55 protein-coding genes (1 of these 55 only partly in view) are annotated in these 54,625 nt (G+C 74.5%); 30 read left to right on the forward strand and 25 right to left on the reverse strand.

Translation table 11 applies throughout. The annotated features are described in order from the left end of the window. The first annotated feature begins 43 nt into the window (after nt 1–43). On the forward strand, nt 44–1,057 hold the full coding sequence (locus ACIRPP_RS09190; RefSeq protein ID WP_403639350.1) for a Ppx/GppA family phosphatase: 1,014 nt from the start codon (nt 44–46) through the stop codon (nt 1,055–1,057). A 286-nt stretch (nt 1,058–1,343) separates the two neighbouring features. Here the strand turns inward: ACIRPP_RS09190 and ACIRPP_RS09195 are convergent, their stop codons facing one another. Then, entirely contained in the window at nt 1,344–1,952 is a 609-nt protein-coding gene (locus ACIRPP_RS09195) for a flavodoxin family protein (protein WP_403639352.1), read from the reverse strand. 75 nt (nt 1,953–2,027) lie between these two features. On the opposite strand from ACIRPP_RS09195, the gene ACIRPP_RS09200 reads away from it, so the two are divergent. From ACIRPP_RS09200 to ACIRPP_RS09210, 3 genes are read left to right on the forward strand one after another with little or no spacing between them, the layout of a single operon-like run. Then, nucleotides 2,028–3,059, forward strand: a complete 1,032-nt coding sequence (locus ACIRPP_RS09200) for an iron-containing redox enzyme family protein (RefSeq protein ID WP_403639354.1) — start codon at nt 2,028–2,030, stop codon at nt 3,057–3,059. Nucleotides 3,060–3,064: 5 nt separating this feature from the next. Further along, nucleotides 3,065–3,751 (forward strand): HemK2/MTQ2 family protein methyltransferase, encoded by a 687-nt coding sequence (locus ACIRPP_RS09205; protein WP_403639356.1) that lies wholly within the window; start codon nt 3,065–3,067, stop codon nt 3,749–3,751. After that, nucleotides 3,732–3,929 (forward strand): CDGSH iron-sulfur domain-containing protein, encoded by a 198-nt coding sequence (locus ACIRPP_RS09210; protein ID WP_164337711.1) that lies wholly within the window; start codon nt 3,732–3,734, stop codon nt 3,927–3,929. The genes ACIRPP_RS09205 and ACIRPP_RS09210 overlap by 20 nt, the downstream gene beginning before the upstream one ends. A gap of 198 nt (nt 3,930–4,127) precedes the next feature. Here the strand turns inward: ACIRPP_RS09210 and ACIRPP_RS09215 are convergent, their stop codons facing one another. After that, nucleotides 4,128–4,562, reverse strand: coding sequence for a subtilase-type protease inhibitor (locus ACIRPP_RS09215; protein WP_164337710.1), 435 nt, complete (start codon nt 4,560–4,562; stop codon nt 4,128–4,130). Between the two features lie 385 nt (nt 4,563–4,947). On the opposite strand from ACIRPP_RS09215, the gene ACIRPP_RS09220 reads away from it, so the two are divergent. After that, on the forward strand, nt 4,948–5,643 hold the full coding sequence (locus ACIRPP_RS09220; protein ID WP_403639358.1) for an alpha/beta fold hydrolase: 696 nt from the start codon (nt 4,948–4,950) through the stop codon (nt 5,641–5,643). Nucleotides 5,644–5,711: 68 nt separating this feature from the next. Next, nucleotides 5,712–6,881, forward strand: a complete 1,170-nt coding sequence (locus ACIRPP_RS09225; RefSeq protein ID WP_403639360.1) for a lactate 2-monooxygenase — start codon at nt 5,712–5,714, stop codon at nt 6,879–6,881. A gap of 115 nt (nt 6,882–6,996) precedes the next feature. Here ACIRPP_RS09225 and ACIRPP_RS09230 read toward each other — a convergent pair whose 3' ends face one another. From ACIRPP_RS09230 to ACIRPP_RS09240, 3 genes are all read right to left on the reverse strand, one after another. Further along, entirely contained in the window at nt 6,997–8,640 is a 1,644-nt protein-coding gene (locus ACIRPP_RS09230) for an RICIN domain-containing protein (protein ID WP_403639362.1), read from the reverse strand. A 581-nt stretch (nt 8,641–9,221) separates the two neighbouring features. Beyond that, a complete protein-coding gene (locus tag ACIRPP_RS09235; RefSeq protein WP_403639364.1) occupies nt 9,222–9,599 on the reverse strand; it encodes a toxin Doc in 378 nt (125 codons plus the stop codon). A 3-nt stretch (nt 9,600–9,602) separates the two neighbouring features. Continuing rightward, nucleotides 9,603–9,848: a hypothetical protein gene (locus ACIRPP_RS09240; RefSeq protein ID WP_403639366.1), complete on the reverse strand. Its 246-nt coding sequence runs from the start codon at nt 9,846–9,848 to the stop codon at nt 9,603–9,605. 295 nt (nt 9,849–10,143) lie between these two features. On the opposite strand from ACIRPP_RS09240, the gene ACIRPP_RS09245 reads away from it, so the two are divergent. After that, the gene (locus ACIRPP_RS09245; protein ID WP_403639368.1) at nt 10,144–12,534 is read left to right on the forward strand and encodes a SpoIIE family protein phosphatase; all 2,391 of its coding nucleotides are present in this window, start codon (nt 10,144–10,146) and stop codon (nt 12,532–12,534) included. 29 nt (nt 12,535–12,563) lie between these two features. Here ACIRPP_RS09245 and ACIRPP_RS09250 read toward each other — a convergent pair whose 3' ends face one another. Then, complete coding sequence (locus tag ACIRPP_RS09250) at nt 12,564–14,531, reverse strand: ricin-type beta-trefoil lectin domain protein (RefSeq protein WP_403639370.1); 1,968 nt, start codon at nt 14,529–14,531, stop codon at nt 12,564–12,566. A 316-nt stretch (nt 14,532–14,847) separates the two neighbouring features. Further along, complete coding sequence (locus ACIRPP_RS09255; protein WP_403639372.1) at nt 14,848–15,408, reverse strand: flavoprotein; 561 nt, start codon at nt 15,406–15,408, stop codon at nt 14,848–14,850. A gap of 271 nt (nt 15,409–15,679) precedes the next feature. On the opposite strand from ACIRPP_RS09255, the gene ACIRPP_RS09260 reads away from it, so the two are divergent. Continuing rightward, entirely contained in the window at nt 15,680–16,318 is a 639-nt protein-coding gene (locus tag ACIRPP_RS09260) for a LysE family transporter (RefSeq protein WP_403639374.1), read from the forward strand. A gap of 165 nt (nt 16,319–16,483) precedes the next feature. Beyond that, nucleotides 16,484–16,933 carry a nitroreductase family deazaflavin-dependent oxidoreductase gene (locus ACIRPP_RS09265; RefSeq protein WP_403639376.1) on the forward strand — a complete coding sequence of 150 codons (450 nt, stop codon included), beginning with the start codon at nt 16,484–16,486 and terminating at the stop codon, nt 16,931–16,933. 190 nt (nt 16,934–17,123) lie between these two features. Here the strand turns inward: ACIRPP_RS09265 and ACIRPP_RS09270 are convergent, their stop codons facing one another. Next, a complete protein-coding gene (locus tag ACIRPP_RS09270; protein ID WP_403639377.1) occupies nt 17,124–18,089 on the reverse strand; it encodes a cation diffusion facilitator family transporter in 966 nt (321 codons plus the stop codon). A gap of 137 nt (nt 18,090–18,226) precedes the next feature. Here ACIRPP_RS09270 and ACIRPP_RS09275 point away from each other — a divergent pair, with 137 nt between their 5' ends. Continuing rightward, the gene (locus ACIRPP_RS09275) at nt 18,227–19,252 is read left to right on the forward strand and encodes a glutathione S-transferase family protein (protein WP_403639379.1); all 1,026 of its coding nucleotides are present in this window, start codon (nt 18,227–18,229) and stop codon (nt 19,250–19,252) included. Between the two features lie 117 nt (nt 19,253–19,369). Next, entirely contained in the window at nt 19,370–19,642 is a 273-nt protein-coding gene (locus ACIRPP_RS09280) for a DUF4235 domain-containing protein (protein WP_403640077.1), read from the forward strand. Between the two features lie 115 nt (nt 19,643–19,757). Here ACIRPP_RS09280 and ACIRPP_RS09285 read toward each other — a convergent pair whose 3' ends face one another. After that, nucleotides 19,758–20,150, reverse strand: a complete 393-nt coding sequence (locus tag ACIRPP_RS09285; protein WP_403639381.1) for a VOC family protein — start codon at nt 20,148–20,150, stop codon at nt 19,758–19,760. 234 nt (nt 20,151–20,384) lie between these two features. On the opposite strand from ACIRPP_RS09285, the gene ACIRPP_RS09290 reads away from it, so the two are divergent. The 3 genes from ACIRPP_RS09290 (at nt 20,385) to ACIRPP_RS09300 (ending at nt 22,267) form a co-directional block, all read left to right on the forward strand. Next, nucleotides 20,385–20,765, forward strand: a complete 381-nt coding sequence (locus ACIRPP_RS09290) for an anti-sigma factor antagonist (RefSeq protein ID WP_403639383.1) — start codon at nt 20,385–20,387, stop codon at nt 20,763–20,765. Between the two features lie 168 nt (nt 20,766–20,933). Continuing rightward, a complete protein-coding gene (locus ACIRPP_RS09295) occupies nt 20,934–21,596 on the forward strand; it encodes a DUF4230 domain-containing protein (RefSeq protein ID WP_192232164.1) in 663 nt (220 codons plus the stop codon). 113 nt (nt 21,597–21,709) lie between these two features. Next, entirely contained in the window at nt 21,710–22,267 is a 558-nt protein-coding gene (locus tag ACIRPP_RS09300) for a VanZ family protein (protein ID WP_403639385.1), read from the forward strand. Nucleotides 22,268–22,295: 28 nt separating this feature from the next. Here the strand turns inward: ACIRPP_RS09300 and ACIRPP_RS09305 are convergent, their stop codons facing one another. Both ACIRPP_RS09305 and ACIRPP_RS09310 read right to left on the reverse strand, forming a co-directional pair. After that, the gene (locus ACIRPP_RS09305) at nt 22,296–22,538 is read right to left on the reverse strand and encodes a hypothetical protein (RefSeq protein WP_164347362.1); all 243 of its coding nucleotides are present in this window, start codon (nt 22,536–22,538) and stop codon (nt 22,296–22,298) included. 122 nt (nt 22,539–22,660) lie between these two features. Further along, the gene (locus tag ACIRPP_RS09310) at nt 22,661–23,470 is read right to left on the reverse strand and encodes an SDR family oxidoreductase (protein ID WP_403639387.1); all 810 of its coding nucleotides are present in this window, start codon (nt 23,468–23,470) and stop codon (nt 22,661–22,663) included. A 123-nt stretch (nt 23,471–23,593) separates the two neighbouring features. Between ACIRPP_RS09310 and ACIRPP_RS09315 the strand changes: the two genes are divergently transcribed. The 4 genes from ACIRPP_RS09315 (at nt 23,594) to ACIRPP_RS09330 (ending at nt 27,922) form a co-directional block, all read left to right on the forward strand. Then, nucleotides 23,594–24,637, forward strand: a complete 1,044-nt coding sequence (locus ACIRPP_RS09315) for a PHP domain-containing protein (protein ID WP_403639389.1) — start codon at nt 23,594–23,596, stop codon at nt 24,635–24,637. Between the two features lie 40 nt (nt 24,638–24,677). Continuing rightward, nucleotides 24,678–25,334 carry an HAD family hydrolase gene (locus tag ACIRPP_RS09320; protein WP_403639391.1) on the forward strand — a complete coding sequence of 219 codons (657 nt, stop codon included), beginning with the start codon at nt 24,678–24,680 and terminating at the stop codon, nt 25,332–25,334. 30 nt (nt 25,335–25,364) lie between these two features. After that, nucleotides 25,365–26,597 (forward strand): aromatic acid exporter family protein, encoded by a 1,233-nt coding sequence (locus tag ACIRPP_RS09325; RefSeq protein ID WP_403639393.1) that lies wholly within the window; start codon nt 25,365–25,367, stop codon nt 26,595–26,597. Nucleotides 26,598–26,890: 293 nt separating this feature from the next. After that, nucleotides 26,891–27,922: an SDR family oxidoreductase gene (locus ACIRPP_RS09330; protein ID WP_403639395.1), complete on the forward strand. Its 1,032-nt coding sequence runs from the start codon at nt 26,891–26,893 to the stop codon at nt 27,920–27,922. Between the two features lie 101 nt (nt 27,923–28,023). On the opposite strand, the gene ACIRPP_RS09335 is transcribed toward ACIRPP_RS09330, so the two are convergent. Further along, nucleotides 28,024–28,398, reverse strand: coding sequence for a hypothetical protein (locus tag ACIRPP_RS09335; protein WP_403639397.1), 375 nt, complete (start codon nt 28,396–28,398; stop codon nt 28,024–28,026). A 93-nt stretch (nt 28,399–28,491) separates the two neighbouring features. After that, nucleotides 28,492–29,781, reverse strand: a complete 1,290-nt coding sequence (locus tag ACIRPP_RS09340; protein ID WP_403639399.1) for an ROK family protein — start codon at nt 29,779–29,781, stop codon at nt 28,492–28,494. 253 nt (nt 29,782–30,034) lie between these two features. Between ACIRPP_RS09340 and ACIRPP_RS09345 the strand changes: the two genes are divergently transcribed. From ACIRPP_RS09345 to ACIRPP_RS09355, 3 genes are all read left to right on the forward strand, one after another. Beyond that, nucleotides 30,035–30,529, forward strand: a complete 495-nt coding sequence (locus ACIRPP_RS09345) for an FBP domain-containing protein (protein ID WP_403639401.1) — start codon at nt 30,035–30,037, stop codon at nt 30,527–30,529. Nucleotides 30,530–30,615: 86 nt separating this feature from the next. After that, a complete protein-coding gene (locus ACIRPP_RS09350; protein ID WP_403639403.1) occupies nt 30,616–31,851 on the forward strand; it encodes an aromatic acid exporter family protein in 1,236 nt (411 codons plus the stop codon). Nucleotides 31,852–31,905: 54 nt separating this feature from the next. After that, nucleotides 31,906–32,967: a hypothetical protein gene (locus ACIRPP_RS09355; protein ID WP_403639405.1), complete on the forward strand. Its 1,062-nt coding sequence runs from the start codon at nt 31,906–31,908 to the stop codon at nt 32,965–32,967. Between the two features lie 250 nt (nt 32,968–33,217). Here the strand turns inward: ACIRPP_RS09355 and ACIRPP_RS09360 are convergent, their stop codons facing one another. Together ACIRPP_RS09360 and ACIRPP_RS09365 are read right to left on the reverse strand one after the other, a co-directional pair. Further along, nucleotides 33,218–33,946, reverse strand: coding sequence for a DUF2470 domain-containing protein (locus ACIRPP_RS09360; RefSeq protein ID WP_403639406.1), 729 nt, complete (start codon nt 33,944–33,946; stop codon nt 33,218–33,220). A 114-nt stretch (nt 33,947–34,060) separates the two neighbouring features. Beyond that, nucleotides 34,061–34,669 carry a TetR/AcrR family transcriptional regulator gene (locus ACIRPP_RS09365; protein WP_403639408.1) on the reverse strand — a complete coding sequence of 203 codons (609 nt, stop codon included), beginning with the start codon at nt 34,667–34,669 and terminating at the stop codon, nt 34,061–34,063. Between the two features lie 126 nt (nt 34,670–34,795). Between ACIRPP_RS09365 and ACIRPP_RS09370 the strand changes: the two genes are divergently transcribed. Beyond that, entirely contained in the window at nt 34,796–36,319 is a 1,524-nt protein-coding gene (locus ACIRPP_RS09370; RefSeq protein ID WP_403639410.1) for a cytochrome P450, read from the forward strand. On the opposite strand, the gene ACIRPP_RS09375 is transcribed toward ACIRPP_RS09370, so the two are convergent. The 4 genes from ACIRPP_RS09375 to ACIRPP_RS09390 are packed head-to-tail and all read right to left on the reverse strand — an operon-like array spanning nt 36,281 to nt 40,214. Beyond that, complete coding sequence (locus ACIRPP_RS09375) at nt 36,281–37,108, reverse strand: pentapeptide repeat-containing protein (protein WP_403639412.1); 828 nt, start codon at nt 37,106–37,108, stop codon at nt 36,281–36,283. The two genes, ACIRPP_RS09370 and ACIRPP_RS09375, sit on opposite strands and share 39 nt — an antisense overlap. Before the next feature lie 50 nt (nt 37,109–37,158). Further along, nucleotides 37,159–38,100 (reverse strand): RNA polymerase sigma factor SigJ, encoded by a 942-nt coding sequence (sigJ, locus tag ACIRPP_RS09380; RefSeq protein WP_403640080.1) that lies wholly within the window; start codon nt 38,098–38,100, stop codon nt 37,159–37,161. A 5-nt stretch (nt 38,101–38,105) separates the two neighbouring features. Then, a complete protein-coding gene (locus ACIRPP_RS09385) occupies nt 38,106–38,855 on the reverse strand; it encodes a PIG-L deacetylase family protein (protein ID WP_403639414.1) in 750 nt (249 codons plus the stop codon). Nucleotides 38,856–38,912: 57 nt separating this feature from the next. Continuing rightward, the gene (locus ACIRPP_RS09390; RefSeq protein ID WP_403639416.1) at nt 38,913–40,214 is read right to left on the reverse strand and encodes an alpha/beta fold hydrolase; all 1,302 of its coding nucleotides are present in this window, start codon (nt 40,212–40,214) and stop codon (nt 38,913–38,915) included. Nucleotides 40,215–40,476: 262 nt separating this feature from the next. Here ACIRPP_RS09390 and ACIRPP_RS09395 point away from each other — a divergent pair, with 262 nt between their 5' ends. The 5 genes from ACIRPP_RS09395 (at nt 40,477) to ACIRPP_RS09415 (ending at nt 45,756) form a co-directional block, all read left to right on the forward strand. Further along, a complete protein-coding gene (locus tag ACIRPP_RS09395; protein ID WP_403639417.1) occupies nt 40,477–41,232 on the forward strand; it encodes a (Fe-S)-binding protein in 756 nt (251 codons plus the stop codon). Beyond that, nucleotides 41,229–42,731: a LutB/LldF family L-lactate oxidation iron-sulfur protein gene (locus tag ACIRPP_RS09400; RefSeq protein WP_403639419.1), complete on the forward strand. Its 1,503-nt coding sequence runs from the start codon at nt 41,229–41,231 to the stop codon at nt 42,729–42,731. The genes ACIRPP_RS09395 and ACIRPP_RS09400 overlap by 4 nt, the downstream gene beginning before the upstream one ends. Continuing rightward, the gene (locus ACIRPP_RS09405; RefSeq protein ID WP_403639421.1) at nt 42,728–43,390 is read left to right on the forward strand and encodes a lactate utilization protein C; all 663 of its coding nucleotides are present in this window, start codon (nt 42,728–42,730) and stop codon (nt 43,388–43,390) included. Before ACIRPP_RS09400 ends, ACIRPP_RS09405 begins: the two co-directional genes overlap by 4 nt. Nucleotides 43,391–43,537: 147 nt before the next feature. Beyond that, on the forward strand, nt 43,538–44,395 hold the full coding sequence (locus ACIRPP_RS09410) for a MoxR family ATPase (RefSeq protein ID WP_164338460.1): 858 nt from the start codon (nt 43,538–43,540) through the stop codon (nt 44,393–44,395). Then, nucleotides 44,392–45,756 carry a VWA domain-containing protein gene (locus ACIRPP_RS09415; RefSeq protein ID WP_403639423.1) on the forward strand — a complete coding sequence of 455 codons (1,365 nt, stop codon included), beginning with the start codon at nt 44,392–44,394 and terminating at the stop codon, nt 45,754–45,756. Before ACIRPP_RS09410 ends, ACIRPP_RS09415 begins: the two co-directional genes overlap by 4 nt. A gap of 236 nt (nt 45,757–45,992) precedes the next feature. Here ACIRPP_RS09415 and ACIRPP_RS09420 read toward each other — a convergent pair whose 3' ends face one another. The 4 genes from ACIRPP_RS09420 to ACIRPP_RS09435 form a co-directional block, all read right to left on the reverse strand. Next, nucleotides 45,993–46,838 carry a class I SAM-dependent methyltransferase gene (locus tag ACIRPP_RS09420; protein WP_403639425.1) on the reverse strand — a complete coding sequence of 282 codons (846 nt, stop codon included), beginning with the start codon at nt 46,836–46,838 and terminating at the stop codon, nt 45,993–45,995. 207 nt (nt 46,839–47,045) lie between these two features. Continuing rightward, nucleotides 47,046–47,405: a cupin domain-containing protein gene (locus ACIRPP_RS09425; protein WP_164332477.1), complete on the reverse strand. Its 360-nt coding sequence runs from the start codon at nt 47,403–47,405 to the stop codon at nt 47,046–47,048. Between the two features lie 183 nt (nt 47,406–47,588). Next, complete coding sequence (locus ACIRPP_RS09430) at nt 47,589–48,566, reverse strand: pyridoxal-phosphate dependent enzyme (protein WP_403639427.1); 978 nt, start codon at nt 48,564–48,566, stop codon at nt 47,589–47,591. Further along, on the reverse strand, nt 48,563–49,264 hold the full coding sequence (locus ACIRPP_RS09435) for a transcriptional regulator (RefSeq protein WP_403639429.1): 702 nt from the start codon (nt 49,262–49,264) through the stop codon (nt 48,563–48,565). The genes ACIRPP_RS09430 and ACIRPP_RS09435 overlap by 4 nt, the downstream gene beginning before the upstream one ends. A gap of 245 nt (nt 49,265–49,509) precedes the next feature. Between ACIRPP_RS09435 and ACIRPP_RS09440 the strand changes: the two genes are divergently transcribed. Together ACIRPP_RS09440 and ACIRPP_RS09445 are read left to right on the forward strand one after the other, a co-directional pair. Continuing rightward, on the forward strand, nt 49,510–49,770 hold the full coding sequence (locus ACIRPP_RS09440; RefSeq protein ID WP_164334660.1) for a GlsB/YeaQ/YmgE family stress response membrane protein: 261 nt from the start codon (nt 49,510–49,512) through the stop codon (nt 49,768–49,770). Nucleotides 49,771–49,926: 156 nt separating this feature from the next. After that, complete coding sequence (locus ACIRPP_RS09445) at nt 49,927–50,694, forward strand: sulfite exporter TauE/SafE family protein (RefSeq protein ID WP_403639431.1); 768 nt, start codon at nt 49,927–49,929, stop codon at nt 50,692–50,694. A 106-nt stretch (nt 50,695–50,800) separates the two neighbouring features. Here ACIRPP_RS09445 and ACIRPP_RS09450 read toward each other — a convergent pair whose 3' ends face one another. Further along, entirely contained in the window at nt 50,801–52,189 is a 1,389-nt protein-coding gene (locus tag ACIRPP_RS09450; protein ID WP_403639433.1) for an MFS transporter, read from the reverse strand. A 98-nt stretch (nt 52,190–52,287) separates the two neighbouring features. Next, nucleotides 52,288–53,085, reverse strand: coding sequence for a 3-hydroxybutyrate dehydrogenase (locus ACIRPP_RS09455; protein ID WP_403639435.1), 798 nt, complete (start codon nt 53,083–53,085; stop codon nt 52,288–52,290). 442 nt (nt 53,086–53,527) lie between these two features. On the opposite strand from ACIRPP_RS09455, the gene ACIRPP_RS09460 reads away from it, so the two are divergent. Next, nucleotides 53,528–54,625, forward strand: partial view of an amidohydrolase gene (locus ACIRPP_RS09460; RefSeq protein ID WP_403639437.1) — the 5' portion only. Its footprint extends 177 nt past the window's final position; only the first 1,098 of its 1,275 coding nucleotides appear in the window; its start codon is at nt 53,528–53,530; its stop codon lies off the right edge, out of view.

Consider the following 54,625-nt stretch of genomic DNA (forward strand, 5'->3'; position numbering starts at 1 on the left):
GCGCCGCGCGGTAGGACATACGCCCAGTGGGTACCCACGCGCCATGCGAACCAGCGTCATGGATGTGGGATCGAAGACCGTCAGACTCGTCGTGGCGGACACGGCCGACGGGGTGCCGCTGCCGGTGCACACGGCCAAGTGGCGCCTGAGGCTGTCCGAGCAGATCACCCCGGGCGGGCCGGTGCCCGAGCAGGCCGTGGACCGGCTGGTCGAGGCCGTCGCCGCGGCGGACCGCACCGCCGCGCGGTGGGGCGCCGCCGGTCCGCTCGCCTTCGCCACGGCGGTGGTGCGGGGCGCGCCGAACCGGCAGGAGGTGCTGCACGAGGTCCGTTCCCGTACGGACGTCGCGCTGTGCACCCTGCCGGGCGAGCTGGAGGCCGAGCTGACCTTCCTCGGGGCGCGCCGCTGGATGGGCTGGCGGTCCGGTCCGCTGGCCCTGCTGGACATCGGCGGGGGCTCGCTGGAGGTGGCGTTCGGCCGCGGCCGGCTGCCCGACTTCGTGGCCTCGCTGCCGCTGGGCGCGGGCCGGCTGACGCACGAGTTCTTCGGGGAGGAGGATCCCCCGCCGCCGGCCCGGGTGCGTGCGCTGCGCCGGCGCGTGCGTCACCAGCTGCGGGACGTGGCGGCACGGATCCGATGGGAGGGCCCGCGCACCGCGGTCGCCACGTCGCGCACGTTCCAGCAGCTGGGGCGGCTCTGCGGGGCCGCGCCGGGGCGGCACGGGCCGTTCGTGGAGCGGGAGCTGTCCTGCGGGGACCTGCGGGTGGCGATCGACCGGCTGGCCGCGCTGCCGGCCGCCGACCGCGCCCATCTGCCCGGCATCTCCGCGCCGCGCGCGGCGCAGAGCCTGGCGGGCGCGGTCGTGGCGCACACGGCGATGAAGCTGACGGGGCTCGCGTCGGTCACGATCTGCCCGTGGGCCCTGCGGGAGGGGGTGCTGCTGCGGCACATCGAGGACGGGCCCGCCTGGTGGGCGGAGATCACCCGCCGCAACGAGAAGGAGGAGGCCCCGGCCGAGCCGGTGCCCCTGCGGGTCGCCCGCGCGGGCATGCCGTAGCCGCTGCTTCGCCGCGCCGCGCGGAAGGGCACGTACGGGGTCGCGGACCGGAACGAGCACGGAAGACACCGGTGGCCGCCGGCGAGAAGGAGCCGCGGACGGCGGTATGCGCCACGGACGGCGGTCGAGGAGGTGCGGCGCAGGCGGAGGGCGCCGAGCGCCGCAGCCGGGACGGGGCCGCACAGCGGCCGCGCCGGGGCGGGCCGACGACGTCGGCCCGCCCGGCACCGAGCCGCGGGAGGAGTCGCGGGGCGACTGACCGACGGCGGCGGGGAGCGCCCGCGCGCTACTGCGGTGGCGGGCCCAGCGGACGCGCCTGGAGGGCCCGGGCCACGCCGAGGAGGTTGGCGGCCATGGCCCGCCCGGTGCTGCGGGACCAGTCGTGGCCCCGGCCGCCCTCCAGGAAGCTGGGCCCGGGGCCGGGACCCTGGTTCCAGTACGTCCACGCCTGGCCGGGGATGGTGTAGCCGATGTCCTGGAGCCCGCCGGTGATCTCGCTGATCACATGGTGGGCGCCGTCCTCGTTGCCGGTGACGACCACGCCGGCGACCCGGTTGTAGGCGACCGGCCGGCCGTCGTCGTCCGTCTCGGACAGCATCGCGTCCATCCGCTCCAGGACCCTCTTGGCGACCGACGACGGCTGGCCGAGCCACGTCGGCGAGGCGATGATCAGGATCTGCGCGCCGAGGACCTTGGCGTGCACGTCGGGCCAGTCGTCTCCGTCGTGCACCGCCTCGCTGACGACACCCGGACCGATGTCCAGGTCCACGGCGCGCACGACGTCGACGTCCACGCCCTCCTTCTCCAGCTGCTCGGTGACGGAGCGCAGCAGCGCCTCGGTGTTGGAGGTGTCCGGCGACTTCTTCAGGGTGCAGTTGATCGCGAGTGCCTTCATGCCGAGCGGAGTACCCCTGCGCGGGGGCGGCACGCGTGGGCGGGTGGCCGGGCACGCCGCGGGTACCCGGGCCCCATGGAACACCCACGTACGGAACCGACGCTGCCCGCACCGCGCGGCCCCCTCAGCGCCGCCGTCATCGCCCACCTCAGGGGTGACGGCCCCCTCCCGCTGCCGCACGACGTGGCGCGGGCGCCCGTGTACGGCGACGACCTCCAGCTCGCGCTGTACCTCTGTTACGAACTGCACTACCGCGGCTTCGACGGCGTCCCGCCGGAGCGTGAGTGGGACCCCGACCTGCTGCGGACGCGGGGTGCCCTGGAGAAGCGCTTCGGGTCGGCGCTGCGCGCGGACGCCACCGTGCACGACGACGTGGACGAGGCGCTCGCGACGCTCCTGGTGGAGCCCGTCGACGGGACCGGCGTCAGTCACTTCCTGCGCGACAAGGGCGAGCTGTGGCACGTGCGCGAGTACGCCGCGCAGCGGTCCCTCTACCACCTGAAGGAGGCCGACCCGCACGCGTGGGTGCTGCCGCGCCTGTGGGGCCGGGCGAAGGCCGCCATGGCGGCGGTGGAGTTCGACGAGTTCGGCGGCGGCCGCGCCGACCGGGTGCACGCCGGGCTGTACGCGGACCTGATGCGGGACCTGGGCCTGGACACCACGTACGGCCGCTACCTGGACGCCGCCTGCGCCGAGCTGCTCGTCACCGTGAACCTCATGTCGCTGTTCGGGCTGCACCGCTCGCTCCGGGGCGCCCTGGTGGGTCATTTCGCCACGGTCGAGATCACCTCGTCGCCCGGCTCCCGGCGGCTCGCGGAGGCGATGCGCCGCACGGGCGCGGGGCCGGCCGCCGAGCACTTCTACGACGAGCACGTCGAAGCGGACGCGGTCCACGAGCAGGTGGTCCGGCACGACGTGATCGGCGGGCTGATGGAGTCCGAGCCGCACCTCGCCCAGGACATCGCCTTCGGGATCGACGCGACCGTGTTCGTGGAGGACCGGCTCGGGGACCGGCTGCTCGCCGACTGGGGCGCCGGCCGTTCCTCGCTGCGCACGCCTCTCGACGTCCCTGACGTCGACGTCCCTGACGTCACTCCCGTCTCATGAGGCACATGTCCGACAGCAACCTGGGTACTCGGCGGCGCGTGAATCCACTGGCACCCCCGGGCGTGTACGCCCCCCAGGAAGACACCGAACTGCTCGCCGGCGCCCTGTCCGACGAGCCGGTCCGTCCGGGTTCGGACGTTCTCGACGTGGGCACCGGTTCCGGTGCGCTGGCGCTCGCCGCCGCCCGGCGCGGCACCCGTGTGACGGCGGTCGACGTCTCGTGGCGCGCGGTGTGCGCGACCCGTCTCAACGCGCTGATGGCGGGCGTTCCGGTCCAGGTGCGGCACGGGAACCTGTTCGCCCCGGTGCGGGGCCGGTCGTTCGACCTGATCCTCGCCAACCCGCCGTACGTACCGGCGCCCCACGGCGGGGTCGCGCCGCGCGGGGCGGCCCGGGCATGGGACGCGGGCCACGACGGCAGGCTGGTCCTGGACCGGATCTGCGGGGAGGCGCACGAGCTGCTGCGGCCCGGCGGTGTGCTGCTGCTGGTGCAGTCGGCGCTCAGCGGGACGGAGCTCACCCTGGGGCATCTGCGGGCCGCGGGGATGAAGGCGGCGGTCACCCGGCGCCGGCACATCACGTTCGGGCCCGTCCTGCGGACCAGGGAACGGTGGCTGCGCGAGCGGGCCCTGCTGGGCCCCGACGAGAACAGGGAAGAGCTGGTGGTCGTCCGTGCCGAACTCCCCGTCTGACGCGCCCCGGCGGGTCACCGTCCAGCGCAAGGGCCCGCTGCTGGTGGAGGGGCCGGTGGAGGTGGAGCTGGAGGACGGCACGGTCGTCTCCTCGGACCGCTTCCGGGTGGCGCTGTGCACCTGCCGCCGCAGCCGCCGCTACCCCTGGTGCGACACCAGCCACCGGGACCGGGCCTGACGTCAGGGCCCGCCGTGGACGGTCCTCCGCCGCGCCGGGCGCCGTTCCGGGAGGCCGCCGGCCCCTGAATGCCGGAGGCCGGCGGGCGGCCCCACTCCGCCCGCCGGCTTCCTTGCGCGAGATCGCACGTCTCCGCGGGGTGCTCGCACTCCCCAATCTGCGGCCACCGCGCGGTCACGGGAACCGTGCGATCCCGGTCTAGAACGCGAAGACGCTCGAACCGTGAGCGTTCATCACGCACTCGTTGCCGAAGGTCCGCTCGTAGGAGACCCGCCGGCCCTGCCACACGCCCTCGACGGTGACGACCACGGGGTCGTACTGCTTGGTGCAGAAGACGCCCGGCCGCATGCTCAGGGCGTCGAGGTTGCCGCTGACTCCGTCGAGGTCGGCGCAGGCCGACGCGGCGGCGGGGTGGCTGCCCGAGGAGCCGGGGCCACAGGTCAGGGTGACCGCGCGTTCCGGTGTCACGCTCTGCGCGCTCTCGCCGTGACCCATGGTCAGTACCAGGGCCGAGGGGGCGTAGAGCGCGGACGGGCCGGTTCCCGGTGCGGCCTGCGCGGCCCCGGTGAGGGGTGCGAGGACGGCTGCGGCCGTGAGGCCGAGGGTGGTGGCCCAGCGCGCGGTGTTCCGCATTGTGTGCATCCTTCCGCTCGTTTCGTTCGATCGCCGGTCCGTGCTCGGTCGGTGCCGGACCGGCGAGCGGGAGTCTGCCGAGTCCGGGGCGGAAAGACACGTCGACCCTGTGTGTTTCAGTAACATTGCGTATTGAATCAGTGGCGTGAAGTCACCAAGCGGAAGGGCTTCAACGCGGTAATCAAGCGGTTACCGTGTGCGCGAAGTGGCCAGTTGGCCGAAATCCCGCCGCTCGTTAATCGGCCTGAAACATTCCGATTCTGCCGTCGGAGGTCCATACCACGACGCCTTGTGTTCATGCGGAGATCACCCTCGACCGGGCAGGCGTCCACCCGCCGGCCGCCGGACGGGCCGCATGTCAGTGCCCGGCACTAGCGTGCGGCGCATGACGCGATACGTGATGGTGGCGGGTGCCTGGCTGGGCGGCTGGGCGTGGGACGAGGTGGCCGCGGAACTGCGGGCGCGGGGACACGAGGTCAGGGCGCCGACGCTGTCCGGGCTCGCCGGGCGCGGCGACGTCCCGGCGGATCAGGAGACGCATGTGCGGGACGTGGTCGCCGAGGTGGACCGGCTCGGACCGGGCGAGGTCGTGCTCGTCGGGCACAGCTACGCCGGCGTCCCGGTCGGCCAGGCCGCCGAGCGGATCGGCGCCCGCCTGTCCCGGGTGGTGTACGTCGACGCGAACGTGCCGGTCCACGGGGAGTCGTTCCTGTCCGGCTGGCCCAGCGAGGAGGTCCGCCGGTCGATCGCCGAGCACGGGGGCGTCTGGCCGCCGCCGCCCGCGGGCGAGTTCGCGGGGCAGGGCCTGACGGACGAACAGATCGCCCGGATCCTCGCCCGGGCGACCCCGCACCCCGGCGCCACGCTCACCGGACCGGCCGTCCTCGACGGCTCGCCCGGCGACCTCCCGGCCACCTACGTCAAATGCCTGCTGGACGGGGAGGACCCGCCGCCCGCCGCGGCCGCGCACCTGGCCGGCGGGCGCTGGGAGCTGGTCCGCACGGACACCGGGCACTGGCCGATGTTCTCCCGCCCCCGCGAACTGGCCCGGATCCTGCACGAGTCCGCCGCCCGCGCCTGACGGCCGGTTACGGTCGGGCACGAGCATCCGACGCTCGGCCGACGGACGAGGAGAGGCGGGACGGACGCATGGCCGGACACTGGGCCGACTTCCAGTACGAGATCTACCTGAACGGGATGACGGGTGCCGTCCCCCGGCTGCCGACGGACCTGACCCGGCTGGAGCAGCTGACCGAGCAGCGGCTCGGCCCCGGCCCGGTCGGCTACGTGGCGGGCAGCGCGGGCGACGGCAGCACGGCCCGCGCCAACCGGGCGGCGCTGGACCGCCACCGGATCGTCCCGCGCATGCTGCGGGACGTGCACGAACGCGACCTGTCCGTGCGGGTGCTGGGCCGGGAGCTGCCGGCGCCGCTGGCGCTGGCCCCCGTCGGGGTGCTGTCGATCATGCACCCCGGGGCCGAACCGGCGGCGGCCCGGGCCGCGGCCGCACGCGGCGTGCCGTTCGTGCTCTCGTCCGCGTCCAGCACCCCGATGGAGGAGGTCGCCGAGGCCATGGGCGGGGCGGAGCGCTGGTTCCAGCTGTACTGGCCGAAGGACGTGGAGGTCGCCCGGAGCTTCCTGGCCAGGGCGCGGGCGGCCGGATACACCGCTCTGGTCGTCACGCTGGACACTCCGCTGCTGTCCTGGCGGCCGCGGGACCTGGACCAGGCGTACCTTCCGTTCCTCCACGGAGTGGGCACCGCCAACTACTTCACCGACCCGGCGTTCCGGGCGGGGCTCGCCAAGCCGGTGCACGAGGACCCGAACGCGGCGGTGATGCACTTCGTCGGCATGTTCTCCGACCCCGCCAAGACCTGGCCGGACCTGGCGTTCCTGCGGGAGAACTGGGACGGCCCGATCGTGCTGAAGGGGATCCTGCACCCGGACGACGCCCGGCTCGCGGCCGACGCCGGGATGGACGGCGTGGTGGTGTCCAACCACGGCGGCCGTCAGGTGGCCGGGTCGGTCGCGGCGGCGGACGCGCTGCCCCGCGTGGCCGAGGCCGTCGGGGACCGGCTCGCCGTGCTGTTCGACAGCGGTGTGCGCACCGGCGACGACGTCTTCAAGGCGCTCGCCCTCGGCGCGCGGGCGGTGCTGCTGGGGCGGCCCTACGTGTACGGGCTGGCGCTCGACGGGCAGGCGGGCGTGGACCACGTGGTCCGGTGTCTGCTCGCCGAACTGGACCTGACGCTGGCGTTGTCGGGCCACGCCGGGCCGGGCACGGTGGGACCCGGCGACCTCGTCGCGGCTCCCGCCTGATCGCCGGCGGCCGGACGGCCGAGGGCGCGTGCGGCGGCGGGCCGCCCGGGAGGTGACGGGCGGGCCTCGGCGGCGGCCCGGCCGGAGCGGGTCTCCCCCGCTCCGGCCGGTCGCGTCACACCACGGGTTCGGTCAGTCCGGCGTGCCGGGCGGCCGGCGGTCCGGTGCCGCCGCTGGACAGCAGGTCCTCGTCCTCCTGCACCGGTTCGGCCACCCAGCGCTGGTCCACGGTCCGGCCGCGCACCTTGACGACGAGGTCGGCGTTCGCGTCAGTGGTGGCGGGGGTGAGGGCCAGCTGTTCGTCCCAGCGGGGCAGCAACTCGCCCTGCGGGGTGAGGTCGTAGCGCACGTCGTCGGCCCGGCCGTCGTCCGGGTCGGCGCAGGTGCCGAGGACCACGACCCCGGCGTCCTTGTGGGAGTCCAGGCACAGGCCGGGGTCGGCGACGCTGCGCAGCAGTCCGTCGTCCTCGTAGGTCCAGCGCTGGGTCCAGGCCGTGGAGCAGGCGGTCAGCCGGGTCCCGACGCCGTCCTGGGGCTCGCCGGCGGTGTCGAGGCACAGATCCGCGGCGACGTTGCGCAGCCGGGTCTGCTGCGGCCCGGTGGGCAGCCCGGCGACGCCGGGCGGGGAGACCGTCGGGACGGCTCCCCTGCCGCCGTTCGCGCGGGTGGAGCCGGTCGGGTCGGTGGCGCCGCCGTCGGGGGAGGAGGAACCGGCGATGAGGACGCTCACCAGCACCCCGGCGGAGACGGCTCCCAGGCCGGTCAGGAGCGTCCGGGTGGAGCGCAGCGCCTCCGGCCGGCCGAATCCGGCGAGCCGCTCGGCGGCGGGCATCCGGGACAGCAGGCGGTGCCGGCGGGCGGCGGAGTGCCCGCCCCCGCCCCGGCGTCCGCGGCGCCCGGAGCGCGGACCGCGGGTGCCGCCCGCGGAGCGGCCGGGCCGGGAGTCGAGGTAGCGGCGGGCTCCCCAGCCGAGGACCGCCTCGGCGATGAGCGTGCCCAGCTCGCCTTCGAAGTGCCCCAGTTGCTCGGCCGCGTGCCGGCAGTGGCGGCACTCCGCCAGGTGCCGGCGGACATCGGGGAGCAGGGCGCCGCCCCGGCGGATCGGGACGTCCAGGAGCCGGTTGTGGAAACGGCAGTCCTTCGTCGGTGCCAGTTCCTGATGGGCGTGGACGCAATTCTGCCGGAAGGTGTCACGTCCTTGTTCGAGTGCGGCCGACGCGATGTCGGCGTCCATGCCGAGCAGACCCGCCGGAACGGATATCGGCTCGGCCTCGACCTCGACGTGCCAGAGCAGACAGCGCACCCGCGGGGGCAGGGCCCGGAATGCCCTCAGCGCCAGTGTGCGGTTGTCCGGCGTCATGGTCTTCGCCATCCGCATGCCGCGCCCGCCGGCCGGTTTCTGCAGGGGCGGCAGGGCGCCGGATATCCGGTCGTCGGCGGCCCATTCCCGGACCGTGTCCCGCACGGCCACCAGCAGCACCGGCCGCAGGGCGACGGCGGATTCGCCGAGCGCGATCCGGTCCAGGACCCGGTGCAGGGCGGCAGCGGTGGCCATGGCGGCCGTCTGTCCCGACGAGGCCAGGCACACGGCCGCGTAGTCGTGCATGGACCGCCAGTGACGCGCCGTCAGCAGCGCGACGGCACGGGCGGCCTCGCCCTCCGAACGGTCCCTCAGCCGGGCGGCCAGGAACGCGTCGGATTCCCCCGGATCCCCGCCGGGCGGCGGATACGGAGGTCGAGGCGGGTGGGGGGTGGGCACTGAGACGGTTCCTTCCCACGCGTGGGTGACACAGAAGTTCCGGCGCCGTAAGGAGAAACCCGAGTGGTCCATACCTCTTTGGCGCGGGGCGCGGGGAGTACGCATTCACCGACGGCGAATCGGACCCGGTTCATGAACTTCGGCGTTCCTGCGGCCCCGGCCTTTACCCCCCGCACGGGTGGCTCACTCTCGCACAACCCGCACACCACCAACAAGGCGCTTGAGGAAGATCTGCGCGTTGACAAAAAGTCAGAAGGACAAAGGGTTATAGGTGGTACGCACTGCCTTTCCACCAGGTGTTTTCGCGAGTTCACCGGGCGTGCGGAAAAGCGTCCCCGGCCGGGTCCGCACCCCGTGTGAACGGCGCGCCCGCACCGGATGCGCCGCGCACGCTGCCGGCCACGGCGGGAGCGCGGTCCACTGGACACGGCCCCCTCGGGAAAGGCCACGCGCGGGACGGCGGCTCTCCCGCGCGGGACGGCCGCCGGCCCCGATCTCCCGCCCTCGGCCGGCGGCCGCACACGGAACGGCCGGGCGCGCCACCTGGCGGCCGGGCGACGGCACGCGGGCCGGCCGGTGCGTCAGATCTGCCAGGACCGCAGCCGGTCGGCCGCGCCGTACACGTCGGCCGCGCCGGTCATCAGGTCGCGGGCCAGGTCGACGAGCGCGCCGTACGGGGGGTCGATGCCGACGCCGCTGACGAACATGTAGGCCACGGCGGTCGCGCAGGCGAACCGCGCATTGGCCGACGGCAGCGGCCTGAGCACGGTGAGGGTGTGCAGCAGCGCGGCGGCCCGCCAGGCGGGATCCGAGTCGACGCCCAGGCGGGGCGGGTCGACGCGGTGCCGGGCCACGGCGGCCACCAGCGCGGAGAAGTCGTTGATGACGGGCTGGTCCGGGAGGACCTCCTCGTGCCGCTGGAGCAGCCAGGGCACATCGATGTGCAGCACGGGTGCCATCGGTCAGGCGGCCCGTCCTTCGTTCTTGGTGCGCGGTTCGTCCTCCGGGAAGGCGGCGGCGAACTCCTCGGCATGAGACGCGAAGAACCGGCGGAAGGCCTCCGCGCCCTCCTGCAGCGCACGATGGCGGGCGATGTCGGCCGCGGCGGCCTCCCGTACGAGCGCCTTCATCGAAGTACCGCGCTCCTTGGCGATCTGCCGCAGGTCCTCGAGCTCGCGGTCGCTGAACTCCACGTTGAGAGCTGGCATGCCTTCACGGTACCGCGCAGGTACTTACTCGTAAATATGCCCAGGTCACATGGGGTACGGAGGGGTACCTGACAAAGCGGGGACCGGCGGCGGATCTCCGCCCGGCGTGCGGCGCGTTGCGCGGGAAGCGGACCGCGTGCCGGGGTGCCCGGCCCTCGGGACCGTCGGGCGGCCGCCGGGGCGGGCCCCGGACCTGCCCGCCTCCGCGCGTGCGGCGGGAACCGCGCTTCAGGCTCTAGTCTGGACCCCAGGCTAGGCACCAGCTCACGGTGAGTGGCGCGATGGAGTGGCGACGATGAAGCCGGACGACCCGTTCGACGATTCCGTGACGGCCCGGGCCGTCATCGCCGCCGACGGCACGCTCACACAGTGGAACGAGGGAGCCAGGACCCTGCTCGGCCACACGGCCGAGGAGGTCGTCGGCCGTCCCGTCGCCGCCCTGCTGGCCGACGGCGCGCGCATGCCCCGGCCCGCGGAGGAGACCCGCTGGGACGGCACGGTGACACTCCGGCACCGGGACGGCGGCACCGTCACCGTGTGGGTGCTGGCGCACCGGCGGATGACCGAGGACGGCGGTGTCGGCGACTGGCTCGCGGTCACCCCCCTGGACACCGGCGACGAGGAGCTGCCCGACGACCCCCTGGTGCGGGCGGCCGTCTCCCAGTCCCCCTGCGCCACCATGGTCTTCGACCGGTCGCTGCGCCTGCGGGGCGTCAACGACGCCATGGCCGACCTCCTCGGCCTGCCCGCCGACCACCTGCGGGGGCTGCGGCCCACCGAGGTCGGGGGCCGGACGCAGCACTCCGAGCTGGAGCAGCACCTGACCACGGTGCTGCGGACCGGCCGGGGCCACGACATGCAGACGTACATGAAGGCGACCGGCGAGAGCCGCGCGCACGCCTGGCTGGCCCGGCTCGCGCCGCTCACCGACGACTCCGGGCGGGTGCGGGGCATCTGTGTGACGGCCCACGACTTCTCCGAGCAGTACCGGGCGCGGGAACGGCTCCTGCTGGTCAACGAGGCCAGCATCCGCATCGGCACCACCCTCGACGTGGCCCGCACGGCCCAGGAGCTGGCCGAGGTCTGCGTGCCCGCGCTGGCCGACTTCGTCAGCGTCGACCTGCTGGAGCCCCTGGAGCCCGGCGGGGACCCCGGCGGCCCGCTCACCGCCCCGGTCTCGCTGCGCCGGGTCGCCCACCACTCCCGCACGCCGGGCAGCCCCGAGTCGGTCGCCGACACCGGCCAGGTCGTCGTCTACCCGTCCGCCGCGCCGCAGGCCGACTCACTGATCGCCGGTCACAGCATCGTCGCCTCGGTGGAATCCGGTGACCTGGACCCGTGGCTCGCGGTGGACCGGGCCCGGGCGAACCAGGTGCGGCAGTACGGCGTCCACTCGATGATGTCGGTGCCGCTCCAGGCCCGCGGCACGACGCTCGGCGTGGCGGCCTTCACCCGGTACCGCCACCCCGACGCCTTCACCCACGACGACGTGCTGCTGGCCGAGGAGGTCACCGCGCGCGCGGCCGTCTGCATCGACAACGCCCGCCGCTACTCCCGCGAGCGGGAGACCACGCTGACGCTCCAGCGGAGCCTGCTCCCCCGTCACCTGCCGCGCACGGCCGCGGTGGACGCGGCGACCCGCTACCTGCCGGCCGCGCAGTCAGGGGTGGGGGGCGACTGGTTCGACGTGATCCCGCTGTCCGGGATGCGGGTCGCCATGGTCGTCGGCGAGGTCGTCGGGCACGGCATCCAGGCGTCGGCGACGATGGGCCGGCTGCGCACCGCCGTGCGCACCCTCGCCGACATCGACCTGGCCCCCGAGGAACTGCTCACCCACCTCGACGACCTGGTCCTGCACCTCTCCCAGGAGTCGGGGGCCGACGCCGCCACGGGGGAGGTCGGCGCGACCTGCCTGTACGCGGTCTACGACCCGGTGTCACGGTGCTGCACCCTGGCCCGGGCCGGGCACCCCCCGCCCGTCCTGATCACACCGGGCGGCGGGCCGGCCCGGGAGATCGACCTGCCGCACGGGCCGCCGCTGGGCCTGGGCGGGCTGCCCTTCGAGTCCGCCGAACTGGAGCTGGCCGAGGGCAGCGTGCTGGGCTTCTACACCGACGGACTGGTCGAGACACGGGTGCGGGACGCCGACGAGGGCCGCCTCCTGCTGCGCCAGGCTCTGTCGCAGGCGACCACCGGATCGCTGGAGGAGGCGTGCGACCGGGTCCTGCACACCCTGCTCACCCCGGGCGGCGCCGCCGACGACGTGGCCCTGCTGCTGGCCCGCACGCACGGACTGCCCTCCGCGCAGGTGGCGACGTGGGACATCCCCGCGGATCCGGCGCTCGTCGCTCCCATCCGGAAGCAGGCCCTGGAGCAGCTCGCCGCCTGGTCGCTGACCGAGGCGTCGTTCACCGCCGAGCTCGTGGTGAGCGAACTGGTCACCAACGCCATCCGGTACGGGGCGCCGCCCATCCGGCTGCGGCTGATCCACGACGCGGCCACCCTGATCTGCGAGGTCTCCGACACCAGTCACACGGCGCCGCACCTGCGCCGGGCCAAGACGTGGGACGAGGGCGGCCGGGGGCTGCTCCTGGTCGCACAGCTCACCCAGCGCTGGGGCAGCCGCCACACGGCCGACGGCAAGACGATCTGGGCGGAGCTGACGGTGCCGGGCAACCACGCCTGAGCCCGGTACGGGCCGTCAAGGTGGCCCGCTCAGCGTCGGCGGCGGTCGTATCCGTGGTCGTGGTGGTGCTCGCGGCCGTCTCCGTAGCCGTACCGGCCGTCCCGGCCGTCGCCCGTGCACGTGTGCCCGTCGGGGCACGCGGGGACGGACGCGGAGGGCCGGGGCGCGGTGGCGGACGGGGTGGGGGCCGGAGGGCTCGACGGCGTGGCGGTGGCGGGGGAAGGCTCCGGTGCGGGCGGAGTCGGGGTGGCGGCCTCGGTGTCCCAGGTGACGGCCTTCATCCGCAGGTCGGGCGCGGCGCTGTCGAGTGCCCAGCGCTGGGGGTCGTCGTCGGTGCGGTTCTTCAGGACGAGGGCGCCGGAGCCGTCGGTGGCGGCGGGGGCGAGGGCCAGGCGCTGGTCCGAGCGGGGGACCAGGGCGCCCCGGACGGTGAAGTCGTACCGCATGGCCCGGGCCCGCACTCCGTCCCCGTCGGTGCAGGGGGCGAGGCGGACGGCGTAGCCGAGGCGTGAGTCCAGGCACAGGTCGGGCCGGGTGACGTTGCGCAGCAGTCCGTCGCCCTCGTAGGTCCACTGCTGCACGGCGGCCGAGGAGCAGGTGGCCAGTTCGGTCTCGGCGTCCTCGGCTGCCCGGCCCCCGACGACCGCGACGCACAGGCCGGAGGCGCTGTTGTGCAGCCGGCCGCGCAGGGCGCCCTGGGAGGCGGCGCCGTCGGCACCGGTCCAGGACGGCCCGCCCGCGTCCGCGTCCCGTCCGGTGCCGGGCGTCGGGGAGGGGCGGGCGGCGGCGTCGCGCCCGGGGCCGCCGTCGTCGTCGGATCCGGCCGCGGACCACAGCGCGAGCGGGAGCACGACCAGGGCGCCGACGGTCACGGCGCCCGCGGCGAGGTGGCGGCGGCGCGCGGCCCGGCGGGCCGCCTTCCGGGCGGCGCGGGAGCCCGCGCCCGCGCCCGCCGGGCCGGTATCGGGGCGGGCGGAGGTGCGGCGCCGGGTGCCGCGGGCCTGGGCGGCGGGTGCCCCGGCGGCGGACGCGGGGCCGGGAGACGTGCCGGGTGCGGGCGGCACGGGGGCGGGGGTGCCGGGCGGGCCGGGGACGGCCGGGACGGTGCCGGTCATCCGTGCGGGGTCGGGCGCCGGTTCGGCGTCGGGGTCGGCGGTGCCGTCGGCGGCCCGGGCCCGGCTGTCGGTGTAGGCGCGGGCGCCCCAGCCCAGGACCGCCTCGGCGAGGGCCGTGCCGAGCCCGTCGGTGAAGCGGCCGAGCTGGTCCGCGGTGTGCCGGCAGTGGGTGCAGCCGTCCAGGTGGGCGGCGAGGTCCGGGTCGAGGACGGTGTGGGGGCGCCGGAAGGTGACGTCCAGCATGCGCTGGTAGTTCCGGCATTCGGTGCCGGGAGCGAGTTCGCGGTGCAGTTGGAGGCATTCCTCGCGCAGCCGCACGCGTGCGCGCTCCCGTTCGACGCCCGCGCCCTCCACGTCGAGTCCGAGCAGCAGGGCCGGCACGTCGAGCGGTTCGGACTCGGCCTCGGCGTGCCAGAGCAGGCAGCGCGCGGACTGCGGCAACCGCTGGAACGCCCCCGACAGCAGGCGGCGTTCGGGCGGCGGCAGCAGCAGGGCGGCCGGACGGCGGCCGTCGGGGGAGGCCGCCGTGAGGTCGGGGTGGAGCATCCCGCGCCGGTGGTCGCCGTCCCACTCGGCGGCGATCCGGCGGACGGTGACGAGGAGATGCGGCCGCCAGGCGAAGGCCGGGCCGTGGTGGCGCAGGGTCTCGCCGAACAGCCGGGTGAACGCGGCGGTGGTGAGCATGCCCGCGGGGCCCGGGCCGTCCGTGCACAGCCGCGCGTAGGCGAAGGCGGCCTCCCAGTGCCGGTCGAGGAGTGCACCGACCGGCTGCACCGCGGGTGTGCCGCCCGTCCATTTCCTGAGCGCGGCGCTCAGTTGCTCGTCCGTCGGGCCGGACGGTCGGGACGGGGCCGGGGAATTCCACACACCGGCATCCTTCACGGCTGCATTCCTCTCGGGGACGGATCGGTGCGGTCCATACCAATGGGTATGGGACCCCGCCGACGAGGCGGCGGAAATACCTCGCACAGAGTTCACTGTCTCGAACATGCGCCCGTAAGTGCTCTTGTGGAGCGCGACCGGCGCAGGGGATCGGCCTCCCGCGCGCAGGGAAAAAGGATGCTCCGCGCGTCGGCACCGCACACCTTCGCACAGGCCCCGGGAGGTAACAAGAGATTCCCCTGCTTCGTGCTTTTCCCGTGCCCTGTTTCCTTTTTGACGGAACGTCAATGACTTTCGCGTGGTGAATTGACGCGGATCATCCGTTCCCGGTGCGGGCGTCCGGAAAGGCGAGGAGATCCAGTGCCCGTTCCCAGGCGAACTCCGGGCGACCGTCCGCCGTCGGCTCACCGGAGGAGGGCTCACCGAAGCGCACCCCCATGCCGGTGAGCCGGCGCAGGCTCTCCCGGTAGGCGGGGTGCGCGGCCAGCGCGTCGCCCACGCAGGGCAGCACGGCGATGGGCACGCCGAGACCGGCGGCCTCGCAGAGGGTGCCCAGGGCGAGGGTGTCGGCGATGCCGGCCGCCCACTTGTTGATCGTGTTGAAGGTGGCGGGCGCGACCACCACCGCGTCGGGCGCCGGGAAGGGGCGGGGGTCGCCGGGAGTGCGCCAGGCGGACCGGATGGGGCGCCCGGTGCGCTCCCGGACCGCGTCCGCGTCGAAGAAGCCGTTCATCGCGGTCGGCGTCGCGAACACGCCGGTCTCCCACCCGCGCCCCCGCGCGGCGGTGATGAGCTCACCGACGCCCGCCGCGACGCCCGCGGCGCAGACCACGACGTACAGGAAGGGTCGTCCGCGCGTCTCGCCCTGATCGTTCACCCGGAAAGCCTAAGGGGCGCCCGGACGCCCACGCGCCCGGCGGCCCGGCAAACGGCAGACCGGCGGTCCGGCGGTCCGGCAGTCCGGCAGTCCGGCAGTCCGGCAGTCCGGCAGTCCGGCAGTCCGGCGAAAACCGGTTGCCGGGCCCGGTCCCCGGGACGCAGGATCCTGCCATGTCCGCGCTTCCCGTTCCGCTGCCGCCCGCTGTCGCCGTCGTTCCGACGGGCCGACAGCAGCAGGCGCGCGGGGAAGGACCGACGCCGCCGCGGTCATGACGGCCGCCCTGCTGGCGGGACTGCTCGCCGGCTACGGCATCGCCGTGCCCGTCGGCGCGGTCGCGGCCCACCTCGTCTCCCTGACGGCCCGCACGTCGCTGCGCACCGGGGTCTGCGCCGCCCTCGGCGTCGCCACCGCCGACGGGTTCTACGCCCTGGCCGCCACGCTCGGCGGTACCGCCCTGGCGGCGGCCCTTCGCCCGGTGCTGGGACCGCTGCGGTGGGTCTGTGTCCTGGTGCTGCTCGCCCTGGCGGTGCGGAGTGCGGCCGGCGCCGTGCGGCGGCACCGCGACGACGGCGCCCCCGGCCGCCCCCGCGCCACTCCCCCGGGCCCGGCCGCGGCGTATCTCGGGCTGCTCGGGATCACCCTCCTCAACCCGACCACGGTGATCTACTTCGCCGCGCTGGTGCTCGGCTCCCAGGGCGGGGCGGCGGCCGGCGTGCCGGAGCGCGCCGTGTTCGTGGCGGCAGCCTTCGCGGCGTCGGCGAGCTGGCAGTTCCTGCTCGCCGGGGGCGGTGCCCTGCTGGGCCGGGCGCTCACCGGACGCCGGGGGCGCCTGGTGACCGCCCTGGTGGCGAGCGCCGTGATGACGGTCCTGGCCCTGCGCATGGCGTTCTCGCCCGGCCAGACCTGACACGCCGACGGAGCGGGGGACGCGCGAGGGGGGACGCCGTCGGGACGACACTGTCGGGCGAGGAATGATGGCGGCGGACACCGGTGTTGCGCATGACACCGCACCACCGCACCACCGCACGACGACACGACGACACGACGACACGACGATGATGGGACCAAGGTCATGCCTCTCGAGGGTGAGTACGAACCCAGCCCGACACAGTGGGTGCGCGAACAGGTCGAGTTGTACGAGAGCTCGGGCGGGACGAAGGGCACGACGCTCCGCGACACGGGCCTGCCCGTGGTCGTGCTCACCACGCTCGGCGCCCGGAGCGGCAAGCTGCGCAAGACCCCGGTGATGCGGGTCGAGCACGAGGGACGCTACGCGGCCGTCGCCTCGCTGGGCGGGGCTCCGCAGCACCCGGTCTGGTACCACAACATCAAGGCGCACCCCCGGGTGGAGCTCCAGGACGGCCCGGTCCGCCGCGACATGACGGCCCGTGAGATCACCGGGGAGGAGAAGGCCGAGTGGTGGAAGCGCGCCGTCGAAGCGTTTCCACCGTACGCCGAGTACCAGCAGAAGACGGACCGGGAGATCCCGGTGTTCGTGCTGGAGCCCGACGACCGGGACTGACGACCGGGACTGACGGGCGCGGCCCCGGCCGGAGCGCGCCGGCCGGGGCACGGGTGGGCACCTCGCCCTGTGCCCCGGCCCGGGGGCCGTCCGCGGCCCGCTCCGCTCGCCTCCGCGTCGCCCCCGCGTCGCCCCCGCGGAAAGACCGGCGCGGTATGCATGAAGCGCCCGGCCACCGGGCACCCGAGTCTCAGGCCCCGCCGCGCTCCCCCGTCGCGGCGGGGCTCTCCCATGCCTCCCGCGCCTCCGGGGCGCCCCGGTCGGTCACATCGAGGAAGATCTGCTCCGCCGCCGGGACCGCCTCAGCGACGGTCCGCTTGATGCGGACGGCGACCTCCTCCACCCGCTCGCTGTCCATGCCCGGGACGAGGTCCACCCTGGCGGCCACCAGGACACTGTCGAGACCCGTCTGCATGGTCAGCAGCGCCTCCACGCTGTCGATCTCGGGCTGGGCCCGCAGCAGTTCCCGGATCCGCTCGCTCGCCTCCGGGTCGGCCGCCTCACCGATGAGCCGGTCGCGGGCCTCGCGGCCGAGCCGGTAGGCCACGTAGACCAGCAGCAGGCCGATCGCGAGCGAGGCGCCGGCCTCCCAGACCACCTGCCCGGTCGCCATGTGCAGGGCCATGCCCACGATGGCGAGGGTGACCCCGACGACGGCGGTGCCGTCCTCGGCGACGACCGTGCGCAGCGCCGGGTCGCGCAGGCCGTCGCCCGTCCCGCCCTGACGTCGCACCTGGTACAGGGCCCGCAGCAGCGAGCCGCCCTCGGCCAGCAGGGCCACGCCGAGGACGATCAGTCCGGCCACGTACCCCTTGTGGTCCTCGCCGCCGGTGCCGCCGAAGGCGGTGACGCCCTGGTAGAAGGAGAAGCAGCCGCCCATCACGAAGATGCCGACCGCCGCGAGCAGCGACCAGAAGTACCGCTCCTTGCCGTAGCCGAACGGGTGACGCCGGTCCGGGGGCCTGCTGCTGCGGCGCAGCGCCGCCAGGAGGAACACCTCGTTGAGGCTGTCGGCCACCGAGTGGGCCGCCTCCGAGAGCAGCGCGGGGGACGCGGCGACGACGCCGCCCACGGCCTTGGCCACGGCGATCACCAGGTTGGCGGCGAGCGCCACCAGCACGGTGATGCGGGTCCTGCGATCCGATCGTGTAGTCACGGGGGGCGATTGCCCCGGTCGGCCCACGGCACACCGTGCCGACGGCGGAAAACGGGGAACGCGGTCTGAAGGGGACATGCATTCCGGCATTCCCAGGGACATCCATTCCGGCATCCCCGACGGCGAGGAGGAGGCACATGAGCCGCGACGACCCGGGCGACGGCAACAGCGCCTACGGCAGGAAGGCGTTCAAGCGGTCGAAGGCGCACTTCGCGGACCGGATCACCGCCGACGGCCGCGACGGCTGGCCGGTGGAGGCGGGCCGCTACCGGCTCGTGGTCAGCCGCGCCTGCCCGTGGGCGAGCCGGGCGCTGGTGTCCCGGCGGCTGCTCGGGCTGGAGGACGCACTGTCGCTGGCGGTGACCGACCCGGTCCAGGACGACCGCAGCTGGCGTTTCACCCTGGACCCGGACGGCCGGGACCCGGTGCTCGGCATCCGGTACCTGAGCGAGGCCTACGACCGGCGGGAGTCGGACTACCCCGGCGGGGTGAGCGTGCCGGCGGTCGTGGACGTGCCCAGCGGGCAGCTGGTCACCAACGACTACCAGCAGATCACCCTCGACCTCGCGACCGAGTGGACGGCGCTGCACCGCGAGGGGGCGCCCGATCTGTATCCGGCGGACCGGCGGGACGAGATCGACGAGGTCATGGACGGCGTCTTCCGCGACGTCAACAACGGGGTGTACCGCGCGGGCTTCGCCACCGGGCAGCAGGAGTACGAGACCGCGTACGCGGACGTGTTCCGCCGTCTGGAGCAGCTCGCCCAGCGGCTGGAGCGGCAGCGGTACCTGGTCGGCGACACCCTCACCGAGGCCGACATCCGGCTGTTCACCACGCTGGTGCGGTTCGACGCGGTGTACCACGGCCACTTCAAGTGCAACCGCTACAAGCTCGCGGAGAACCGGGTGCTGTGGGCCTACGCCCGCGACCTGTACCAGACGCCCGGCTTCGGGGACACCGTCGACTTCGACCACATCAAGCGGCACTACTACCAGGTGCACACCGGGATCAACCCGTCCGGCATCGTGCCCGTGGGCCCCGACACGAGGGGCTGGCTGGCCCCGCACCACCGTGCGGAGCTGGGCGGACGGCCGTTCGGCGACGGCACCCCGCCGGGGCCGGTGCCCGCGGACGAGGAGGTGCCCGCCCGGGGCCTCCCCTGACCCCACCCCACACGCGGAACGACTCACGACCCGTGGTCCGGGCCGACCCGCCCGGACCCGACGAGACCGACGCAGGAGAGCGACGTGGCGAAGAAGAAGAGCAAGAAGAAACTGCCCATGGCGTACAAGCCGATCGGCTTCGCCCTGGGCTGGACGAGCGGCACCGTGGCGGGGCTCGCCTTCCAGAAGACCTGGAAACTGATCCGGCACGAGGACAACGCGCCGGACGCCCTGGACCGGGACCGCCGCTGGGGCGAGATCCTGCTGGCCGCCGCCATCCAGGGCGCCATCTTCGCGGTGGTCCGCAGCGCGGTGGACCGTGCGGGCGCCAAGGCCATCGAACGCTCCACGGGCTCGTGGCCGGCTCCGGACAAGGGCGGCCGCGACTGACCCGCGGCGGGGACCCTACTGCCGCCCGAGGGGCCGTCGGAGCCGGACTCCGGCGGCCCCTCGGCGGTGCGCCCTCCCCGGCGGGCACGACGGTCCCGGGACGGGGACGGAGGGCTCAGCCCTGCTTGGGGGCCGTGGGCGCGCCGCGGCGCAGGGTGAAGGAGTGACCGGCGGGGTCGGCGTAACCCCGTTCCTCCAGCGGGCCCGAGGGGGCACCGGCCTCCATCGGCCGGCCGCCGAGGCTCACGATCCGGCGCTCCACGGCGTCGAGGTCGTCGACCACGAACTCCAGGTGCGCCTGGAGGGAGTTCTCCGGGCGCGGCCAGCTCGGGGCGGTCGCGTTGACGTCGCGGCGCAGGGCCAGCCGGAAGCCGTCGGAGGCCCGCACCTCGACCCGGTTGGCGTTCGCGTCGACCTCCTCCGCCTGAAGCAACTCCTTGTAGAATTCGGCCAGTTTCTCGGGCTCGGCGCAGTCGAGCACCACCACGCCCGCGTTCACCAGTGCCATGTCTCCTCCGGGAGGGTCCGGCGGCACGGAGCGGTCCTGCCCCGGCCGGTACGGGACACCTGTCCCGGGCGGGCGGTTTCAGTCGACACGACGGCCAACTCCGGTGAAGTCGGTCGCAATTCGAAGACATATGTCAATCGAACATGCTCAAATTCGCTCGCTCGGGGTTAGGTTGCGGAGTGGGACGGACGTTGGGGCGGCAGCCGCCCGGACCAGGCTGGAGGCGATGGCACAGTGCGGCAGGAACCGGCACGGCTGACCCGGCACTTACGCGTCCACCAGGACCGGGGACACACGGTGCTGGAGTTCCGCGGGGAGATCGACATCGCCGCGGCCGCCGAGATCCTCCCCCACCTCGACGCGGAGACGACGGCCCCGCACACCCGGGTCGTGATCGACCTGACCCGGGTGGAGTTCTTCGACTGCTCCGGGCTGCGCCTGTTGTACCGGGCCCGGCGCCGTGTGCTGGACGGGCAGGGGGACCTGCGGCTGGTCTGCGCGCACCCGCTGACCCTGCGCATGCTGCGGATCACCGGACTGTCCCGCCTGCTGCCGCCGCGTCCCACCCTGGACGCCGCCCTGGAACGGCCGGAGACCACGACCGGCCCGCTGTGACGGCCGCTGCCTGCTCCTGAGGTTCCCCGCCCCGCCCGCGCACCGGCCCCGTACCGGCGCCCGGCCCATGCGCCCCCTCGTGCTCCCGCCGGTCCGCCAGGCCCTCAACGCGCTTGTCTGCCACGGCACATGAGGGGCATGCGGACAGGAGGAAGGAGGGCCGTCACCATGACGACTCCGATCGGACGCCTCCACCGGCGGGTCCCGGCCTGGGCCAAGGTGCTGGGGGCCGTCGTCCTGCTCCTCGCCGTACTCTTCGCCGGACTCCGGCTGAGCCTGCTGCCGGGGCTCAAGGACCTGTTCGGCACCGAGACCCGGGACCGGTCCGGCCCCGCGCTGCTGGAGTCCATCCAGGACATCAGCCGCTACGACGCCGCCTCCGGCAACTTCCAGGTCGTGGTGGACCTGGAGAAGGACGCCAAGTTCCTGCCCGACGCGGTCCGCGGCAGCCGCACGCTCTACGTGGGCGCGGGCACCGTCGACGCCTACGTCGACCTGGGCGCGCTCGGCCCGGACGACGTACGGGTGAACGAGGAGCGGACGTCCGCCACGCTGCGGCTGCCGCACGCCCGCCTGGGCACCCCCGCCCTGGACCCGGAGCGTTCCTACGCCGTGTCCAAGCAGCGGGGGCTGCTGGACCGGCTCGGTGACCTGTTCTCGGACAACCCCAACAGCGAACAGGCCGTGCAGAAGCTGGCGGTGCGGCACATCGGCACCGCGGCGAAGGAGAGCGGGCTGACCGCCCGCGCCGAGACGAACACCACCGACATGCTCGAAGGACTGCTGCGCTCCCTGGGGTTCGAGAAGGTGCGCGTGACGTACGGCAGGTGACCCCGCGCCCGGCGCCCGCCGGGTGACCGGTTCCGTACCGGCCGCCGGCGTGGACCGCCGGGGCGCGGGTAACCGGGCTTATCCACAGGCAGGTTGACGACTTGGAGGACCTCATGGCCCGTGTCGCTCCACGCGTGCGTGCCGGGTCGCGGCGGCGCCCGGCGCCGGCCGGGCACGGCACCGACGACGGCGGGAAGGGGGCGCGCCCGCTGCCCTGGCCGGTGCGTCTGCTGGCGATGCTGTGCGCCTTCACGGTCATGGTCGTCTTCGCGGTGGTGCTGGCCCGGCTGACGCTCCAGCCGTCCCCCGCCTCGGAGGCGCTCATCCACACCAACCTGCACCCGGGGCGCTCCCTGCGCGCCTATCTGGACCAGCCCGCGCTGCGCGACGCCGTCCGTCAGATCGGCGGCAACATCCTGCTGGGCGTGCCGTTCGGGGTGCTGGTGCCGGTCGTGGCGCCGCGGTCCCGGACGTTCCTGCGGGTGCTGCTGCTGACGGCCGTGGTGATGCTGCTGGTGGAGTTCGCCCAGGGCGCCCTGGTCACCGGCCGGGCCTTCGACATCGACGACGTCATCCTCAACACCTCGGGCGCCCTGCTCGGCTACCTGCTGCTGGGGCGCAGGCTGGGCCGCGCGGTGCACGCTCGGCGCGCGCCCGCCGGGAAGGCGTGACGGGGCGTCGCCGCGGGGCGGCCCGGTGTCATCCCCCGCGCACCGTCCAGGTGAACTTGTCGCCGCCCACCCAGCGGATCACGTCCGGGTCGTCCAGGTCGTGGACCGTGATCCCGAAGGCCGCCGCCGCCTGAAGCACATCGGTGACGGTTCTCGCCTCACCGATCACCTCTCCGTCGATCTCCATGATCCGGAAGGGTGGGGTGCCGGGCTGCACTCCGAGCACCATGATCCGCGGATGGGAGATGTACGGGCTCGCACTTTCGGTCATGCTCCGAGGGTAGAGCCCAAAGCCCGGGAACGCGGGTCCGCGTGACCCGTCGGCTGCCCTGTGCGGGACCGTCCCGGGGGCCGTGCCGCGGCTGCCGCGGCGTTCCCCGCGTCCCCGCCGGCTCAGGGGCGCCGCCAGTCGTCGCCCGTCAGGTGCGACCCCGCCTGCGGCCCCATCCGCAGCATGCCGCCGTCCACGCTCCAGGAGGCGCCGGTGACGTAGGAGGCGTCCGGTCCGGCGAGGAAGGCGACGACCGCGGCGACCTCACGCGCGTCACCGGGGCGGCCGAGGGGGATGCCGGGCCGCCTCTCGGTGTGCGGGTCGGTGTCCTCCTGGCCGGTCATCGGGGTGGCGATCTCGCCGGGGGCGACCGCGTTCACGGTGATGCCGTGCTCGGCCAGCTCCAGCGCCATCACCTGGGTGAGGAGTCCGAGGCCGCCCTTGGCCGCGCAGTACGGTGCCGCGCCGACCCGGGGCTGGTGCTCGTGGACGGAGGTGATGTTGACGACCCGCCCGCCGTCGCCCTGCCGGATCATGTGCCGCGCCGCCTTCTGCCCGCACAGGAACGGGCCGACCAGATCGACGTCGAGCACACCGCGGACCGTGTCCAGGTCCAGGTCCAGGAACGGCGTCATGGTGCCCGTCCCGGCGTTGTTGACCAGCACGTCGATCCGGCCCAGGCGGGCGGCGAGGTCGTCGACGGCGTCCGCGGCGGCGGGCAGCCGGGTCAGGTCCATCGGGGCCGTCTCGGCCCGCCGGCCGTGGGCGCGTACCTCCTCGGCCGTCTCCTCGGCGCCCCGCCGGTCGGTGTGCCAGGTGATGCCGATGTCCAGCCCGGACGCGGCCAGCCGTACGGCGGTGGCCCGGCCGATGCCGGAGTCGGCGCCGGTGATCACGGCGGCCCGGCGGTGCGGGGCGGGGGGTGCGGACACGGTGGCCTCCTCGGCTGCACGACCGGAACGACGCATCGCAGTACCCGGCCGGGTACCGGACAAACCGCCGGTCCGCCGTGCGGCCCGGGGCGCCCTGGGGAACCCTGGAGCGAGGAGGTGGCGATGGATCCCGTCGAGGCACTGGAGCGGATCGCGTTCCTGCTCGAGAGGTCCCTGGCGCCGACGTACCGCGTGCGGGCCTTCCGCACCGCCGCCCGGGTGCTCGCGGAGCTGGGCCCGGACGAGGTGCGGGAGCGTGCTGCGGCCGGGTCGCTGGAGTCCCTCAAGGGGGTGGGCCCGAAGACCGCCCGGGTGGCGCGGGAGGCGCTGGACGGCGAGGTGCCCGGCTACCTGCGCGCGCTCGAGGACGAGGCGCCCGGGCCCGGGCCCACGGGGGAGCAGGGCCGGCGGCTGCGCGCACTGCTGCGCGGGGACTGCCATCTGCACTCCGACTGGTCGGACGGCGGCAGCCCCATCGAGGAGATGGGCCGCACGGCCGCCGCGCTGGGCCACGAGTGGGCGGCCCTCACCGACCACTCGCCGCGGCTGACCGTGGCGCGCGGCCTGTCCCCGGAGCGGCTGCGGGAGCAACTGGACGTGGTGGAGCGGCTCAACTCGACCTGGGCGCCGTTCCGCCTGCTCACCGGCATCGAGTGCGACATCCTCGAGGACGGCTCCCTCGACCAGGAGCCGGAACTGCTGGAGCGGCTCGACGTGGTCGTGGTGTCGGTGCACTCCAAACTGCGGATGGAGGCGCGGGCGATGACCCGCCGCATGGTGACCGCCGTGCGCAATCCGCACGCCGACGTGCTCGGCCACTGCACCGGCCGGCTGCTGTCCGGGCGGGGGCGGCCGGAGTCGGAGTTCGACGCGGACGAGGTGTTCGCGGCCTGCGCCGAGACCGGCACGGCCGTGGAGATCAACAGCCGGCCCGAGCGGCTCGACCCGCCGCGCCGGCTGCTGCGCCGGGCCGTGGCGGCGGGCACGCTGTTCTCGGTCGACACCGACGCGCACGCGCCCGGCCAGCTGGACTGGCAGATCCTCGGCTGTGCCCGCGCGGAGGAGTGCGGGGTCCCCGCCGAACGGGTGGTGACGACCTGGTCACTGGAGGATCTGCTGGCCTGGACCCGGGAGCGGAAGGTGCCGTCCGGAGTGACGGACGCCTGAGGTGGTACCCGGTCCGGCCGCCGGCAGGAGAGGAGCGCGTATGGAACGGGCCGCGGTGTTCGACGTCGACGGCACCCTGGTGGACACCAACCACCTGCATGTCACGGCCTGGTGGGAGGCCCTGCGGCAGGCGGGGCACCAGGTGCCGATGCACACCCTGCACCGGGCGGTGGGTCTGCCCTCCGCCGACCTCGTCGCGCACGTGCTGGGCGACGACCGGGACCCGGACCGGGACGACGCGCTCAGTGCCGCGCACAAGGCGCTGTACGGGCAGTTCTTCGACCGGCTGCCCGCGCTGCCGGACGCGGGCCGGCTGCTGGAGCGGCTGCACGCGGACGGCTGGCGGGTGGTGCTGGCCACGTCGGCGGGCGGCGCGGAACTCGGGGCGCTGCGCCGGGCCATCGACGCGGACGAGGCGATCACCGCCACCGCGAGCGCCGACGACGTGTCGGAGGGCAAGCCGGCGCCGGAGCCGGTCGAGCACGCGCTGGAGCTCGCCGGGGTGCCGGCCGAGCGGGCGGTGTTCGTCGGCGACACCGTGTGGGACATGCGGGCGGCGAGCCGGGCCGGGGTGCGCGGGGTCGCGGTGCTGTGCGGCGGCATCCCGCGCGCCGACCTGGAGGAGGCGGGTGCGGAAGCGGTGTACGACGACCCGGCCGGCCTCCTGGCGTCGCTGCCGGGCGGCCCCTTCGCGTGATCCCCGGCCCGCCGGGATACCCGCACGCACATGACGAGCACGCAGGAGACGGGGGCGCCGGTGAGCAGCGCCGGAGGGCCGGGGCGGGTGCGCCGGGCGGGTGACGCCGTTCAGCGGGAGGCGCTGGCGGTGTGGCAGGCGGCGCGGGCCGCCTGGCGGGGGCCGGGGCGGGAACGGGACCTGGTCGTCCAGTCGCTGAAGGCGGCCGGGGCGGCCCTGCTGGCGTGGCTGGTGGCACGCGTCTGGCTCGGCGACCCGATGGCGCTGATGGCTCCGTGGGTGGCGCTGGTGCTGGTGCAGGCGACCGTGTACAGCTCGCTGCTCCAGGCGGGACGGCAGTTCGCCGCGATCTGTGTGGGCGCCCTGGTGGCGTCGGGGGCGCAGGCGATCACCGGGGACACCACGGGCGCGCTCGCCCTGTCGATCCCGGTCCTTGTGCTGCTGTCCAACTGGCCGCGCTTCGGTGATCAGGGCATCTACGCGGCCACCACGGCGGTGTTCACCATCGCGACCGGCACGGTGAGCGCGACCGCCGTGGGGCACCGGCTGGGGCAGGCGGCGCTCGGCGCGGCGATCGGCGTCGCGGTGAACGCGCTGGTGCTGCCGCCGGTCCACCTGCGGGACGTGCGGGAGAACCTGGCCGCGCTCGTGCGGGACACGGGTGAGCTGCTGCACACGCTGGCCGCGGATCTGCGCCAGGGCGAGTGGGACGGCCAGACCGCGGCGGACTGGCTGGCCGCCACGGCCCGGCTGCAGCGCCGCCTGGACGCGCTCGACTCGGCGCGCGGCTGGAGCAGGGAGAGCCTGCGGCTGACCTCGGGACTGCTGCGCACCCTGTACCGGGCGCCGACGGTGGCCCTGCCGCCGGAGCAGGAGGACGAGCGGTTCGGCCGGGTCACCGGGCACGTGACGGCGCTGACCCGGACCCTGGCCGTGGCCGCCGACGAGAACCGGACGCCCGCCGCGCCGGACCACACCGTGCTGTGCCGGTACGGGGAGCTGCTGGAACTGATCGGTGACCACTGCCTCTCCGAGGCCGGCCGGCTGGAGGAGGCCGGGGCGCCGGCGGAGGCGGAACCGGACGAGCACACCCAGGCGCGGATGCGGGAGCTGTACGAGCGGCTGCAGCGGGCGCTGCACGAGGACGCCGGGCAGGGTCCCGCGCGCACGGCGGTCCTGGGCACCCTGGTGCTCCAGGCCGAGAACCTGTGGGCGGAACTCGTTCCGGGGGTGCGGGCCGATGACACGGGCCCCGGAGAGTGAGAGAGTGATACACATCACCCCAAAGGGAGACATTCGGCGGAACACCGGCGAGTGGTTCACCGTTGAACCGGACGTGGGTGCGGAGGGGACAGTGTCCCCGGGCCTCACCATTCGCCCACAGGGACGATCGTTCGGCTGAAGCCCTGTGGAGCCACTCGCCGAGAGGCGACCGCCCTCCGCGCCCCCTCGAAGCCGCCCCGACCGTGATTCCCCCGTCGCGGTCGGGGCTTCGTCCTTTCCCCGCCCGGGTACTCGGCCGGTCCGCGTGAACCGCAGCCGGAGGGAGTACACAGGTGAGCAGCGCAACGGGCTTGAGGGTGGTCGTCACGGGCGCCACCGGCAACGTGGGCACGGCGGTGGTGCGGGCCCTCGCGGCGGAACCGGAGGTGGCGTCCGTCGTGGGGCTGGCCCGGCGGATCCCCGACTGGTCACCGCCGAAGACGCGGTGGACGGCCGTCGACCTGTCCTCCGAGCGGGCCCCGCTCGGCGAGGCGTTCGCCGACGCGGACGCGGTCGTCCATCTGGCGTGGGCCTTCCAGCCGACGCACGATCCGGCGACGACCTGGCGGACCAACGTGCTCGGCAGCATGCGGGTGTTCGACGCCGTGGCCGCCGCGGGCGTGCCCGCGCTGCTGCACGCCTCCTCCGTCGGCGCCTACTCCCCCGGCCCGAAGGACCACGCGGTGGACGAGTCCTGGCCCACCCACGGCTGGCCGGACGCCGCGTACTGCCGGGAGAAGGCGTACCTGGAGCGGGCCCTGGACACCTTCGAACGCGACCACCCGGACACGCGCGTGGTGCGCATGCGGCCCGCGTTCCTGTTCCAGCGGTCGTCGGCGAGCGAGCAGCGGCGCATCTTCGGCGGCCGCTACCTGCCCGGCCCACTGGCCCGGCCCGACCTGCTGCCGTTCCTGCCGGACGTCCCGGGGCTGCGCGTGCAGCTGCTGCACACCGACGACGCGGCCGACGCCTACCGGCTGGCGCTGCTGTCCGCCGAGGCCCGCGGCGCGTTCAACCTGGCCGCGGAGCCGCCGGTCGACGCGGAGCTGCTCGGCGAGATGCTGGGCACCCGCCGGGTCCGGCTGCCGCGGACCGCGGCCCGCTCGGCGATCGCCGCCGCCTGGGGACTGCATCTGCTGCCCGCCTCACCGCATCTGTTCGACGCCGTGCTGCGGCTGCCCCTGATGGACTGCGCCCGCGCCCGCACCGAGCTGGGCTGGCGGCCGACCCGCGAGGCCACCGAGGTTCTGGAGGAGTTCCTGGAGGGCATGCGGCAGGGCGCGGGCGCGCCGACCGTGCCGATGCGGGGGCGCAAGGCCGGCTGACGGTGCGGCCGGCCGGCCAGCCGGGACGCGGCGGGCCGGTCAGCCGGGACGCGGCGGGCCGATCAGCCGGAGGGCCGATCAGCCGGGACGCGGCGGGCCGATCAGCCGGAGGGCTCCTCCGGCACCGGGTGCTCCGGGTTCGGGGAACCGGCGTGCGGAGCACCCCGGCGGCCCGTCCCGGCCTCGTCGGTGTCGGGGACGTCGGTGTCAGGGCCGTCGGTGTCCGTCCCGTCCGCGCCGTCGGCGTCGCCGCCCCCGGAAGCCTCGCCCTCCGCCCCGCCGTCGGCGCTGTGCGTGCGGGCGTCCCGCTCCCCGGCTCCCCGCTCGCTGTCGGTGCGCTCGTCGTCGGCGGCCTGCTGTGCGGCGCCGGGTGCGACCTCCCAGGGGTCCTCGCCCGCGCCGGCCTGCTGGTCGGGCAGATCGCGCGGGACGGCCGCGCCGTTCTCACCCGGTCCTTCGAGGCGGTGGTCGGTCACAGGGCTCTCCCTCCGTACGGGGTCGTCGGTGCGTACACGGTCCGTACGCGGACGAGCGCCCGTTCGAGTACCTCCGCTCCGACCTGCGAAACCTCAGCGCGTGGCCCGCTCGCGCAGCGCCGCCTGCCAGGCGGGCGGACAGGGACCGGCGTCCGGTTCGGGACGGCGTCCGCCGCGGGCGAAGAAGTCCGCGAGCGGCAGGATCGCGGCACCGACGGTGACCGCGTCCGGGCCGAGTCGCCCCAGCTCGATCGTCACCTTCTGGGCGGGGTGGCGCAGCGCGTACGACAAGGCGTGCCGGCGGACGGCCGGCAGGAAGCGGGGGCCGAGCCGGAGCCCGGCCCAGCCGCCGATGAGGATGCGCTCGGGCTGGAACAGGTTGATCAGGTCGGACAGCCCGGCGCCCAGGTACTCGGCGGTCTCCTCCAGCACCGCCAGCGCGACCGGGTCGGCCGTGCCGCCGTCGGGCGGGTGGGCGGCGGCGAGCATCGCGGCGAGCGCGGTCTCCTCGTCGGTGTCCCCGGGCACCCGGCCGCCCTCCTCGCGCCACCGGGCGATCAGCGACCCGGCGCCGGCGTACGCCTCCAGGCAGCCGAGCGCGCCGCAGCGGCAGCGGCGGCCCCGGACGCGTACCGTCAGGTGCCCCCACTCGACGGCCCGGCCGTGCTCCACCTCGGGGGTGGCGAGACAGGCGCCGACCCCGGAGCCGAAGAGGACCACGAGGGCGCTGCGGGCGCCCCGCCCGGCCCCGAACCACATCTCGGCCTGTCCGAGGGTCCTGGCGCCGTTGTCGATGAAGCAGGGGACGGTGTCCGGCAGCAGAGCCCCGGCGCGCAGCAGGGACTCGAGGGCGATCGCGTCCCAGCCGATGGTCTGGCCGTGCACGACGGCCCCCCGGTCCGGGGTGTGCTCGACGATGCCGGGGACGCCGATGCCGACGCCGAGCAGGCGTGCGGGGGCCAGGCCTGACGCGTCGAGCACGTCGGCGATGCCGGTGCGGATGTGGTCGACGACGACCTCGACGTCGTAGCGCTGCTGCTCCAGCGGGCGCTCGGCGCGGGCCACCTCGGTCAGGGCGAGGTCGAACAGTTCCACGCGGACGCGGGTCTCCCCCACGTCCACGCCGATCAGGTGTCCGCTGAGCGGCGCCACCCGCAGCAGGGTGCGGGGCCGGCCGCCGTCGGAGCCGACGCTGCCCGCCTCCTCGACCAGGCCGTCGGCGACCAGGTCGGCCACCACGTTGCTCACCGAGCCGGAGCTGAGCCCGGTCGCCGGGCCGAGTTCGAAGCGGCTGAGGGGGCCGTCGAAGTACAGCCGCTGGAGCACGGCCGTGCGGTTGGCCCGCCTGAGGTCCCGCACCGTGCGTCCGCTCCGCCCCGCCATACGGTTCCCTCCCACAGCCCGGCGGCTCCGGGGCCCGCCCGGGACCGCCCCCGTCCGACCTGCAACATACCGTCACGGTGTGACGCAGCGCGACGCCCTGCGGCTGCTTGTCTCACGCCGTGAACCAACCAGCGGAGTGTTCCGGCTGCGCCCCCGACCCACGCAGGAAAAACGGTTCGCGGCCCCTTCGCCCGCTCCTTACGCTGGCGCGGGGCCTGGAGATCTCAGGTCCCGCGATCACGGAGAAGGACCCATGAGACCGCTCACCGAGCAGGACATCCGCACCTCGTTCATCAACTGCTCCAAGGGCGAGGCCAAGCGTCTGGCGGTGCCCAGGGACCTGGGCGAACGGCCCTGGGCGGACCTCGACTTCCTGGGCTGGCGGGACCCCGGGGCGCCCGACCGCAGCCATCTCGTCACCGAACGGGACGGCCGGCTGGTCGGGGTGGCGCTGCGCTTCCAGCCGGCGCAGCGCGGATTCCTGCACCGCAGCATGTGCTCGCTGTGCCTGACCACCCACCCCCGCGGCGGGGTGTCCCTGATGACCGCCCGCAAGGCGGGCGCGGCCGGCCGCGAGGGCAACTCGGTGGGCGCCTACATGTGCACCGACCTGGCCTGCTCGCTGTACCTGCGGGGCCTGAAGGTGCCGGAGTCCGGGGGACGGTTCGAGGAGAGCCTCACCCTGGAGGAGCAGATCGCCCGCACCAGGGACCGTCTGCACGCCTTCCTGGACACGCTGCGCGCCTGAGCCGGACGCCCCGGCTCCGTCCCCCGCCCGGCTGCCGTCACCGGCGGAAACGTTCGAGGCCGGTGGGTAGGGGGAACCGTCCGAGGATGCGAGAGGTACGTGATTTGGCGGCGCCCGCCGTGCAGTTCGTCAAGCGGCGCCGGGATCCGGTGGCCGTGCAGACGTTGCGCTCGACGGCCGCCGCGACCGTCGCCTACGTCATCGCCGTACGGCTGAGTCCGGAGGCCGCGCCGCTCACCGCGCCGCTGACCGCGCTGCTCGTGGTGCAGGTGACCCTGTTCTCCACCCTCACCACGGGTGTGCGCCGGGTGAACGCCGTGGTGGCCGGTGTGGTCGTCGCGATCCTCTTCAGTCTGCTGGTGGGTCTGACCTGGTGGAGCCTGGGCCTGCTGATCCTGGCGTCGCTGCTGGTGGGGCATCTGGTCCGGGTCAACGAGTTCGTGCCCGAGGTGGCGATCAGCGCGATGCTGGTGCTCGGCGTGACGCACCACGGCGACACGGCCTGGGCGCGGATCGTGGAGACACTCATCGGCGCGGTCGTCGGCATGGCCTTCAACCTCCTGCTGGCCCCGCCCGTCTGGGTGGAGGAGGCCGGGGACTCCGTCGTGGGACTGGCGCGGCAGGTGCGGCAGCTGATGCTGCGCATCGGCGAGGAGGCCGCCGGCCGCACGCCGGTGGACCGGGCGGTGGCCCGGCTGCACGAGGCCCGCCGCCTGGACCACGACATCATCGAGGTGGACGCGGCGCTGCGGCAGGCGGAGGACAGCCTCAAGCTGAACCCCCGGGTCCGCGAGGGCCTGCTGCACCGGGTGGTGCTGCGCACCGGGCTGGACACGCTGGAGATCTGCACGGTGGTGCTGCGGGTGCTGGCGCGCACCCTGACCGACCTCGCCAAGGAGCGCGAGGCGGAACCGCTGTTCGAGCCGGAGACCGGCGCCACGCTGGCGCAGCTGCTGTCCGAGATCGCCGACGCCGTGGTCAGCTTCGCGGTGCTGGTGACGACCAGTGTCAGTTCCAGCGCCGAGTCCGCGGAGGAACGTCTCGCCGCCGAGCTGCGTCAGGCCGCCGTCACCCGCGACAAGCTGGCCGAACTGCTGCTGGAGGGGGTGCAGCGCAACCCCCGCCAGTGGCAGTTGCACGGCGCGGTGCTGACCGAGGTGAACCGCATCCTCGACGAGATGGACACCGAGCACCGTACGCGCCGGCTGCTGGAGGAACTGGACCGGCACAGCCGCGAGATGCGCGAGCGGGCCCCCCGGCTGGCGCGGCTGAGGGACCGGCTGCGGCGGAACCACGACGGTGGTGCCCGTCGTTCTCCATGATGGAACGGCCACGGGCAAACGCCCGGGCCGACGGACGGCGAAGGGGGCGTGCGGATGACCGACGGCACCGTGCGGATCGACGGGAACACCTTGCGGCTGCCGGGCGGTGTGGCGGTGCGGTTCATCCGCACGCTGCGCCTGCCGGAGACGGGCACGCACCCGCTCCCGCCGGGCCTGGGCGAGTTCCCGGTGCGGCGGGTCGCGGACCACGCGGACTCCGTGCCCGAGGAGTGGCGGGCCCGCGGCGGGGTGATGCTCCCGGTCCACCTGCGGGAGGCGATGTGGCTGAGCTTCGCGGGCACCAGCGAGCCGGCCGCCCTCCAGGTCGGGGTGGGCAAGGTGTGCGCGGTCTCCGGAGCGCCGTGGAGCAACCGCCTGGGCCGCAAGCCGCAGAACTACGTGGTCCTCCCCCGCCAGCCCTGGCTGGACGGCATCAACTCGGGCAAGGGCACCGTCCGTCAGTTCGTCGCGGTGCCCCTCGGGCTGGGCGCCACCGTGGAGGGACAGGTCACCGGCGAGGAGGTCTGGGGCGGCGTGCAGTTGCAGTCGTTCCCGCTCAACGACGCGGAACTGGCCCGCTGGCGCGAGGCCGAGCGCCGCCGGTCGGCGACGCTCGGCGGGGGGTACGGCGGGGCCTATGGCGGGGCCATGGCGGCCGCGCCCGCCCCGGGGGCGGCTCCGGCCGCGCCGATGGCCGCGCCCGGCGCGGCCCCGCGCAGTGCGCGTCCCCGTGCCGCGGCCATGGGGCTGGGGGTCGGCGGCTCGATGCGCCAGGAGGTGTACCAGGACGAGCGGCGCCTGGAGGACTGGGCCGAGCGGCCCTCGGGCCGGGTCTTCGTGCACCTCGTGACACCTCCGGAGTGGCGGCGCATCACCGGCGAGGCACCGCCGCCGTCCCCGGTGGACCGGGCCGCCTACACCCGGGCCGGCCTGCCGTGGTTCGACTACTACGACGACGACGCCCAGGACCTGGCCCCGACGGACACCCTGGAGGGCGTGAAGCCGGTGGGAGACTGGCTCGGCGACGACCACGAACCCTGGCAGCCCCCCGCCGACCACCAGGTGCACAAGCTGGGCGACGCCCCGGGGGCACCGGTGCAGGACGGGGACTGGTAGCCGGGGCGCGGCGGCTTCCGCAGTGCGCGGTGCGGCAGCCCACGCGGTGGCGTGCGGCCTCCGGGTCGCGGGCTGCCCGCCGCCACCGCACCCGCTTCGGGCCCTGCGCCCGCTTCCTCGGTCCGGGCGCCTTTCGGGGCGCGGGCGCCGCATCCTCACGCCTGGCGGTCGGATGCGGTGCCCTCGCGAAGGGAGCGGGCACTGCGCCCGCTGTCTCGGTCCGGGCCCCGCCCCGGAGTGCCCCGCGTCCTCACGCCTCGCGGTCGGTGCGGTGCCGTTGGAGGGGGCGGGGGCAGGAGGCCGCGGCTGCCTGGGAGAGCAGGACGTGCATGCGTTCGGTGAGTTCGGCGACCTCGTCGGCCGGGGCGTGGAAGGGCAGGCGCACGTCGCCGTCCGAGCGCACCCGTTCGACGCGCAGCGTCAGCCCGTGCCGGTCGACGGCGAGCGGCTGCACGCGGACGGCGCCGTGCAGACTGGCCGGGTCGACCAGCCGGGTCAGGCGTTCGACCGCGTCGGGATGGCAGTCGGCGAGGTGGGTCAGCAGCCTGGCCTCGGCGGTGGCGAGCGGGTCGGGGGCGGCGTCGGCGAACTCCTCCGGGTCCACGATGACGGCCCCGGAGCGCTGCCGCAGGACGACGCGGGTGGGCTGGAAGGCGAGCCGGTCCTCCTCCGCGGAGAACCGGCCGGCGAGCCACAGCCGGGCGCGGATCCGGCCGCGGACCGGGACGGGCGCCACGTCGGCGAACTCCAGGACGGCAGACGGCTCGCCGCGCGGCGCGCACACGGCCGCGGCGAGCAGGACACCGTCCTCGGGCGCCCGCAGCAGCACCCGTCCGTCGTGGGTCACGCTGTGCGCGCCGACGAACTCCTCCCGGGCGGCCTCCGCGGTCACCGTGCAGGACCACGCGGCGGCGAGCACCGAGCGGGCCCGCTGGGCCGCGCCGGGAGCGGCCGTCCAGCCTTGCGTGTCGTCACCCATCCTCGAAACCTCCTCTTAGGTAAGCCTTGCCTAACTTACCCAAGATCGAGGGGTGCGCCAACCACCGCGCACGATCCTCACAGGAACGTTTCAGGGAGTCAGGGCGTCAAGGAGTCAGGGAGTCAGCACACCGAGCAGCGCCCGGGCGCACAGCTCCTGCACCTGCTCACGACTCAGCTCCGAACCGCGCAGCCACTCCAGGCACACCGCCGTGGTGAAGGCCAGCCAGCCGCGCACGGCCAGCCGCGTTTCCGGGCGCTGCTCCAGCAGCGGGCCGAACTCCGGGTCCGCGGCGAGGGCGGCCAGGATCTGCCGCTCCTGCGCGGCCAGGGCCCGCTGGTAGACCCGGCGCACGGCCACGTCCCCCGCCGCGTCCGCCCGGTGGAAGGCGCGATAGCCGTGCGCGTGCTCCCGGACGTACTCCAGATACGCACCGAGTCCGGCGGCGAGCTGCTCGCGGACCGGGACGCCCGGGACCGCGGCCGTCATGCGCAGCATCCGCTCGCTCTCGCGCTCCACCACCGCGGCGAAGAAGTCCCGCTTCGCCGGGAAGTAGTGGTACAGCAGCCCCCGCGAGACACCGGCGATCTCCGCGACCTGCTCGATCCACACCTCGTCGTAGGGGCGGTCGGAGAACAGCCGCGCGCCGACCGACAGAAGCTGCTCGCGGCGCTCCGCGGTGGAGAGCCGGCGGCGGGTGCGCCCAGCCTGGTTCGCGGCCATTCCCGCACTGTACTTGACGCCGGTTCAGCGACCGGACCAGACTGAACGGCACTATTGAACTCGCGTACAACACGATCCGGCTCGCACAGCGCGCGTCCACGGCGCTCGCCCGAAGGAGATCGCGTCATGGCGGAGACGACGGACGGCACCCGGCCCCTGCCGAGGGGGTTCCGCAGCGCCGAGCTGGGCTGGCCCGAGCTGCGCCGCATCCCGCACCCGCCGTACCGCCTCCCGCTGGCCGGCGACCTCGTCGGCGCGAGCCGTCGCACCCCGCTCCAGGACACCCTCCGCTACGCGCACCGGCTCGGCCCGATCTTCCGGCGCAACGCCTTCGGCAAGGAGTTCGTGTTCACCTGGGGCGCCCGGCTGGTCGCCGACCTGGCCGACGAGTCGCGCTTCGCCAAGCACGTCGGGCTGGGCGTCGCCAACCTGCGGCCGGTGGCCGGCGACGGACTGTTCACCGCGTACAACCACGAACCCAACTGGCAGCTGGCGCACGACGTTCTCGCCCCTGGTTTCCACCGGGAGGCGATGGCCGGCTATCACCCGATGATGCTGGCCGTGGCCGAGCGGCTGACCGCCCACTGGGACCGCGCGGCGGAGCAGGGCCGCACGGTGGACGTGCCCGGCGACATGACGAAGCTGACCCTGGAGACCATCGCCCGCACCGGTTTCGGCCACGACTTCGGCTCCTTCGAGCGGGCCCGCCCGCACCCGTTCGTCACCTCCATGGTCGGCACGCTCACCTACGCCCAGCGCCTCAACAGCGTGCCCGGCCCGCTGGTGCCGCTGCTGCTGCGCCGGGCGGGCCGCCGCAACGCGGCCGACATCGCCCGCCTGAACCGCATCGTCGACGAGGTCGTCCGCACCCGGCGGGCCGAGGGCGGCGGGGACGGCGACCTGCTCGACCGGATGCTCGACACGGCGCACCCCGTCACCGGGGAACGGCTGTCGGCGGAGAACGTCCGCCGCCAGGTCATCACCTTCCTGGTCGCGGGCCACGAGACGACCTCCGGCGCGCTGTCCTTCGCCCTGCACCACCTCGCCCGGCACCCGGACGTCGCGGCCCGCGCCCGCGCCGAGGTGGACGCGGTCTGGGGCGGGACCGCCGTTCCCGGCTACGCGCAGGTGGCCCGCCTGCGGTACGTCCGCCGGATCCTGGACGAGTCGCTGCGGCTGTGGCCGACCGCGCCCGCCTACGCGCGGGAGGCGACCCGGGACACCGTGCTGGCCGGGGAGCACCCGATGCGGCAGGGTGCGTGGACGCTGGTGCTCACGCCCATGCTGCACCGGGACCCCGAGGTGTGGGGACCGGACGCCGACCGCTTCGACCCGGACCGCTTCGACCCCAAGGCGGTGCGGTCCCGGCCCCCGCACACCTACAAACCGTTCGGGACCGGTGCGCGCGCCTGCATCGGGCGGCAGTTCGCGCTGCACGAGGCGACGCTGGTGCTCGGGCTGCTGCTGCGCCGCTACGACCTGCACCCGGACCCGGACTACCGGCTGCGGGTCACGGAGCGGCTCACCCTGATGCCGGACGGTCTGCGGCTGCGCCCCGAGCGGCGGACCGCCCCCGCCGTCCCCCGGGCCCGGGACGGCGCCGGCGCCCCGTCAGACGGCCGGTGCCCAGTGCGCGGGACGGGTGAGTGACCCGGGCAGTCTCGTACCGGCACTCCCCCGGGCGGCCTGGACCTGCGGCTGGGTGAGGAAGAAGGCACCGGTCAGGTCGGCGTCGGTGAGGTCGGTGTCCCGCAGGTCGGCACCGATCAGGTCGGCACCCCGCAGGTCGGCCCCGGTGAGGTCGGCCGCGATCAGCAGGGCGCCCCGCAGACTGACCCCGCGCAGGTCGGCCCCCTTGAGGCGGGCGCCCATCAGGTCCGCGCCCCGGCGGTCCCTGCGGCGCCCCCGCACGCCCGCCCGGGTCAGCTCGCTGGCCCGCAGCAGCACGTCGACGGCCCGGCGGTGGGCGCCGACGTCGAGGGCGGCGAGGTCCTCCGGGCTGCCGAGGGCGAGGTGCTCGGTCTCCGCGAGCGCCCGGCGCAGGTCGTCGTGGACCGGGCGGGCGGCGGGCAGGGCCAGCGCCTCGGTCAGATACCAGAGCAGTTCGTGCAGCTGCCGCACCACGGGAAACACGTCGAACATCCGGCGGGCCCGCTCCGGTGGGCCGCCCCGCCAGTCCCGGCCGCCGAAGGTGACCTGGGAGACCCGCTGGCCCGCGCCGAAGCAGTCATAGACGGTGCAGCCGCTGAAGCCCTCCTGACGGAGCCGGTCGTGGATGCCGCAGCGGTGATCCGGGCGCAGATGCCCGCACGGGGTCCCGGCCGCCTTGTCCACGGCGAAGTCGGCCGAGGCGGTGAACGGCAGGGCCGCACAGCACAGCCCGAAGCACCGGGCGCAGTCCCCGCGCAGTTCCGGCCGGCCGGCCGCCTGTTCTCGCATGGGCCCCAGCATACGGAGGCGGCGGCCGGCGCCCGGGCGCCGGCCGCCGCTCAGCCCTGTCCCGGCGGCACCGCGAGCCGTTCCAGCCGGGCCGGGTCGGCGAGGATGTACATGCCGGTGATGCGGCCGTCGGCGACGGTGACGGACATGACCGACCGGACCGTCCCGTCGTCGCCGACGCTGATCAGGCCGAGCGCGTCGTTGACCAGGACCGTCCGCGCCGCCGCGTTGTACCGGGCGAACAGCAGCGCCGACTCGGCGACCGGCCGCGCACCCCGCAGCGCCTTGGACGCCGCCGCTCCCCGGACCAGGGCGCCCGCGTCGGCGCGCAGCACCACGTCCGGGTGGAGCACGGCGACCAGGGCGTCGAAGTCGCCGCCGCGCGAGGCGGCCATGAAGGCGTCGAGGACCTCCTTCTGCCGTCCGGGGTCCGGGTCGGAGGCGGGTTCGGCGTCCCTGACCCGGCGGCGGGCGCGGCCGGCGAGCTGCCGGGTGGCGGCCGGGCTGCGGTCCACGACGGGGGCGATGTCGTCGAACGGCACGGCGAACAGGTCGTGCAGGACGAACGCCAGCCGCTCGTCCGGCGTCAGCCGCTCCAGGACGACGAGCATGGCCACGCCCACCGAGTCGGCGCGCAGCGCCTGGTGTTCGGGGTCGTCGGGCCCCGGGAGGGGCAGCAGCACCGGGTCGGGCACGAAGGTCTCGTCGATGGGCTGCTCCCGGCGCGCGGCGCGCGAACGCAGCAGGTCCAGGCAGATGCGGCCGGTCACGGTCGTCAGCCAGCCGCCCAGGTTGGCGATGGTGTCCGGGTCGTCCGTGCGGGCGAGCCTCAGCCAGGCCTCCTGGACGGCGTCCTCCGCCTCGGCCAGGGAGCCGAGCATCCGGTAGGCGACCGCCCGCAGGTGTCCGCGGTGCTCCTCGAAGCGCCGCGCCAGCGCGGTGCCGTCGCCGCGCTCCGGGGGCACCGGGGCCACCGGGGTCACCGGGGTCACCGGGGTCACCGGGGGAACACTTCGAAGGCGACCGCGGGACGGTCGCCGTCGCCGAACCGCTTGCCCGTCTCCCGGGCGAAGGGGATCAGGAAGCCGCGGACGTACGTCTCCGGGTCCTCGTCGGTCAGCGCCTCGATGTAGGCGCGGTGTTCGAGCAGGGAGCGCACCGCGCGCTCCATCCCGGCGCCGGCGTCCACGGCGTGCGTCGGGGTCTGCGAGCCGGCGACGGCGACCCAGCGGACCCCGTCCCAGGGTTCGAGGCCCTGCTCGGTCAGTTCGGGGAAGATCCACCGGTTGCCCGCGTCCCCGGCCGCGTCCAGCGTGGCGCGTCCGACGGCCACGTGGTCGGGGGTGTTCCAGTGGGTGCCGCCCCAGGTGTCCCGGTGGTTGAGGGTGATGACCAGCTCCGGGCGGTGGCGGCGGATCGCCGCCGCGATGTCCCGGCGCAGGGCCGGGCCGTACTCGATGGTTCCGTCCCGGTGGTCAAGGAACTGCACCTCCGACACCCCGACCACCCGGGCACTGGCCCGCTGCTCACGCTCCCGCAGCGGGCCGCAGCGCTCCGGGTCGAGCGTGTCGATGCCGGCCTCGCCGCGGGTGGCCAGCACGTAGGCCACCTCGCGGCCGGCGTCGGTCCAGGTGGCGATCGCCGCCGAGCAGCCGTACTCGAGGTCGTCCGGGTGGGCGACCACGGCGAGGGCGCGCTGCCAGTCGTCGGGCATGGGCTGCAGTTGACTGATCGTCGGCTCGGTCATGCTCCGCAGACTAACGCGGACCACCGACAGCGCACGGGGTGCCGTTTCGGGCGGTTGTCAGACGTCGTCGCGGGCCAGGGCGAGCAGGCGGTCCAGGACGCGCGGGCCGCCGGCGCGGACGCCGTCGTGCTCGAACTCGTCGGTGACCCAGGTGCGCAGGCCGCGGATCGCGCGGGCGGTGGCGAGCGAGTGTGCCGTGTCGACGTACAGGTCGTCGTGGTAGACGGCCGCGGCGACCGGCACCTCGTTGGCTGCGAGGCGGGCCGGGTCGTACAGGGGGCTCCAGTCGGTGCGCGCGGCGAGCAGTCCGGCGGTCTCGCGCAGCGGGCGCAGCGCCGGGTCGCAGTCGAACAGCCAGGGGTGCACGGTCTCCCCGGTGAACAGCAGCGGCTCGTCGCCGGCGAGCGTCTTGGCCGCGTCGAACTGCGGGAACTCCGACCGCACCCGCTCCGCCGACCAGGCGGTGGGCCGGGCGTCCTGGGCGTAGATCGACTCGTGGATCAGTGCGTAGAGGGGGTGCCCGGCGTACGACAGCAGGCCCTGGACCTGTTCCTGGAAGGCGTCGGACAGGGCGGGACCGGAGGGGGTGCGGACGAAGGCGTCCTCCAGCAGGTAGTGCAGGCGGTGGCTGCCGTCGCCGCTGCCCAGCAGCACGCCGAGGCTCTGGAACGCCTCGACGGTGAGCCGGTAGCCGGACGGCAGGACCACGTCGTGGGTGAGGAGGTGGTCGGCGATGCGGCGGGCGCGTTCGACGTCCTGGGGGTAGCGGGCGTAGTGGGCGGCGACCTTGCGTTCGGTGCGCGGGTAGGCGGCCCGGTACACGTCGTCGGCGTGGGCGTCCAGGGAGGGCAGTCCGCCGGTGATCAGGGCCTGGTCCAGGCCCTCGGGCGCGAGGGAGAGGTAGGTGACCGTGCAGAAGCCGCCGAAGGACTGGCCGAGGACGCTCCAGGGGGCGCCGCCGGTGACCTGCGGCCGGATCGCCTCGCAGTCCCGCACGATGGAGTCGCCGCGGAAGCGGGTGAGATGGGCGGCCTGTTCGGCGGGGCCGCCGCGCAGCGGCAGGGTCTGCCGGTTGACGGGGGTGGAGTTGCCGGTGCCCCGCTGGTCGAGGAGCAGGACGCGGTGGTCCTGCAGGGCCCGGCCGAGCCACGCCTGCTTGCCGATGAAACGGTTCGCCCCGAAGCCGGGGCCGCCCTGGAGGTACAGCAGCCACGGCAGGTCCCGGCCCACCCGGTCCCGGGCCACGACTTCCCGCGCGAACAGCTCGATCGTCTCCCCCGAGGGGTCGTCGTGGTCGAGGGGCACGGTGAAGCGGTGGTCGGTGAGGACGACGCCGGGCTGACGGTAGCTGACGGTCAAGGGAGCTCCAGGGACGGAGGAATGATCGGTCCGCGCCCCAGTCCAGCACACATTCCTGCGGCCAACGAGCCCGGATCATGACATTCTTGCGGCCTCGGTCAGCGGCTGGCCGGGCCGGAACGGCGGACCGGGCATGCACCGGCCTGCCCGTGGCGGGGCGGCCCGGGAACCGGCTCGCCACGGGCCGAGCAGGTCTCCCCCCGGCCCGCCCGCGCGGACTACCCTGCCCAGGCGCCCGACGACCGATCCACGAGGAGCCGCGATGCGTGTCGCCCTGTTCCTGACCTGCGTCAACGACACGCTGTATCCCGGGACCGGGCGGGCCGTGGTGAAGCTGCTGACCCGGCTCGGCGTGGACGTGGACTTCCCGATGGGGCAGACCTGCTGCGGGCAGGCGCACTACAACACCGGCTACCGGCACGAGGCGGAGCCGCTGGCGCTGCGGTTCGCCGAGGTGTTCCGGGCCTACGAGGCGGTCGTGACACCGTCCGGATCGTGCGGGGCGATGGTGCGGGAGCTGTATCCGCGGCTGGGTGAGCGGGCCCGTGCGGAGGGCCGCGGGGACTCCCTCGCAGTGGCCCTGGCGCCGGTGGTGCCCCGGACGTACGAGCTCACCGAGTTCCTGGTGGACGTGCTGGGCGTGACGGACGTCGGCGCCTGGTACCCGCACACCGTCACCTACCACCCGACCTGTCACGGGCTGCGCTCCCTGGGGTTGGGGGAACGGCCCCGGCGGCTGCTGGAGGCGGTGAAGGGGCTGGAGCTGGTCGGGCTGCCGGGGGCCGAGGAGTGCTGCGGCTTCGGCGGCACGTTCGCCGTGAAGAACGCCGACGTGTCGGCGGCGATGGGCGCGGACAAGGTGCGCCACGCCGAGTCGACGGGCGCCGAGGTGCTGTGCGCGGCGGACAACTCCTGTCTGATGCACATCGGCGGCACCATGACCAGGCTGCGGTCCGGGCTGCGGCCGGTGCACCTGGCGGAGATCCTGGCGAGCACGGAGGAGGACCCGGCCGTATGAAGGGGACGTTTCTCGGGATGCCGGCGGCCGCCCCGCCCGCTCCCCCCGCCTTTCCGGAGGCCGCACGGGAGGCCGTGCACGACACACGGCTGCGCGGCAATCTGCGGCACGCCACACACACCATCCGCGCCAAGCGTGCGGCGGCCGTCGCGGAGGTGGCGGACTGGGCGGAGCTGCGCGAGGCCGGGCGGCGGATCAAGGACCACACGCTCCGTCACCTCGACCACTACCTGGTGCGGCTGGAGGAGTCGGTCACCGCGGCGGGCGGCACCGTCCACTGGGCCGCCGACGCCGACGAGGCGAACCGGATCGTGACCGCGCTGGTGCGGAAGACCGGCGAGCGCGAGGTCGTCAAGGTCAAGTCGATGGCCACCCAGGAGATCGGTCTGAACGAGGCGCTCGAAGCGGCGGGCATCCGCGCCTACGAGACCGATCTGGCGGAGCTGATCGTGCAGTTGGGCCGGGACCGGCCCTCCCACATCCTGGTCCCGGCGATCCACCGCAACCGCGGCGAGATCCGGGAGATCTTCGCCCGCGAGATGGCCGCGTGGGGGCGGCCCGCTCCCGACGGGCTGACCGACTCCCCCGCCGACCTCGCCGAGGCCGCCCGGCTGCACCTGCGGGAGAAGTTCCTGCGCGCCAAGGTCGGCATCTCGGGCGCGAACTTCGCGGTCGCGGAGACCGGCACCCTGGTGGTGGTCGAGTCCGAGGGCAACGGGCGGATGTGCCTGACCCTGCCCGAGACGCTGATCTCGGTGGTCGGCATCGAGAAGGTCGTGCCGACCTGGCGGGACCTGGAGGTGTTCCTGCAGATCCTGCCCCGCTCGTCGACCGCCGAGCGCATGAATCCGTACACGTCGATGTGGACGGGCCGTTCGGACGACGACGGCCCGCGCGCCTTCCATGTGGTGCTGCTGGACAACGGCCGCAGCGACACCCTCGCCGACGAGGTGGGCCGCCAGGCGCTGCGCTGCATCCGCTGCTCGGCCTGCCTCAACGTGTGCCCGGTGTACGAGCGGGCCGGCGGCCACTCCTACGGCTCCGTGTACCCGGGCCCGATCGGCGCGATCCTGGGCCCGCAGCTGCGGGGCACCGCCAGTGAGCTCGACGCCTCGCTGCCGTACGCCTCGTCGCTGTGCGGGGCGTGCTACGAGGTCTGCCCGGTCGCCATCGACATCCCCGAGGTGCTGGTGCACCTGCGGGAGCGGGTGGTGCAGGGCGGTACGGCCACCCGGGACGGCAACAAGGTGGTGCTGCGGCCCGCCAAGGGGCACGCGGCGGAACGCGCGGCGATGCGGGCGGCCCGCTGGGCGTTCGGCCGGCCGGGGGTCCTGCGCACCGGGCAGCGCCTCACCTCCCGCACCCGCCGCCTCCATCCCCGCACCCTGCCGGGGCCCGGCCGGGCGTGGAGCGGGACGCGGGACCTGCCGCCCGTCCCGCAGGAGCCGTTCCGGGACTGGTGGCAGCGCACCCACGGCGGGAAGGACGGCGCACCGTGAGCAGCAGGGACCTGATCCTGGGCCGGGTGCGGCGCGCCCTGGCCGACATCCCGGCGGACGGCACGTCCCCCGGTGAGCCGTCCCGGTACGAGCGGGAGGTGGACCGCGCCTACCTGCGCGAGCACGGGGAGCGCACCGCCGGGGAGCTGACCGACCTGCTCGCGGAGAATCTGGCCGACTACCGCGCGGTCGTCCACCGGTGCACCGCCGACGCGCTGCCCGGGGTGGTCGCGGGACTGCTCGCGGCGCGCGGAGCGCGGTCGGTGCTGGTGCCGCCCGGACTGGACGAGCGCTGGCTCGCGGCGTCCGCGGTGACCCGGGTGGCGGACCGGGCGGAGAGCACCGCCCGGGAACTGGACCGGGCCGACAGCGTGGTGACCGGCTGCGCGGTCGCCGTCGCCGAGACCGGCACGATCGTGCTGGACGGCTCCCCCGGCCAGGGGCGGCGCCGGATCACCCTGGTGCCCGACCACCACATCTGCGTGGTGCGGGTCCCCGGGCAGGTCGTCGCCTCCGTCCCGCGGGCCCTGGAGCGGCTCGACCCGGCGCGGCCGCTGACCTGGATCTCCGGTCCCTCGGCGACCAGCGACATCGAGCTGGACCGGGTGGAGGGGGTGCACGGGCCGCGCACCCTGGAGGTCGTGCTGGTGGACGGCTGAGCCCCGTCCGGCCCGCCCCGGTCACCGGGTGCGGGCAGGAGACCCCGGGAGACCCCGTGACAGAAGGGTGAGCAAGCGCTTGGATAGGTCCGGGCACCTTCGCGGGTGCCCGATGCCGCCGTTCCCGCCCAGCCGGAGGTCCTCGCGTTGTTCACTTCCGTCGACGACGTCTCCGCGCGCCTCGCCGAGGCCGGATATCTCGCCTCGCCCGCGGTCGCCACCACCGTCTTCCTCGCTGACCGCCTGGGCAAGCCCCTGCTGGTGGAGGGCCCCGCCGGGGTCGGCAAGACCGAACTCGCCAAGGCCGTCGCCCGGGCCGGCGACGCCCGGCTGGTGCGCCTGCAGTGCTACGAGGGCGTCGACGAGGCCCGGGCGCTGTACGAGTGGAACCACGCCAAGCAGCTGCTGCGCATCAGCGCCGGGCAGGGCGAGGGCTGGGACGAGGCGCGCACGGACATCTTCAGCGAGGAGTTCCTCCTCCCCCGCCCGCTGCTGACCGCGATCCGCGGGGACGACCCCAAGGTGCTGCTCATCGACGAGACCGACAAGGCGGACGTCGAGGTGGAGGGCCTGCTCCTGGAGGTGCTCAGCGACTTCCAGGTCACCGTGCCCGAGCTGGGCACCGTCACCGCCACCCGCCGGCCCTTCGTCGTCCTGACCTCCAACGCCACCCGTGAACTGTCCGAGGCGCTGCGCCGCCGCTGCCTGTTCCTGCACATCGGCTTCCCCGAGCCGGAACTGGAGCGGCGCATCGTCCGCCTCCGGGTGCCCGGCCTGGACGCGGCGCTGGCCGAGTCCGTCGTCCGGGTGGTGGGGGCGCTGCGCGCCATGGACCTGCGCAAGGCGCCGTCGGTCGCCGAGACCGTGGACTGGGCCCGCACCCTGCTGGCGCTGGGCGCCGGCACCCTCGACGAGACGGTCGTCCGGGACAGTCTGGGCGTGGTCCTCAAGCACCAGGACGACGTGCAGAAGGCGGCGGCCAAGCTCGACCTGGACGCCGTGTGAACGCCCCCTCGGACTCCGGGCTCACGGAGCGCCTGACCGGCCTGGCCGCCGCGCTCCGCTCGCACGGTGTCCGCGTCGGCACCGGCGAGACGGTGGACGCGGCGCGCGCGGTGGAGACGCTCGGGCTCGCCGGACGCGAGCAGCTGCGCGAGGGCCTGGCGGCGACGCTGCTGCACCACACCGGTCAACGGCCGCTGTTCGACGCGGTCTTCGACCTGTACTTTCCGCGCGGCGTCGGCGCACCCGGCGGCGGCCCCGCCGACCGGGACGCCCTGCGGGACCGGCTGGCCGCCGCGCTCGCCGACGACGACACCGCGCTGATGGGCCGGCTGGCGGCGGAGGCCGTCGACGGCTTCGGCGGCTACGGGGGTTCACCGGGGGCGGACGGCTGGTCGTCGTACCAGACCCTGGACCGGCTGCGCCCGCAGACCCTGCTCGCGCGGGTGCGCGACGAGGTGCGGGCGCGGGGCGGCGGCACGGGCTTTGGCGACCGGCTGCTGGAGGACGAGATCCGCCGCCGGATCGAGGAGTTCCGCCGGATGGTGACCGCCGAGGCGCGGCGCCGGGTCGCGGAGCGGCGGGGCCGGGACGAGATCGCGCGGCGCGCGGTGCCCCCGACCGCCGACCGGGTCGACTTCCTGTTCGCCAGGAAGGACCAACTGGCCGAACTGCGCAGGACGGTACGGCCCCTGGCCCGGAAGCTGGCCACGCGGCTGGCTGCCCGGCGCCGCCGGGCCGCGCGCGGCACCATCGATCTGCGCCGGACGCTGCGCGGGTCGCTGTCCACCGGCGGGGTGCCGATGCGTCCCGTGCTGCGCCGGCGGCGGCCGGCCCGGCCCGAACTGGTGCTGCTGTGCGACGTGTCGGGGTCGGTGTCCGGGTTCTCGGACTTCACGATGCTGCTGGTGCAGGCGCTGCACGACGAGTTCTCCAAGGTCCGCGTGTTCGCCTTCGTCAACCGGATCGACGAGGTGACCGGCCTGCTGGTGCGCGGCGCCGCCGACCCGGAGGGGCTGGGGCTGCGCATCCGCGACGAGGCGGCCCTCACCGGCTGGCACGGCAGCAGCGACTACGGCACGGCGCTGGGCGAGTTCACCGACCGGTACGCCGACGCCGTCGGCGCCCGCACCACCGTGTTCGTCCTGGGCGACGCCCGCACCAACATGGCCGACCCGAACCTCCCGGCCGTCCGCGAACTGGTCCGGCGGGCCCGGCGGGTGCACTGGCTCAACCCCGAGCCGCGCAGCCTGTGGGGCACGGGCGACTCGGCGGCACCCGAGTACGCGTCCTTGGTCGAGATGCACGAGTGCCGCAGTGTCCGCCGGCTGAGCGACCTGGTGGGACGGCTGCTGCCGGTGTGACCGGCGGCAGCCGGGTGCCGGAGCCGCCGGGTGCCGGAGGCGACGGGTGCCGGAGGCGCCGGTGTGACACTGGTCGCGTGCCTGGCCGGTATGGCGGGCCGGTCCCACCGGCCGGGTGTTCGGGCCGTCCTGCGGGCGCGGACCGATCCCGTCGGCCGGGCGTTCGGACGGGCCTGAGGGCCGGCCCCTCCGGCCGGGTGCTCAGACGGTCCTGCGGGCCGGTCCCACCGCCCGGCTCAGACAATCCTGCGGGCCGTGAACAGCAGGTACTCCCAGTCCAGTACCGTCCCCTCGCCCTCGCCGCCGCGGTCGTGCCGGCGGCCCAGGTCGGCCAGGTCGCGGTCCAGGGCGGCGGTCCGTCCGGGGTCGTCGGCGAGGGAGGCGTAGACGCTGATCACCGGCCCGTAGCGGGTCTTGAAGAAGTCCCGGAACTCCTCGGGCGAGCCCAGTCGGTCCACCACGAGCGTGCGGCGCTCGGCCGTCACGTCGGTGATCCGGTCGCCCAGCAGCTCACGGACGTGGTTCTCGTCGCCCCACAGCGGGGGCGGCTGCGCACCGGGCGGGGGCGGCGGGGCGTACGGCTTCAGCGTGGCCAGCATCCGGCCGATGAACCCCTCGGGTGTCCAGCTCACCAGGCCGATGGTGCCACCGGGCCGGCAGACCCGCAGCAGTTCGTCGGCGGCGGCCCGGTGGTGCGGGGCGAACATGACGCCGACGCAGGACAGGACGGTGTCGAAGGAGGCGTCCTCGTAGGGCAGCGCCTCGGCGTCGGCGGTCTCCCAGCTCAGCCGAGCGCCCCGTTCCTCCGCCAACCGCCGCCCGGTCTCGAGCAGTTCGGGGGTCAGGTCGGACGCCACCACCTCGGCGCCCGCCAGGGCGGCGGGGATCGCCGCGTTGCCGGTGCCGGCCGCGACGTCCAGCACCCGGTCGCCGGGGCCGACGCCGCACGCCTCCACCAGCACCGCCCCGAGTCCGGGGATCAGTTCAGCGGCCACCGCCGGGTAGTCGCCCTGGGCCCACATCGCCCGGTGCTTCGCCTTCAGCGCACGGTCGGCCTGGGTCGTGTCCATCACGTTCGTCATGGCTGCCCTCCTCGGGAGCCTCGGGAGTCTCTCGGCATCGGGCCCGGCAGTGGCCCCGGCCGCACCGGGCCGCACCCCCTCCGGGCTGCCGCGGGACGCCCACGGCACCTCGGGCGGGACGCGTCCCACCGGGCGCCGTGGACGGCGTCGGCCCCGCGGGCCGGCCGGGGCGTCCGCTCCCCCGACCGGGTCACGCGGGGCCGGACCTCAGTCGGCCTTCGCGTACGTCTGGGCCATGGCGCCCGCGAAGTCGTGCACGACCACCTGCTCGTCGCCGACGACCCACGCGTCGTGACCGGGCGGGCAGACGAAGACGTCGCCGGGGCCCACCTCGCCCTCGGCGCCGTCGTCCATCCGGATGTGCATGCGGCCCTGCACGACGAAGCCGTTGTGGTGGACCATGCAGCTGTCGGTGCCCGCGATGGGGCCGACCGACTCCGACCAGCGCCATCCCGGCTCGAAGGTGGCCACGGCGAAGTCCAGACCCGTCAGGTGCACGGCTTCGAGGTGGCCGCGCGGAAAGTCGCGCCGCTCGTCCGGCTTGTCCAGCGTCTTGACCTCCATCATGACCCTTCTCCTTCCGGCCGTCGCTGAAGCGGCCGGGTCCGGCCTCCGTCCGACACGACGGCACCGGCGGGGCCGGGCCCCATCACTCCATCGTCCGCCTGTCCACCGGAGGCCGCCATTCGGGTGACACCGCAGGTCCGGAGCGCGAGTCAGGCGCCCGGGCCGCAGGTCCGGACCGCGGCGTCAGGCGTCGGGGCCGCAGAGCCGGGCGAACCGCTCCGCGTCGACGTTGCCACCGGAGACAATCACCCCCACCCGCTCCGGGAGCGGCCCGGCCCGGCCGGTGAGCAGGGCGGCCAGCCCGGTCGCGCCGCTCGGCTCCAGGACGGTCTTCAGCCGCTCGAAGGCGAAACGCATCGCCTCACGGATCTCGTCGTCGCCGACCAGCACGATGCCGTCGAGCAGCCTGCGGTTGACGGAGAACGTCAACTCGCCAGGAGTCTGCAGCGCCTGGCCGTCGGCGATGGTGCGCGGGACCGGGATGCTGACGCGCCGGCCCTCCCGCAGCGACCGCAGGGTGTCGTCCCCGGTCTCCGGCTCGACGCCGATCACCTGGGCATGGGGGTGCAGGCCCTTCACGGCGGTGGCCGCTCCGGCGATCAGTCCGCCGCCGCCGACCGGTGCGATCAGGAGGTCCAGCCCGCCCGTCTCGTCGAGGAGTTCGAGTGCGGCCGTGCCCTGCCCGGCGATGACGTCGGGGTGGTCGTACGGCGGGACGACGGTGAGTCCGCGCTCGACGGCCAGCGTCTCGGCCAGCGCGACGCGGTCGCCGGTGTAGCGGTCGTAGGTGACGACCTCGGCGCCGTACCCCTCGGTGGCCGCCCGCTTGGAGCGCGGGGCGTCCTCGGGCATGACGATGAGGGCGGTGGTGCCGAGTTCGCGGGCGGCCAGGGCGACGGCCTGGGCGTGGTTGCCGGACGAGTAGGCGGCGATGCCCCGGGACAGTTGCTCCGGGCTGAGGCGGGATGCGGCGTGGTAGGCGCCGCGGAACTTGAAGGCGCCGCCCCGCTGGAAGTTCTCGCACTTCAGGTGCACTTCGGCGCCCACCAGTGCGTCCAGGGTGCGGGAGCGCAGGACCGGGGTGCGGTGGGCGACGCCCCACAGGCGCTCCGCGGCATGGCGGATGTCGTCGAGGGTGACGGGCGGGGTCGTGGTCGTCACGCGGTACCTCCGGATGGGGTGGGGCCGGACGTCCGGGACGTGCCGCGGGCCCGGGAGAGGTAGGTGTAGGCGGAGGCACGGGAGATGCCGAGCCGGGTGGCGACCTGCTCGACCGCCCTGCGGACGGTGAAGACGCCGCGCTCGTCGAGGTCGCGGAAGAGCCGTACCCGCTCGGTGCCGTCGAGTTGCGCCCAGTCGCGGTACCCGTGGCACGCCCGGGCGTCGACGACCGCCTCCACCACGGCGTCGATGCCGTCGGCGAACACGGTCGTCGGGGGGTCGGTCCGGCCGCTCGCGGGACCGGCCAGCGCGCCGAGGAGGTGCTGCACCCGGTCGAGTGCGGTGACGTCGACATTGACGCACAGGGCGCCGAAGACCGCGCCGCCGGAGTCCCGCAGCAGCATGGTGGAGGACTTCACCAGTTGCCCGGTCGCGGTGCGGGTGCGGTAGTTGAGGTCGTCGGCCGCCTCGTCGCCGAGGGCGCGCATCCGCAGGCCGATCCCGCTCATCGCCCCGCCCACGGACCGTCCGGTGACCGAGCCGGCCACGGCGACGACCGATTCCTCCGGGCGGCGGTAGTCGTGCAGCACCACCTCGCAGACCGGCCCGAACGTGGTGGCCAGGCCGTCGACGAGGGGCGTCAGCGCGGCGAGGATCGCGTCCCGCTCGGCGGACCGGCTGCGGTCGTCGTCCGGCATGGCGCGCTCCCTCCGGCACTCGGCGCTTCCCGTGCCGCCCCTCGGCATCGTCCCCTCCTCCGCGGGCACCCGCGGAGGCAGGCCGGGCACAGGCCCTGAGGCCAGACTATCCGTCCAACAGCTGGACGAACAGTCCAGGAGCGGAACCGTCCGCCTGAATTGTTGCGGCACCGGATGCTTACGCCGTCCTTACACGGGCACGCGGAGTGGTGCCCGAACCGGGCACCTGAACGGAAGGAGATGCCGTGTCGTTCCTCTGGGCCATCATCGCGGGGCTGATCATCGGTCTGCTGGCCAAGCTGGTCGTTCCGGGACGTCAGCCGATCCCGCTGTGGCTGACCGTCATCCTGGGCATCATCGGTGCCGTCGCCGGCAACGGACTCGCGAGCGCGTTCGGCGTGCGGGACACGGGCGGCATCGACTGGATCCGCCACATCTTCCAGATCGGTATCGCGGCCGTGCTCATCGCCCTCATCACCCCCATGTGGGCCCGGCGACGCGCCTGACACCCCGAGCACAGCCCCGTCCGGCCCCACGGACGGGGCTGTCGCCATGCCGGGCGGCCCCCCTCGAAGTCCGCGGGCACCGCTCGTGCATGATCGGTGCGGCCCCTCGACCCTGCACGGCGGGGAGGCGTCCACGCGATCGTGAAGGAGATGGCGTTGTCCATCTGGGAGTCACTGGCGGTCTTCGCCGCCGGTATCGGCGCCGGCACCATCAACACCATCGTGGGGTCGGGAACCCTGATCACGTTCCCGGTGCTGCTCGCCACCGGGCTGCCGCCGGTGACCGCCACGGTGTCCAACGCGCTGGGGCTGATCCCAGGATCGGTCAGCGGCGCCATCGGATACCGGCAGGAACTCGCGGGCCAGCGCCGTCTCGTCCTGCGGCTGGGGATCGCCGCCGCGGCCGGCGGGCTCGCCGGGGCGATGCTGCTGCTCACCCTGCCCTCGACCGCGTTCGAGACGATCGTGCCCGTCCTGGTCGCGCTGGCCCTCGTCCTGGTGGTGCTCCAGCCCCGCATCTCCGCGCGCGTGCAGCGGCACCGCGCCCGCAACGGCACGTCCGCGCGGGCCGACGGCGGGCCCGTCCTCTTCGGCGGGCTCCTCCTCGCGAGCGTCTACGGCGGCTACTTCACGGCGGCCCAGGGGATCATCTACCTCTCCCTGATGGGCATGCTGCTCGACGACACCCTGCAGCGCCTCAACGCCGTCAAGAACGTCCTCGCGGCCGTCGTCAACACCATCGCCGCCCTGTTCTTCCTGTTCGTCGCCGACTTCGACTGGACGGCCGTGCTCCTCATCGCGGTGGGGTCGGCGATCGGCGGCCAGGTGGGCGCGAAGGTCGGGCGGCGTCTCCCACCGTTCGCGCTGCGCGTCTTCATCGTCGTGGTGGGTTCCCTCGCCATCGTCCAACTGCTCCTGCGCTGACGGACGGCAGCGCACCCGGCGGACGACGAGCGCCCCGCTCCGGCCCCCGGGGCTCGTGAACCCGGGGGCCGGCGCGGGGCGCCGACGCAGCGCGTGGAGGGGCCGGTCAGACCCGCTCGCCGCTGCGGACCGAGGTGCCCGGCTTCCGTTCCGGCACCGCCTCGGAGAGCGAGACGGTCAAGTCACGGCCGCGGGTCTCCTTGATGACGAGCACGGTGATCGCGGTGATCACCGCCGACGCGGAGAGGTACAGCGCGATGGGCGTGGACGAACCGAAACGCCGCAGCAGTTCGACGGCGATGATCGGGGCGAGCGCACCGGCCAGGATCGAGGCGAGCTGGGAGCCCACCGACGCCCCGGAGTAGCGGACCTTGGTGTCGAACATCTCGGAGATGAAGGCGGCCTGCGGCCCGTACATCGCGCCGTGCAGCAGCATGCCCACGGTGACCGAGAAGGTGATGACGAGGAACGACTCCGAGTCGACCAGGGTGAAGAAGGCGAACGCCCAGGCGGCCATGCCGACCGCCCCGATCAGGGTCACCGGCCGCCGGCCGATCCGGTCGGACAGCGCGCCCCACATCGGGATGGTGAGGAAGTGGACGGCGGAGGCGATCAGGACGGCGTTCAGCGCGGTGCTCTTCGGCAGGTCCAGGTGGGTGGTGACGTAGACCAGCAGGAAGGAGGTCACGATGTAGTACGAGATGTTCTCGCCGAAACGGACGCCGATGGCCCCGAGCACCTCGCGCCAGCTGCGGCGGAACACCTCGATGACGGGCGGCTCCTCCTTGGCGCCCTTGGCGGCCTCCGCCTCGGCCTTGGCCTGGGCGGCGAGGAAGACCGGAGACTCGGACACCGAGACGCGGATCCACAGGCCGATCACGACCAGGACGCCGGACAGCAGGAACGGGATGCGCCAGCCCCAGGACTGGAAGGCGGCCTCGGACTGCACGGAGGCCAGCACCGCGAGGACGGCGGTGGCCAGCAGGTTGCCCGCGGGGACGCCGCACTGCGGCCAGGAGGCCCAGAAACCGCGGTGCTTGTCGCCCCCGTGCTCGGAGACGATCAGCACGGCACCGCCCCACTCACCGCCCAGCGCGAAGCCCTGGATCAGACGCAGCACGGTCAGCAGGATCGGGGCGCCCACACCGATGGTGCCGTAGGTGGGCAGCAGACCCATGGCGAAGGTGGCGCCGCCCATCATGAGCAGGCTGAGCACCAGCAGCTTCTTGCGGCCGATCTTGTCGCCGAAGTGCCCGAAGACCATGCCGCCGATCGGCCGGGCCAGGAATCCGATCGCGTACGTCATGAAGGCGAGCAGGGTCCCCACCAGCGGGTCGCTGCTGGGGAAGAACAGGGTGTTGAACACCAGCGCGGCGGCGGATCCGTAGAGGAAGAAGTCGTACCACTCGACGGTCGTGCCGATCAGGCTGGCGCCGACGATGCGGGCGATGCCGGAGCGGGACTCGCCCTGCTTGGCGGGTGGGGTCTCGGTCATGGGTTCACCGATTCTCGGATGAGGTGCGGTTGCGGGGACGGTGTGGGGGGCGGGTCAGGGGGACGGTGCGGCGGACGTGCGGTGTCCTGGGCGGTGGGTCAGGTGGCGGTCCAGCCGCCGTCGAGGGGCAGGGAGATGCCGGTGACGCAGCTGCTGTGGCCGGAGCACAGCCACAGCGCGGCGGCGGCGACCTCGTCCGCCTCCAGCAGCCGCTTCACGGGGGAACGGGTCAGCAGCACGGTGGTCAGGACGTCACCGGGGCTGATGCCGTGGGCGGCGGCCTGGTCGCGGATCTGGTTCTCCACCAACGGGGTGCGGACATAGCCCGGGTTGATGCAGTTGCTGGTGACGCCGTGCGGGGCGCCCTCGATCGCGGCCACCTTGCTCAGCCCCTCCAGGGCGTGCTTGGCGGCGACGTAGGCCGACTTGTAGGCGCTGGCCCGGAGGCCGTGCACGCTGGAGATGTTGATCAGCCGGCCCCAGCCGCGCGCGTACATGTGCGGCAGGCTGCGGCGCATCAGCAGGAACGGGGCGGTGACCATCACCTGCTGGATGAGGTCGAACCGGTCCGGCGGGAACTCGGTCAGCGGCGCGACGTGCTGCAGCCCGGCGTTGTTGACCAGGATGTCGATCTCGGCCGGCAGCGCGTCGAGGGCCGTCGGGTCGGCCAGGTCGACGACGTGCGCCTCCCCGCCGATGTCCGCGGCGACCGCTTTGGCCGCGTCGGCGTCCCGGTCGACCACGTGCACCGTGGCACCCGCCGCGGCCAGCGCGGCGGCGCACGCCTTGCCGATGCCGCTGCCGCCGCCGGTGACCAGGGCGGCCCGGGACGTCAGATCGACACCGGCACCTTGCGGCGCCGCAAGGGCGGGAGGAGAGGGGAGTTCGCTCGTCATGGCCGGAAACAGTACGGACACCTGCCTCCCACACCTATGTATGGGACCTACACAGCGGTGGCGCGTTCTGTAGGTGACAGAACCAGGGAACGGGCGATATGACAGTGATGCGGGCCACACGGCGGTCGTGGCGGGGCTGCCGCGGCGCCGAACGGCCCTCGAGGGGCGCCACCGGACCGCCCGCCGCGCACCGCCGTTCCCGCCGGCCGGCACCGTCGACCCGGCGGGCACCCGGTGCCGCCACCCGTCGGCCGCTTCGTCATAGCGGCGAGCGCCTCCCTCACCCCGGAGCCGGAACCCGCGCGGTCCCTGGTCCCCGACCTCGACTGACGCGGCCCCTCCCCCGAGGCTCTTCCGGGCGACCCCGCGACTCCGGGCGGGAAGCGGGTACCCCTACGGGGAAGCAGGGCAGCGCCGCCGCCCCCGTCCCGTGAGGAGCGTCATGACCGAGCCCCCGCCGCCCGGCCCGCCCACCCGGATCGTGGAGGCCGGCCTGCGCGCCGTCCGTCCGGGCGTGGAGGAGCTGTACCGGGACCTGCACCGCCACCCGGAACTCGGGTTCCGGGAGCACCGCACGGCCGGCCGGGTCGCGGAGACCCTGCGGTCGGCCGGCTACGCCGTCACCGAGGGCGTCGGGGGCACCGGAGTGATCGGCGTCCTGGCGAACGGGGCTGGTCCGGTCGTCATGGCCCGGGCGGACATGGACGCCCTCCCGGTCCGCGAGCGGACCGGCCTGCCGTACGCGTCCACAGCGACGGCGACCGACCGGGACGGCGTCGAGCAGCCCGTCATGCACGCCTGCGGGCACGACGTGCACACCGCCTGCCTGACCGGCTGCGCACAGCTGCTGGCACTGCACCGGGACGCCTGGCGGGGCACCTTCGTGGCCCTCTTCCAGCCCTCGGAGGAGAACGGCGAAGGCGCCGACGCCATGATCGCCGACGGTCTCGCCGCGAGATCGCCGCGTCCCGACGTCGTGCTCGCCCAGCACGTCCTGCCCCACCCCGCGGGGTACGTCGGCACCCGCGCGGGTTCCTTCCTGTCGGCGGCGGACAGCCTGCGCGTCACCGTGCGGGGGCGCGGGGCGCACGGTTCCATGCCCCAGGCCGCGGTGGACCCCGTGGTGACGGCCGCCGCGATCGTGCTGCGCCTGCAGACCGTGGTCTCCCGCGAGCTGGCCCCCACGACCCCCGCCGTGCTGACCGTCGGCAGCATCCACGCCGGGAGCGGCCCCAACGTCATCCCCGACCGGGCCGTCCTGGAGATCAACGTCCGCACCTTCGACGAGGCGACCCGCACCCGGGTCCTGGACGCCGTCCGCCGCATCGTCGAGGCGGAGTGCCGGGCGTCCCGGTGCCCCGAGGAGCCCCTGATCGAGCGGATCGCCTCGTTTCCGCCCACGGTCAACGACGCGGAACCGACCCGCCGGGTCGCGGAGGCCTTCGCCGCGTACTTCGGCGACGACGCCCGCACCGTGGAACTGCAGACGGCCAGCGAGGACATGAGCCGGATCCCGGCGGCCTTCGGCGCGCCCTTCACC

The organism is Streptomyces sp. NPDC101219, from assembly GCF_044767675.1.
Lineage (GTDB): Bacteria > Actinomycetota > Actinomycetes > Streptomycetales > Streptomycetaceae > Streptomyces.

What these genes read in the sequence shown, in the direction of transcription:
- ACIRPP_RS09355 (WP_403639405.1), top strand. Translation starts at nt 31,906, where the DNA reads ATGACCGACGGCACCGTGCGGATCGACGGGAACACCTTGCGGCTGCCG.
- ACIRPP_RS09315 (WP_403639389.1), top strand. Translation starts at nt 23,594, where the DNA reads ATGGATCCCGTCGAGGCACTGGAGCGGATCGCGTTCCTGCTCGAGAGG.
- ACIRPP_RS09450 (WP_403639433.1), bottom strand. Translation starts at nt 52,189, where the DNA reads ATGACCGAGACCCCACCCGCCAAGCAGGGCGAGTCCCGCTCCGGCATC.
- ACIRPP_RS09325 (WP_403639393.1), top strand. Translation starts at nt 25,365, where the DNA reads ATGACGAGCACGCAGGAGACGGGGGCGCCGGTGAGCAGCGCCGGAGGG.
- ACIRPP_RS09240 (WP_403639366.1), bottom strand. Translation starts at nt 9,848, where the DNA reads ATGCCAGCTCTCAACGTGGAGTTCAGCGACCGCGAGCTCGAGGACCTG.
- ACIRPP_RS09320 (WP_403639391.1), top strand. Translation starts at nt 24,678, where the DNA reads ATGGAACGGGCCGCGGTGTTCGACGTCGACGGCACCCTGGTGGACACC.
- ACIRPP_RS09225 (WP_403639360.1), top strand. Translation starts at nt 5,712, where the DNA reads ATGGCCGGACACTGGGCCGACTTCCAGTACGAGATCTACCTGAACGGG.
- ACIRPP_RS09220 (WP_403639358.1), top strand. Translation starts at nt 4,948, where the DNA reads ATGACGCGATACGTGATGGTGGCGGGTGCCTGGCTGGGCGGCTGGGCG.
- ACIRPP_RS09195 (WP_403639352.1), bottom strand. Translation starts at nt 1,952, where the DNA reads ATGAAGGCACTCGCGATCAACTGCACCCTGAAGAAGTCGCCGGACACC.
- ACIRPP_RS09215 (WP_164337710.1), bottom strand. Translation starts at nt 4,562, where the DNA reads ATGCGGAACACCGCGCGCTGGGCCACCACCCTCGGCCTCACGGCCGCA.
- ACIRPP_RS09300 (WP_403639385.1), top strand. Translation starts at nt 21,710, where the DNA reads ATGGCCCGTGTCGCTCCACGCGTGCGTGCCGGGTCGCGGCGGCGCCCG.
- ACIRPP_RS09375 (WP_403639412.1), bottom strand. Translation starts at nt 37,108, where the DNA reads ATGCGAGAACAGGCGGCCGGCCGGCCGGAACTGCGCGGGGACTGCGCC.
- ACIRPP_RS09395 (WP_403639417.1), top strand. Translation starts at nt 40,477, where the DNA reads ATGCGTGTCGCCCTGTTCCTGACCTGCGTCAACGACACGCTGTATCCC.
- ACIRPP_RS09345 (WP_403639401.1), top strand. Translation starts at nt 30,035, where the DNA reads ATGAGACCGCTCACCGAGCAGGACATCCGCACCTCGTTCATCAACTGC.
- ACIRPP_RS09425 (WP_164332477.1), bottom strand. Translation starts at nt 47,405, where the DNA reads ATGATGGAGGTCAAGACGCTGGACAAGCCGGACGAGCGGCGCGACTTT.
- ACIRPP_RS09400 (WP_403639419.1), top strand. Translation starts at nt 41,229, where the DNA reads ATGAAGGGGACGTTTCTCGGGATGCCGGCGGCCGCCCCGCCCGCTCCC.
- ACIRPP_RS09200 (WP_403639354.1), top strand. Translation starts at nt 2,028, where the DNA reads ATGGAACACCCACGTACGGAACCGACGCTGCCCGCACCGCGCGGCCCC.
- ACIRPP_RS09435 (WP_403639429.1), bottom strand. Translation starts at nt 49,264, where the DNA reads ATGCCGGACGACGACCGCAGCCGGTCCGCCGAGCGGGACGCGATCCTC.
- ACIRPP_RS09360 (WP_403639406.1), bottom strand. Translation starts at nt 33,946, where the DNA reads ATGGGTGACGACACGCAAGGCTGGACGGCCGCTCCCGGCGCGGCCCAG.
- ACIRPP_RS09260 (WP_403639374.1), top strand. Translation starts at nt 15,680, where the DNA reads ATGACGGCCGCCCTGCTGGCGGGACTGCTCGCCGGCTACGGCATCGCC.
- ACIRPP_RS09455 (WP_403639435.1), bottom strand. Translation starts at nt 53,085, where the DNA reads ATGACGAGCGAACTCCCCTCTCCTCCCGCCCTTGCGGCGCCGCAAGGT.
- ACIRPP_RS09305 (WP_164347362.1), bottom strand. Translation starts at nt 22,538, where the DNA reads ATGACCGAAAGTGCGAGCCCGTACATCTCCCATCCGCGGATCATGGTG.
- ACIRPP_RS09205 (WP_403639356.1), top strand. Translation starts at nt 3,065, where the DNA reads ATGTCCGACAGCAACCTGGGTACTCGGCGGCGCGTGAATCCACTGGCA.
- ACIRPP_RS09365 (WP_403639408.1), bottom strand. Translation starts at nt 34,669, where the DNA reads ATGGCCGCGAACCAGGCTGGGCGCACCCGCCGCCGGCTCTCCACCGCG.
- ACIRPP_RS09340 (WP_403639399.1), bottom strand. Translation starts at nt 29,781, where the DNA reads ATGGCGGGGCGGAGCGGACGCACGGTGCGGGACCTCAGGCGGGCCAAC.
- ACIRPP_RS09235 (WP_403639364.1), bottom strand. Translation starts at nt 9,599, where the DNA reads ATGGCACCCGTGCTGCACATCGATGTGCCCTGGCTGCTCCAGCGGCAC.
- ACIRPP_RS09190 (WP_403639350.1), top strand. Translation starts at nt 44, where the DNA reads ATGCGAACCAGCGTCATGGATGTGGGATCGAAGACCGTCAGACTCGTC.
- ACIRPP_RS09275 (WP_403639379.1), top strand. Translation starts at nt 18,227, where the DNA reads ATGAGCCGCGACGACCCGGGCGACGGCAACAGCGCCTACGGCAGGAAG.
- ACIRPP_RS09280 (WP_403640077.1), top strand. Translation starts at nt 19,370, where the DNA reads ATGGCGTACAAGCCGATCGGCTTCGCCCTGGGCTGGACGAGCGGCACC.
- ACIRPP_RS09370 (WP_403639410.1), top strand. Translation starts at nt 34,796, where the DNA reads ATGGCGGAGACGACGGACGGCACCCGGCCCCTGCCGAGGGGGTTCCGC.
- ACIRPP_RS09245 (WP_403639368.1), top strand. Translation starts at nt 10,144, where the DNA reads ATGAAGCCGGACGACCCGTTCGACGATTCCGTGACGGCCCGGGCCGTC.
- ACIRPP_RS09350 (WP_403639403.1), top strand. Translation starts at nt 30,616, where the DNA reads ATGCGAGAGGTACGTGATTTGGCGGCGCCCGCCGTGCAGTTCGTCAAG.
- ACIRPP_RS09295 (WP_192232164.1), top strand. Translation starts at nt 20,934, where the DNA reads ATGACGACTCCGATCGGACGCCTCCACCGGCGGGTCCCGGCCTGGGCC.
- ACIRPP_RS09385 (WP_403639414.1), bottom strand. Translation starts at nt 38,855, where the DNA reads ATGACCGAGCCGACGATCAGTCAACTGCAGCCCATGCCCGACGACTGG.
- ACIRPP_RS09265 (WP_403639376.1), top strand. Translation starts at nt 16,484, where the DNA reads ATGCCTCTCGAGGGTGAGTACGAACCCAGCCCGACACAGTGGGTGCGC.
- ACIRPP_RS09285 (WP_403639381.1), bottom strand. Translation starts at nt 20,150, where the DNA reads ATGGCACTGGTGAACGCGGGCGTGGTGGTGCTCGACTGCGCCGAGCCC.
- ACIRPP_RS09420 (WP_403639425.1), bottom strand. Translation starts at nt 46,838, where the DNA reads ATGACGAACGTGATGGACACGACCCAGGCCGACCGTGCGCTGAAGGCG.